We start from the raw sequence: 45,412 nt of genomic DNA on the forward strand, positions 1-45,412 counted from the left end.
GGTCCGACAGTTCCCACGAGCTGAGCGCCTGCCCGGTGAACGCCATCCGCTCCGGATCGGCGGCGAGCCGCGCCGCCGCCTGGCCGACGTACGCCGGCGTCTCCGAAGCGATAAAATGCGGCTCGGTCTTCACCGCGTCGCGCCAGTCGGCTTCGGTGACGCCGAAGTGGTCCAGCATCGCTTCCGAGCGCAGGAAGCCGGGCGTCAGCGACACGGCGGCGATGCCGTACGGCCGAAGTTCTTCGGCCATCGCCGCCGCCAGATGGATGCCGGACACTTTGGCCAGGCTGTAATACACGTTGCCCCGAAACCGGTAATCCGTGCCGTCCGTAATCTCCAGCACGATGCCGCCGGGACGGTCCAGCATCAGCGGCAGCATGAAGCGGGACGTGATCAGATGCGTATGCACCGCGCGCCGCTGGATCAGCAGGCCGTCTTCGAGCGAATGCTCCCACAGCTTGTGGTCCCAGCGCGTCAGGGCGTCGCCGCCCCAAATATCGTTGACGAGAATGTCCAGCCCGCCGCGTTCCGCGGCGATACGCTCCGCCAAAGCTTCGACCTGCCGGAGCTCGGTATGGTCGGTCCGGATCGCCGAAGCGCTGCCGCCGAGCGCTTCGACCTGTTCGGCCGTGTCTTCGATCGTCTCGCTTCGGTCCATGTCCGAGGCGGACGTTCTCGTCGTGCGTCCGGTTGCGTAGACGTGCGCGCCGAGCGCGCCCAACTGACAGGCGATTCCGCGTCCGGCGCCTCGTGTCGCTCCGGCGACCAGCGCCGTTTTGCCGCTTAACGGTTTGTGTATATCCGGCATGAATGCCACCTCTTTTCGAATATTCGTCGTCGGATCGGGGTCCGCCCCGGCCGAGGCCGGGCGAACTCTTGCCCGCTTTTCCACTATAAAAGATAATAGATGACAACCTTTGTCTTATATTAAAAAATGCCTTATATTAAAAAAGCAAATACAAAAAACGGCCGCACCCAACAAGCGGCGAAGGAGGACGACCCATGCGAGGCGACCGGATGCTCAAGATCGTGCTGCTGCTTCAGAGCCGGGGCCGCCTGTCGACGCGGCAGCTCGCAGGCGAGCTGGAAGTTACGCCCCGGACGGTCAGCCGAGATCTGGAAGCGCTTGGGCAGGCCGGCATTCCGATCGTGGCGCACCGCGGCCGCTTCGGCGGCTGGAGTCTGCTGGACGGGTATCGCAGCACGCTGACCGGCATGACGCCGAACGAGACTTCGGCGCTGCTGCTGCGGGCTTCGTCGGGACCGCTGCAGGATCTGGGCCTCGGCGGGCATTACGAGGCCGCCCTGCACAAGCTGCGGGCCGCCTATCCCGAACCGGAGCGGCAGGGCAGCGCTTTTCTGCGCCGGCTGCTGATCGACGAAGCCGCTTGGCACGGCCGCGCGCCCGGCGTGCCGGAAGCGCTTGAAATTTGTCAGGACGCGCTGTGGGCCGAGCGGCGGCTGCGATTCGGCTACGTCAAGGAGCAAGAAGGCGCCGCCGCGCCCGCCCCGCGTACCGTCGAGCCGCTCGGCCTCGCTGTCAAGCGAGGCGTCTGGTACGTCGTGGCCCGGGATCGCGGCGTGATCAAAACGTTCCGCGTATCCAGAATGATCAACGCCGAGCGTCTGGACGAGCCGTTCGACTATCCGGCCGACTTCGATCTGGCCGGCTACTGGCAGGCGTCGCTCGAAGCGTTCCCGGCCAAGCTGCCCCGGTACGAAGCGGAGCTGTCGATGCCGGCGCAGACGCTGGAGATCGTGCGCGCCGAACGGTACGTGCGGGTGCTGCGCGAAGAAGCGCTGGAGAGCGGCACCTACGCCGTGCGGGCCGATCTGGCCACGCCGGAGTTTGCGCTGCGCTTCCTGCTGGGGCTCGGAACGGCGGTAAAGGTGACCGGGCCGCCGGTGCTCAAGGACGCGGTCGCGCGGGAAGCGGAGCGGGTAGCCGGCCTGTACCGGCAATAATCGAAGAGAAGAGGGACAGGCATGATTTTGCACAAAGGAGAAATTTTGTTTCGCCAGGGAGACGACGGCAAGTATTTGTATCGCGTACATAGCGGGTTGTTCAAAGTCATGCGCCTGCACGAGAACGGCAATATCATCTTGTTCAACGTATTCTACGCCGGGGAAGTCGTGCCGCATCATTCGCTGATCAGTCCCAAAGAGACGCACGGCACCGCGATCGCGCTCGTCAGCAGCGAAGTGGAGCCGATCCTGGCCGCCGACTGGTACAAAAGCCTGGAGGAAAATCCCAAAAAGGCGCTGGAAATCGCGCTCCTGCTGCAGGACAAAGTGCGGTTCATGCAGCAGCGTATCGATCATCTGACGGCGGGAACGCCGGCGGAACGCCTCGCTCTGCTTCAGCACTGGATGAGCACGTATACGTACGGCCAGCCGCTGACCGACCTGCTGACGCAGGAAGAAATCGGCCAGCTGATCGGGCTTCGGCGCGAAACGGTCAATCGTCTGCTGCGCGCGGCCAAATGATTTTTGTGCGAAAAAAACATCATATTTTACATGAAAATGACAAAGGTCAGCATCATTCAGTCGCTTCGGCTTCGTTTTTGTGGTAAAATAGTTTAAAAAGGTGACCGAGCTGGGTAAGTAATGCTCAGACTTCACCATCCAACCACAGAAAGGATCAGGATACCATGAGTCCCCGAAGGAGTATTCCCCAAAGGACAATCTGGAAACGTTACGATCTCTCCTATACTTAGCGCCTTTCGTAGATAGTTTGTCGGACGACCGTTATTGACAAACGCTGCGAAAGGAAGGGAACCACCCATGCGAAGGACGAATGCCTCGCGGTTTTCTTCTCTGGCTCGCAGCATGTTGTCGATTTGAGACAAATATTGCGAAAATGAGGAGAATATCGGATGAAGGCAAAAGGTAAAAGGATGAAGCGGTCCGCGCAGGCGGCCGCGATCTTAACAGGCACGTTCGTTATGGCATTCGCGTTTTATCACATCAATTTTCAAAACCATCTTTCGGAAGGCGGTTTTGTCGGCATTTCGCTGCTCGGCGAGTATGCGTTCGGGCTGTCGCCCGCGCTGACGATTTTGATTCTCGACATTCCGTTCATGCTGCTGTTCGCGCTCAAAAAAGGGTGGAGAAACATGGGACCGGCCGTACTTGCTGCAGGTTCGTTCACTGTGTTTTACGCCGGCATCGAGCACTTTTCCACGTTGAATTTCGATCTGCACGGACAGCTTTGGCTGGCCGCTTTGCTATCGGGGATTTTGACGGGAATCGGCGGCGGACTGGTGCTGCGCTGCGGCGGAGCCACGGGCGGAGACGATTGCGCCGCCATCTGGCTGCACGAGAAGACCGGCCTCAAGATCGGGACCGTATTCATCTTGATGGATGCTTCCGTTCTGCTGCTGTCGCTGTTCTATCTGCCGCTGGCCGAGACGCTCTACACCGTAGCTGCCGTATGTATCGGAGGCAAAGTGATTACGTGGATGGTGGAACCGCAAATTTTGCGCCACGGTCTTGCGTCGATCGCACGGGTGTTCGTTTCTTCGAAACGTCACGGACATGTCGCACCGGAAGTCAAAGGTTTGAATAGAGTGTAAGATACAGGGCCCGAGGGGAAGGCCCGCAGCCGCCAACTTCCCCGTCACGCATTTTTTTAAAAAACCGTTCCGATTTTCTCCTGGTGGAGAAAGCCGAAACGGTTTTTTTCTTCTTTTCTAAAATAGTCTTCAGGTCAGAATTTCGAAGAACCTTATTCCGGATGGTTCTCGTCCCATTCTTCGGCTTTGGCTGTCGCGATCGCGATGGCGCGTCCTTCTTCGTACCCTTCGTCCAGCAGCGCATTTGCGATTTCGATCGCTTTGTCGCGCACGCGCTCGTCCAGATTTTTCATCGACTGCGGGTAATCTTTTTTGTTCCACGGCATGGGGTTGCCTCCTGTTCGCTGGGTTTGAAAAAGCTTATGTGTATTACCTACCCGCGGCCAAAAGAGCTTAATCACGGGCAAACGGCGAAGAGATTCGGCGGATTCTCATTTTTTTCACACAAACAGACAAAGAATGTTCAAATTTGATACTTCCTGTTATGATAAAAAACAGGGTCCGCAAAGGACACGATAACCGATAGGGATGGAAGGGGTTTGACGATGAAAGTAACTTTGATTGCCGGAAGCAACCGGGAGCAGGCCAGCAGCACGCAGCTGACCCGCTATATGGCCCGACTGTTGGAAGAACAGGGATTCGAAGCGGAAGTGTTCAGCTTGTATGAGCACCAACTGCCGCTGTACGGTCCCGGGGAAGCGTACGGACACGAAGAAGTGCTGAAGCTGTCGCAGGCGGTCAAGTCGGCGCAGGCCGTCGTATTGACGACGCCCGAATATCATTCTTCGATCTCCGGCGTGCTCAAAAACGCGCTCGATTTTCTCAACAGCGAATATTTCGAAGGCAAGCCGGTGCTGTCGGCGAGCTCGGCAGGCGGCACCGTCGGCGTCTCGTCGCTCGGCACGCTGCAGGGCATCGTGCGCAATCTGCACGGCCTGAACTGCCCGGAATGGATCTCGATCGGCAGCGACCAGCGCAAGTTCACCGACGAAGGCGAACCGGCCGATCAGGCGACCGAACTGCGTATTCGCAAAGCGGTCGATACGTTCGTGCATCTGATTCACCGGATGTACGGCTAAGCGGATTTCGAACGCCGGACAACAACAAAACCCCCGAACTCCGCAGCGGCGGAATCCGGGGGTTTGCTGTTGTTACCGGTTGATTGTTACAGTGTATGGTTTCGGTCGATTGCTGCGTTCGGGTTCGGCTTACGCCTGCGCGAACATCGCGCGGTATTCGCCGTAGCCTTCTTCTTCGAGCTTGTCCGCCGGCACGAAACGAAGCGCCGCGGAGTTGATGCAGTAGCGCAGGCCGTCCGGGCCCGGGCCGTCGTCGAACACGTGGCCCAGATGGGAATCGGCTTCTTTGCTGCGCACTTCGGTCCGGATCATGAAGTGGGTCAGATCGACTTTTTCCTTCACGTGGTAATCGCGGATCGGCCGGGTAAAGCTCGGCCAGCCGCAGCCGGAATCGTACTTGTCGAGAGAGCTGAACAGCGGCTCGCCGGAGACGATATCGACGTAGATGCCTTCGCCGTGGTGATCCCAGAACTCGTTGTGGAACGCCGGCTCGGTACCGCTTTTTTGCGTGACATTATACTGCATCTCGCTCAGGCGTTGTTTGAGATCGCTTTTGTCGACCGGCGTTTTCCAGTTGTTTTCGATAAACGCTTCGCGGCCGGACGCTTTTTTGTACCGGTTGTAATGGCCCGGATTTTTTTTGTGGTAATCCTGGTGGTACTCTTCGGCTTCGTAGAACGTTTCGGCCGGACGGATCGGCGTCACGATCGGTTTGTCGAAGCGGCCGCTTTCGGCCAGCGCTTTTTTGGAAGCTTCGGCTTTGATGCGCTGTTCTTCCGTATGATAGAAAATCGCCGTGCCGTACGACGAACCGCGGTCGTGGAACTGTCCGCCGCCGTCGGTCGGATCGATCTGCTGCCAGAACAGTTCAAGCAGCTTCTCGTAACGGAAAATGTCCGGGTTGAACGTGATTTGGACCGCTTCGACGTGTCCGGTCGTCTCCGAGCAGACTTCTTTGTAAGTCGGGTTCTCGGTATGTCCGCCCGTGTAACCGGAGACCACTTTGACGATGCCCGGCAGATCTTCGAACGGCGTCACCATACACCAGAAGCAGCCTCCCGCAAATGTTGCTTTTTCGATCATGGAAGATGAATAATCGGCCATGGTTAATCCCTCCGCAATTTTTATTTTGAACGATTGTTTGATGAACAATTAAATGAAGAACTGTTTTAAATTATAAACGATTTCGCGCTTTTAGCCAAGTCTCGCCACACAAAGCTAGTAAACGTTACGGAGTTTGGCGAATCAGATTCCTTGCATACGGCCGACGTTTTCGATCCCCACTCTTTTTTTTGCCAACCCCAAGCGCGACGCGTATACTCGAAACAGAAACGAATTCGCCTCGGCGGGCGATTTGTGCAGTCATGACGGAGAGCGGGAAAGCGGGGAAGCGGAACATGGATCAGGCGGCAAGCGGCACGGAACGAGCATGGCGGAAAAAAAGGGTGGCGCTGGTCGGTATCGGAGGCATCGCGGAAAAAGTGTATCTGCCGCTGTTGGCCGGTCACAAGGATGCGGAGATCGTGGGCCTCGTCAGCCGGACGGAAGATCGCGTTCGCGCAGCGGCGGCGCGGTACCGCGTCCCGAACGCGTCGACAGAACTTGACGACGTGCTGCGCTGGGAGCCCGACGCGGTGTTCGTGCACAGCGCCACGGATTCGCATTACCCAATCGTGATGCGGTGCCTGGAAGCGGGACTGCCGGTCTATGTGGACAAGCCGCTGTCGACAGACCTGGCGGAGAGCCGGGCAATGACGTCTTTGGCCGAACGCAAAGGGCTGCTGCTCGGCGTCGGGTTCAACCGCCGCTTTGCGCCGCTGTACGTCGAAGCCAAAGCGTGGCTCGAAGAAGCCGGGGGCTTCGTCCAGGCGCAGGCGGTCAAGCATCGCACCGCAGCGCAGCCGCGTTCCGCGCGCGATACCGTATACGACGACCTGATCCATATGCTCGACCTGCTGCTCTGGCTGGGCGGCGAACAGGGCGGCCTGCTGACCGGCGGCGTCGAGACGGACGGTCAGGGGCGGATGCGGCACGCGTTCGGCTCCCTGCCGCTGGCCGGCGGACTGGGCAGCTACGGCATGGTGCGCAGCGCGGGCCGGGATTTCGAGCGCCTGGAGCTGCATGGCAGCGGGCGTTCGGCGGTCGTGGAAGACCTTGAGCGAGCGACGTGGACGGACAGCGGCGGATACCCGCAGGAGCGCGGGTTCGGCAGCTGGGATACGGTGCTGAAGCGGCGCGGCTTCGAAGGCGTCGTGCAACATGTGCTCGACACGCTGCACGAGCCGCAGCGCTGCGCGGTCCGGGCGGACGCGCTGCTGGGCTCGCACGAGTTGGCGGAGCGGGCCGCCCGCCTTCTATGAAGCGACGGCCCGATATACGGGTCACCGGATGAACCCGAGCATCGGACAAACCGATACAACCAAAAATCGAAAGGGGCAGATCTGTATGAGTGATTACGGAGATGACGATTACGAACGGTACGAGAGCGCCGAAGGGCGCAAGGAATGGGAACAGAAAACGCAGGAGAAGATCGTCGAAGCTTACCGGCAGGAAGAAGACATGATGATTCTCGTCTACGCGCAGTGGTGCATCAACAACGATCTCGATCCGGTGGAACTGTACGCCCAGGCGTATCCGGAGCAGGTCGCGAACGAGCGATTGTCGCGCGTGATGGAACTGACGGTATCCAAAGAGGAAGCCGGCGACATTACCGACGATACGCTGCTCGGAGTGCTGTCGATGTACGGCAACGCCGATCTTGGCATGGTCGTGTCCGAAGCGATCGAAGCCCGCGAACGCGCCAAGCGCGGCTGAGCGGCCGCGAACAACATCGACTTCCTAACAAAACCGCAAGGTCGCCCGGGGCGTCCTTGCGGTTGTTCGTCGTGCGCCGGCTACATTTTCTCCTGCCGCGTATGCCGGAACTCTTTCGGCGACATGCCGAACTTGCCGCGGAACACCCGGTGGAAATACGTGTAGTTGGCAAAACCGGACGTCTCGGCGACCTGTTCGAGCGGCATCGGGCTGAACACGATCCGCTCCTTGGCCATATCGAGCCGGACTTCGAGCGCGTACTGCATAATGCTCATATCGAACGTTTCCTTGAACAGGTGCACGCAGCGCGAGACGCTGGTGTCCACGTAGGAGGCGACGTCTTCCAGCTTGAACAGCGACGAAGCGTTCTCTTCGATATACTGCTTGATCCGGTAGGCGAGGAACGTCTTGCCCGACGAAATCGGCTGTTCGTTCAGCAGGCGGTCGGTCTCCAGACAGAGAATGCGCAGGTAATAGTCCGAGATCCGCGGGTCCGGGTTCGAGATGCGGCGCTGCTCGATTACGATCTGGCGAAACAGGCCGAGCAATCCTTCGCTAAGCGGGATCGTGATGCGGGTCGGGCGTTTGCGTTCGTTCCACCAGCGGTCGATCCATTCGCCGCCGAAGAAAATGTGGTAATCGCCGCTCTCCATCGGCTGGCCGGAATCTTCGGAAGCCGAAGGCGGGAAAATTTTCAGTTCGTACGTGTCGTCGGGACCGTAGAGCAGCAGGTCGCCGGCTTCGATCCGCTGCATGCGGCCGTCGATCAGCGCTTCGGAAGTGCCGTCCGTCTGCAGGCGCAGCAGATAGCTGCCGAGACCTTCGGTGCGGTGCACGTGAAAAGGCGTACGGTGGAAGGAAAATCCTGCGGTAAATACCTGGCAGGAAGGTGAGGACGTCTGCATATGGGCTGCTCCTTGGGAAGAAAATAAATTTAAAAATAAAATAATGACCAGATTGTTCATGTTTCGATTATATTCTTCATTTTAATACAAAACGATATGCAATACCATGAAAGCGAACCAACCACACAACCGGAACCGACACAACCTTGATTCGATAAAGCCCAACAACTACGGTAAGGAGTGGTGTTCCTTGAAACGAATGCAGATCGGAATTATCGGATGCGGCAATATCAGCGCGATCTATTTGAAAAACCTGGGTTCCAGCGAGTGGGCCGAAGTGGTGGCGGTCGCCGACCGGATCCCCGGGAAGGCGCAGGAGCGGGCTGCCGAATTCGGCATTGCAAACGCTTGCACGGTGGAGGAGCTGCTGGCCGACGAATCGATCGAACTCGTCATCAACCTGACGATTCCCGCCAGCCATGCCGAGATCAACCTGGCCGCCGTCAAAGCGGGCAAACATGTGTACGGCGAAAAGCCGCTTGCGGTGTCGCTGGAAGACGGACGCCTCATTCTGGAAGAAGCGAAAAAAAGCGGCGTACGCGTCGGCTGCGCGCCGGATACGTTCCTCGGAGCAGGCATCAGCACGGCCCGCCGCGCGATCGAAGAAGGGCTGATCGGCCGCCCGGTCGCGGGTACCGCGTTCATGCTGAGCGGCGGTCCCGAAGCGTGGCACGTCGATCCCGAATTTTTCTACGCATACGGCGGCGGCCCGATGTTCGATATGGGCCCGTATTATTTGTCCGCACTCGTGAATTTGCTCGGGCCGATCCAGCGTGTCAGTTCGTCAACCGGGATTCAGATTCCCGACCGTGTCATCGGCTCGGGACCGAAAGCCGGTACGCCGATCGCCGTGCAGACGCCGACCCATCTGGCCGGCACGCTCGATTTTGCTGCCGGCACGATCGTGACGATGATCATGAGCTTCGACATTCGCGGTGCAAGCGACCTGCCGAGAATGGAAATTTACGGAACGAACGGCACGCTGTCGCTGCCGGACCCGAATTTCTTCGGCGGCGAAGTGAAGCTGCGCCGCGCCGGTTCGGACGACTGGGAGACGGTCGAAGCCGTCTTCGAGACCGAGCATAACGAACGGGGCATCGGCGTGGACGACATGATCAAGTCGATCCGCGAAGAACGCCGTCACCGCGCAAGCGGCGACCTGGCCTACCACGTGCTTGAGACGATGCACGCTTTCATGCGGTCGTCGGCCGAGAGCCGGCATATCACGCTGGAAAGCTCGTACAAAGTTCCCGCTGCAAGACTCGATTCGCTCAAATTATAATCGGATGAAAAGGTGGAACGTAAAATGACCCAAGTAGGACTGCAATTGTACACCGTGCGCGAAGAAATGGAACAGGATTTCCGCGGCACGCTCGAAAAGGTAGCCGCGCTCGGCTACAAAGGCGTCGAGTTCCATACGTTTTTCGGACACGGCGCGGATGAAGTGAAATCGATGCTCGACGAACTCGGACTTGTTGCCCTGGGCACGCATACGTCGTACGGCCAACTGCTGGAGCATCTCGATGCGGAGATTGCCTATAACAAGCAGATCGGCAACGACACGCTGATCGTTCCTTACCTGCAGGCGGAAGAACGCGTCTGGGAAGACGTGTTCGCCAATCTGCGCAAGCTCGGCAGCCGGGCGCGCGAACAGGGAGCGGTACTCGCTTACCATAACCACGAATTCGAACTGACGGAACAGCTGGACGGCAAGCCGGTATTCGACGCGATGTACGAAGCCGTGCCGGCCGAAGACCTGCAGGTCGAAATGGACACGTGTTGGGTGCATTACGGCGGATACGACGCGGTCGAATACATCGGACGCTACAAAGGGCGCCTGCCGATCATCCATCTCAAAGACATGACGCGCGACGCGGACGGCAAAGCGATCACGGCCGAACTCGGCGTGGGCGAAGTCGACCTCAAAGGCATCGCGGATGCCGCGATCGAAGCGGGCGTGGAGTGGATCGTCGTCGAGCAGGATTACTGCGCGGGCGGCAAGCCGCTCGAGAGCATCGCAACCAGCATGGAATGGATCAAAAAATACGCAGCAGAAGGAGCAAAACTCAATGTCTAACCCGAACACGCTTAACGTCGCCATCATCGGATGCGGAGGCATCGCCACCGGCAAGCATCTGCCGGCCCTGTCCAAACAAAGCAAAGCCGTCCTCGTCGCTTTCTGCGACCTGGTCGAATCCCGCGCGCAGGAAGCGGCCGACAAATACGGCGCCGAAAGCGCCAAAGTGTACACCGACTACAACGAACTGCTCAAAGACGGCAGTATCGACGTCGTGCACGTCTGCACGCCGAACGATTCCCACGCGGCGATCACGATCGCTTCGCTCGAAGCGGGCAAGCACGTGCTGTGCGAAAAGCCGATGGCCAAAACGACGGAAGAAGCGCGCAGCATGATCGAAGCGGCGGAGCGCACCGGCAAAAAGCTGTCCATCGCGTATCAGAACCGTTTCCGCGACGACAGCCAGCACTTGAAAGACATGTGCGAAAAAGGCGAACTCGGCGATCTGTACTTCGGCAAAGCAATTGCGCTGCGCCGCCGCGCCGTGCCGACCTGGGGCGTATTCCTGGACGAAGAAAAGCAGGGCGGAGGCCCGTTGATCGATATCGGTACGCACGCGCTTGACCTGACTCTCTGGCTGATGGACAATTACAAACCGAAAAGCGTCATGGGCTCGACGTTCCACAAGCTGGGCAGCCGCGAGAATGCGGCCAACGCGTTCGGTCCGTGGGACCCGGAGCAGTTCAAGGTCGAAGATTCGGCGTTCGGCTTTATCAAAATGGAGAACGGCGCAACGATCGTGCTCGAATCCAGCTGGGCGCTTAATGTGCGCAACTTCGGCGAAGCGCAGACGCTGCTCTGCGGAACTGAAGGCGGCGCCGACATGGCGGACGGCCTGCATATCAACGGCGAAGACCGCAGCCGCCTGATCGAGACCAAAGTCGATTTCGGCTCCGGCGGCGTCGCGTTCTACGACGGCGGTTCGGAGAATGCCGAAGACCGCGAAGCGCGTCAATGGCTCGAAGCGATTCTCGAAGACAAAGAGCCGGTCGTCAAGCCGGAGCAGGCGCTCGTCGTGACGCAGATTCTCGAAGCGATCTACGAATCCGCGAAGACCGGCAAAGCCGTCTATTTTGATTAAGGTGTAAAGCGCCAATAGGCCGTGCCACTGGTACCATTCTCCGATTGCCGGCCGCGCCGAAAGTCGAAAAATGAGGTTTTTTCGCACCTCTTTCCTATTCAGCTTAAACTTAAAATACGGATATAATAGTTATATCGAGGAGGTTCGATTAGTGAAACTTGGAGTGTTCATGGTCTTGTTCAATGGACGGGGATTCGAGGAATCTCTCGATTACGTGGCGGAAAAAGGACTCAAGGCGGTAGAGATCGGCACGGGGGGTTATCCGGGCAACGAATACTGCAACCCGGAAGAACTGCTGGCCGACCAGTCGAAGTTGGAAGCTTTCCGAAAAGCGATCGAGTCGCGCGGCCTTGTCGTCAGCGCACTGAGCTGTCACGGCAATCCGCTTCACCCGCAAAAAGCGCTCGCGAAAGCCGATCACGACGTGTTCCTGCAAAGCGTCGAATTGGCGCAGCGTCTCGGCATTCCGGTCGTCAATACGTTCTCCGGTTGTCCCGGCGACAGCGAAGATGCCAAATATCCGAACTGGCCGGTCGCTCCGTGGCCGAACGATTACCAGGATCTGCTGAAATGGCAGTGGGAGACCAAAGTCATTCCCTACTGGAAAGAAGCCGGCAAATTCGCGGAAGACCACGGCGTCAAAATCGGGATCGAACTGCACGGAGGCTTCTCGGCCCATACACCGGCCACGATGCTGCGCCTGCGCGAAGCGACCTGCGAAGCCGTCGGCGTCAACCTCGATCCGAGCCATATGTGGTGGCAGGGCATCGATCCGGTCCAGGCGATCCGCATTCTCGGACGCGCCGGAGCCATCCACCATTTCCATGCCAAAGATATCACGATCGACCAAAGCAACGTCAATATGCACGGCCTGACCGATATGCAGTCGTATACGCAGATGCAGGATCGCGGCTGGAACTTCCGCAGCGTGGGTTACGGCCACGACGTGAAGATCTGGGCGGACATGATCAGCGAACTGCGCCTGCAAAGCTACGATCACGTCGTCAGTATCGAACACGAAGACGGACTGATGTCCGTGGACGAAGGATTCAGCAAAGCCGTCCGCAATCTCCAGCAGATTCTGATCGAAGAACCGGCAGGAGAAATGTGGTGGGTCTAAATAAACCGACCGATACGCCGAAGCACACAATACAGCTATAACTAAGGGGACATCGACGATGATCAACGTAACCATCTGGAACGAATTCGTGCACGAACGCAGAGACGAAAAGGTCAAAGCCGTCTATCCGGACGGCATTCACAAACAGCTGGAACGCGCCCTGACGCCGGAAGGCTTCGCGATTCGCACTTGCACGCTGGAAGAAGACGACCACGGCCTGACAAGAGAAGTGCTCGATTCGACCGACGTCATGATCTGGTGGGGACATATGGCGCACGAGCTGGTCGACGATTCGATCGCCGAAGCGGTCGCGCAGCGCGTCCGCGAAGGCATGGGCCTGATCGTTCTGCACTCCGGCCACTTCTCCAAACCGTTCAAGAAACTGATGGGTACGGGCTGCGACCTGAAATGGCGCGAAGAAGGCGAGCAGGAAATTTTGTGGGCCGTCAATCCTTCGCACCCGATTACCGAAGGCATCGGCGAGAACATCATTTTGGAACATGAAGAAATGTACGGCGAATTTTTCGATATTCCGAATCCGGACGAGATCGTCTTTATCAGCAACTTCTCCGGCGGCGAAGTGTTCCGCAGCGGCTGCACGTTTACGCGCGGTTCCGGCAAGATTTTCTACTTCCGTCCGGGGCACGAGACGTATCCGACCTACTACAACCAGGACGTGATTCGCGTCATCTCCAATTCGGTTCGTTGGGCTTATCCGACGCGATCGGCCAAGCCGGTCTACGGCAATACGCAGCCGCTTCGTCCGCTGCACGCCCGCGAATTGGTCTAAGCCGCGCCGGTTTCGCCTGCAATTCGAACGGATGGTTCGCGACTTGATGGTTCGTTGATCGTTCGTCCGGCAGCTTAGACTGCCGCACAGCCGTTGTTCGCTTCAAGCGAACGACGGCTTTTTTGCATCCTTTTTTCCCGAATCCAAGAGAGCGCTCACAAAATTTGCGAAAGGGACCTTGCATGGTTGGCGCCCTATCGGTTTTGGGGTAAAATAATTGCAATACCTGTTAATGAGAGGGTAGCGATAACAGAAAGGGGGATGGCGATGAAGGTGGAGTTCGGCAGTGCGCCGGTGGCGGAAGAACTGATCCGGGAATGCCTGCACCGATCGGCAAGTTACGATCTGGAAGGGTTTTTGCTCGGTCAGGGAGCCATCCCGGCCCAAATCATGTTCGTCGGGGAAGCGCCCGGCGCGACGGAGATCGTGGAAGGACGCCCGTTTACCGGGCAGGCGGGCAAAGTGCTCGAAGAATACCTGAAGAAGATTGGCTTGACCCGTCAGGACATCTATATTTCGAGCGCCGTCCGCAGCCGTCCGTTCAAGGACAAGGTCGTGGCCGGTACGGCGCCCGGCAAAGAGCCGAGGATCAGCCGCTCGAACCGGACGCCGACGAAGAACGAAGTGTTGGCCCATGCACCCATCCTCGACGCGGAGATCGAACTCGTACAGCCCCGGGTGATCGTGCCGATGGGCAATATCGGGCTGCATCGGCTGATCGGCAGCCACGAGACGATCTCTTCGCTGCACGGCAAAGTGCTCGAAGGACCGATCCAGCGGCTGGAAGAAGTGTCCGATCCGCATTCCCGCTACGTGTTCGGGGATCGGTCGTATTCGATTTTTCCGCTGTACCATCCGGCGGCCGTCATCTACAATCGCTCGCTGGAAGCGGTGATCGAGCGGGATTTGACGGCGCTCAAGCAATTTTTGGACGCAAAAAATAATTCATAAAAGCATTTTCTTTTTCTTGGAAATGTGTTAATATGAAATAAACTAACAAATCGTAAGTTTCTCTTCAGAGGGAATCTTCTAAGAGGTGATCATCTATGATTGAGCAAAAAAGCGAAATTCCGATGCAGCTTTGCCCGCGTTTCGAGAGCGCGTTTTCGTTCCTGGGCAAACGTTGGAACGGCCTGATCATTCAGACTTTGATGAGCGGTCCGAAGCGATTCAAAGATATTTCCAACCAGATTCCGATGATGAGCGACAAAATGTTGTCGGAACGCATGAAGGACCTGGAAGGCGAAGGCATTCTGACGCGTCACGTGTATCCGGAGACTCCGGTGCGCATTGAATACGAGCTGACCGAAAAAGGTCGTGCACTGAAGCCGGTTATGGAACAAATTCAGATGTGGGCGGAATTTTGGGTCGAATGACCGAATTTTCGCGCAGAACCCCTTTGCCGGCAAAGGGGTTCTTTTGATGCCACCGCACACGCAACCGGCATTTGAGAAAGGCCCGCCCTTTTTGTTACAATAAGGAAGAACACGCTCGATGAAGGGAACGGGAGCCCATGCGGACAAAAATCAAAATGCCCGATCAACGCGTCCTGCTATTCGTGCTTGCCGTCTTGCTCATCGCGGCCGCGGCCGCAATGGCTTTTCTGCTGCGCCAGCCGTCGGCGGACGTATCGGCCGACGCGGCGGCAAGCGGGGGAGAGAACTTCAGGCTGGTCGTCGACGGCGGCATCTACATGCCCAACGAGAACCGGTCGCTCGTCAGCACGTATCGCACGGAAGACACGATCCGCGACGCGCTGGAGCGCAGCGGCATCGTCAGTTTCGACAACGAAGGGCGGATCGACTCGGTGGACGACACGGAACTGCATTCCGAACTGATGTGGGTCGTCAAGCAGAACGGCCAGCAAATACCGGAGAGCGGCTTCAGCACGCGCATTCAGCCTGGCGACGAGATTCTGCTCTATATCGAAGCGCCGGGGAACGACGGGGAGCCGGTCAATACGCTGCTCATCAGCGGCGGCGAGCTCAATGCCTCGCTGGGCGGTTCGTACGCCCATCCTTACCGGGAAGGGACGATGGTGCGCGACGTGCTCAAAGCGAGCGGCCTCGTTACGATGTCCGAGAACGACCGCACGATCCGCCTCGTCAAGGCAAGCCCGGATACGCAGGAAGGCTACATGACCAAACCGAGCGAGCGCTGGGTGCTCAAAGTCAACGGCAAAGAGCTGAACCGGGAACGGGGATTCGACATGCAGCTGCAGCCGGGCGATTACGTGGAACTGACATTGGAAAAGCTGTAGCCGAGCCGCTTCTCAGCGAAGCGCCCGGCAGCGAACGCAAACAGGCCGGATCTCCTCAGATCCGGCATATTTCGTTTGGACACATTTCGCAGTGACACACTTCCTGCAGCATGCCGAGATCGGTAATGACGATCATGCCGTTCTCGTATTCGACCGCGCCTTTTTTGCGCAGGTCGCTGAGCATCCGGTTTACGCTTTCCCGGGTCGCTCCGATCATGTTCGACAGATCGGTATGCGTAATCTTTTTGTTGATCAGAATCGTCTCGCCGTGCTTCTCGCCGTACGTGTTGCCGAGGCGGATAAGTGTCGAGCAGAGGGCGCCCGGCTTGCCGTACATCATCAAGTCCCGGAACTTCGTCTGCGTCAGGCGGTGATGAATGCCCATCCATTTCATGAAGTCGATCGCGAAATCGCAATGTTGGCAGATCAGCACTTCCAGGTCTTTGTGTTCGATTACGCCGACTTCGGTATCTTCGATCACTTCCGCCGTGAAGCTGTGCTTGGTGCTGAAAAAGAGATCGGCTTGACCGACCATGTCGTCCGACTGGTACATATACAAGATGAGTTCTTTGCCTTCGTCGGTCGATTTGGTCAGTTTGACCCGGCCGCGCTTGATATAGTAGAGCTTGTCGGCCAGATCGCCTTCCCAGAACAGGTGGGAGCCTTCGGGAATATGGCGGTCTTTCATCAGCACTTCCAGACGCTGCATGTTCGAATCCGAAAAACAACCGGTATTGCCGCGATGGTTGGTAGCGTGGTGGTATTGGGTCATCGTTAACCTCTCCTTTGCGAAAACGCACAGTTCGTGTTGATTGGACATTGTGACTTTTTTCACTTTATGTCCTTATCATGCGTCAAATCGAATACTTTGTCAATTCTTATTACGAAATTTTTGGATTAATTCTTGTGTTTTTTTAAAAAAGCGGAAAACGGTCATTAATGAGGGAAAAATGCTCGCTGCAACTTAGAAAGAAACGCCGTTTATTTTGTGAAAAATTTCACTTCCCAAACCAAAACCGCTATGCTATGATCGGTCACGTAGAGAAAACAACGCAAACATCTTGAGGAGGATGAGGGAAATGGCAGTGAAAAATGAAGCCGCCCGTACTGTTGAACCAACCGCCGAGCAGGACATTCAGAAGCTGATCGACAACGCGAGAAAAGCGCAGGAAGCTTTCATGCAAATGGATCAGGCTCAAATCGATACCGTCGTGCAAGCGATGGCCCTGGCCGGCCTGGACAAGCACATGTATCTCGCAAAGATCGCGATCGAAGAAACGAAGCGCGGCGTGTACGAAGACAAGATTACGAAAAATCTCTTCGCTACCGAGTACATCTACCACAGTATCAAAAATGATAAAACGGTAGGCGTGATCGAAGACAACGAGTATGACAGCTTCCAGAAAATCGCGGAGCCGGTCGGCATCGTGATGGGGATCACGCCGGTCACGAACCCGACCTCCACAACGATGTTCAAAGCGCTGATTTCCATAAAGACACGTAACCCCATTATATTCGGATTCCACCCTTCCGCGCAATACTGCAGTTCGGAAGCGGCCCGAATCCTGCAGGAAGCGGCGGTCCAAGCCGGCGCTCCGGAAGGCTGTATCCAATGGATCGACAAGCCTTCGATGGACAAGACGAACATTCTGATGAACCACCCCGACGTGGCGCTGATTCTGGCGACCGGCGGCGGCGCGATGGTCCGCGCAGCTTACAGCTGCGGCAAGCCGGCGCTCGGCGTAGGTCCCGGCAACGTGCCGGCCTTCATTGAGAAGACGGCCGATATCGACCAGGCCGTTACCGACCTGATCTTGTCCAAATCGTTCGATAACGGCATGATCTGCGCTTCCGAGCAGGCGGTCATCATCGAAGAACCGATCTACGATCGCGTCAAAAAGAAAATGATCGCAAACGGCTGTTACTTCCTGAGCAAAGACGAAATCGCCAAACTGACGCCAAGCGCGATGAACGTGGACAAATGCGCGGTCAACCCGGCTATCGTCGGACAATCGGCCGTGAAGATCGCGGAAATGGCCGGTATCACCGTTCCGGCGACGACGAAGATCCTCGTGGCCGAAATCGAAGGCGTCGGCACCAAGTTCCCGCTGTCGGCCGAGAAATTGAGCCCGGTTCTGGCCTGCTACAGAGTCAAAACGGCGGACGAAGGCATCGCACGCGCCGCGGAAGTCGTGGAATTCGGCGGTATGGGCCACTCTTCGGCGATCCACTCCAACGACGACGCCGTCATCCAGCGCTTCGCGAACCGTCTGCAAACCGGCCGCATCATCGTCAATTCGCCTTCGACGCACGGCGCGATCGGCGACATCTACAACACGAACCTGCCTTCGCTGACGCTCGGCTGCGGCTCGTACGGCCGCAACTCGACTTCTTCCAACGTAACCGCAGTGAACCTGATCAACGTGAAAAGGGTGGCGCGTCGTACCGTGAATATGCAGTGGTTTAAAGTGCCGGACAAAATTTACTTCGAGAAAAACGCAACGCAGTACCTGGCCAAAATGCCGGACATTACCCGCGTCGCGATCGTTACCGACCCGATGATGGTCCAGCTCGGCTACGTCGAAAGAGTGCAGCATTACTTGCGCCAGCGCCAAACGCCGGTCGCGATCGAAGTGTTCTCCGAAGTGGAGCCCGATCCGTCGACGACGACCGTTGAACGCGGCCGCGCCATGATGGAACGGTTCCAGCCGGACTGCATCATCGCGCTGGGCGGCGGTTCGCCGATGGATGCCGCCAAAGGCATGTGGTTGTTCTACGAATATCCGGATACCGACTTCAACAACCTCAAGCAGAAATTTATGGATATCCGCAAACGGATCTACAAATACCCGCGTCTGGGCAAAAAAGCGAAATTCGTCGCGATTCCGACGACTTCGGGTACGGGTTCGGAAGTGACGTCGTTTGCGGTCATTACCGATAAAGAGAACGGCAATACGAAATATCCGCTGGCCGATTACGAACTGACGCCGGACGTGGCGATCGTCGATCCGGAATTTGTCTACTCGCTGCCCAAAGTGGCGGTAGCCGATACGGGCATGGACGTGCTGACGCACGCCATCGAAGCTTACGTGTCGGTCATGGCGAGCGACTACACGGACGGCCTCGCGATCAAAGCGATCCAGCTCGTGTTCGCCAACCTGGAGAAATCCGCGCTGACCGGCGACAAGCTGGCCCGCGAGAAAATGCACAACGCTTCGACGCTCGCCGGTATGGCGTTCGCCAACGCGTTCCTGGGCATCAACCACAGTCTGGCGCACAAATGGGGCGGGGAATACCATACGGCCCACGGCCGCACCAACGCGATCCTGATGCCGCACGTTATTCGCTACAATGCCAAAAAACCGACGAAGTTCGCTTCGTTCCCGAAATATTCGCACTTTATCGCCGACGAACGGTATGCGGAAATCGCCTGCATTCTGGGGCTGCCGGCCAAAACGACGGAAGAAGGCGTGAAGAGTCTGATCAACGCGATCCGCGATCTGAACCGCAAACTGGGCGTACCCGAGACGTTCCAGGAACTCGGCTTCGACGCGAAGCAGTTCGAGAGCCGCGTCGACTACCTGGCCGACCGCGCGTTCGAAGATCAATGCACGACAGCCAACCCTAAAATGCCGCTGGTGACGGAACTTGCCGACGTGTACCGCGACGCTTTCTACGGCCGCTTCGAAGAATAAGCAGATCCAAGCCAGAACGACTGGAACGGCGCTCCCGCGAGGGGGCGTCGTTTTTTTTTGCTTGCTTGCAATCTTTGAAAAGCAGTCAAAAATTGCGGTGTTATTCAGAAAACGACGTTAAAAGTGATAAAGATCATAAAAAAGAGTCGGTTCTGTGAGAAATGTCACAGTATCTATAGATCAGGGCGCGCATAATAAAGGCATAGAAGGTCCCCCAACGCATCGAGAGGGAAACCCAAACCGGAACGACGTTCTCTTTCGATGAATGTGATAAATTTCACCTTGTCAACGCTGCTGTCGGCAATCAGGGATCGACGGCGGGACGCGGAAGGCTTGGCACCGCGATCCCGGCCAAATACACATAAAACGGAGGTAATCACATGTCGGTTATCGAAAAAGAAATCACGGGCGCGAATTCGGAAGCATGGAGAGGGTTCAAAGCGGGCAAATGGACGAACCACGTGGACACCAAAAACTTTATCGACGAAAACGTAACGCCTTACACCGGTAACGAAAAGTTCCTGGCGGGGCCTACGGCGAACACGAACGATCTGTGGCAGATCGTATCCAAGCTGTCCAAGGAAGAACGGGAAAGAGGCGGCGTCTGGGACGTGGACGTCAACACGCCGGGATCGATCGTGTCGCACGGACCGGGCTACCTCGACCAGGCCAAAGAACAGATCGTCGGCGTACAGACGGACGAGCCGTTCAAACGGGCTATTCAGCCTTACGGCGGTATCCGCATGGTCATCGACGCGTGCAAAGCGTACGGGTTCGAAGTGCCGGATTCCATCGTCGAGACCTTTACGAATATTCGCAAAACGCATAACCAGGGCGTATTCGACGCCTACACGCCGGAGATCCGGGCTGCGCGCAAATCCGGCATCGTGACCGGCCTGCCGGACGCTTACGGCCGCGGCCGCATCATCGGCGATTATCGCCGCGTCGCGCTGTACGGCGTAGACTTCCTGATGAAGCAAAAACAGCGGGAGCATAACGAAACGGTCGGCGAAGGCATGGACGAGAACACGATCCGCCTGCGCGAAGAAATTTCCGAGCAGTACCGCGCGCTGGGCGAATTGAAAAAAATGGCCCAACTGCACGGCATGGATATCTCCAAACCGGCCGTCAATGCCAAAGAAGCGTTCCAATGGGTCTACTTCGGCTACCTCGCGGCGGTCAAAGAACAAAACGGCGCGGCGATGTCGCTCGGACGCGTCTCTTCCTTCCTGGACGTCTACATCCAGCGCGATCTGGCCGAAGGCACACTGACCGAAGAAACGGCGCAGGAACTCGTCGACCACTTCGTCATGAAACTGCGGATCGTCAAATTCCTGCGCACGCCGGATTACAACGAACTGTTCAGCGGCGACCCAACCTGGGTAACGGAATCGATCGGCGGTATGGCGGTAGACGGCACGACCCGCGTCACGAAGAGCAGCTTCCGCTTCCTGCACACGCTGTACAATCTGGGACCCGCACCGGAGCCGAACCTGACGGTTCTGTGGTCGGAGCAGCTTCCGGAAGGCTTCAAGAAATACTGCGCCAAAGTCTCGATCGAGACGAGCTCTATCCAGTACGAGAATGACGACCTGATGCGTCCGATCTACGGCGACGACTACGGTATCGCCTGCTGCGTATCCGCGATGCGGATCGGCAAGCAAATGCAGTTCTTCGGCGCACGCGCCAATCTGGCCAAAACGCTGCTGTACGCGATCAACGGCGGCAAAGACGAGAAATCCGGCGAGCAGATCGGACCGGAATATCCGGCGATCACGTCCGAGTACCTCGACTACGACGAAGTCATGAAACGGTACGTGCCGATGATGGAATGGCTGTCCAAAGTGTATCTGGACGCGCTGAACATCATCCATTACATGCACGATAAATACAGCTACGAACGGATCGAAATGGCGCTGCACGACCGCGACATCCTGCGCACGATGGCATGCGGCATCGCCGGCCTGTCCGTCACCGCCGATTCCCTGAGCGCGATCAAGCACGCCAAAGTCAAACCGATCCGCAACGAGCAGGGCATCGCGATCGACTTCGAAATCGAAGGCGAATACCCTTGCTATGGCAACAACGACGACCGCGTCGACCAAATCGCCGTGCAGCTCGTCGAGAAATTCATGGGCATGATCCGCCAGCACAAAACGTACCGCGATTCGGTGCCGACCCAATCCGTGCTGACGATCACGTCGAACGTCGTCTACGGCAAAAAAACCGGCACGACGCCGGACGGCCGCAAAGCGGGCGAACCGTTCGCTCCGGGCGCAAACCCGATGCATGGCCGCGACAAAAAAGGCGCGCTCGCTTCGCTCAGTTCCGTCGCCAAACTGCCGTACGAAGAAAGCCTCGACGGCATCTCGAACACGTTCTCGATCGTGCCCAAAGCGCTCGGCAAAGAAGAAGAGACCCGCAAATCGAATCTGGTCGCGATGCTTGACGGATACTTCGGCAGCCATGCCCATCACCTGAACGTCAACGTGTTCGACCGCGAACAGCTGATGGACGCGATGGACCATCCGGAAAATTATCCGCAGCTGACGATCCGCGTATCGGGTTACGCGGTCAACTTCATCAAGCTGACCCGCGAACAGCAGATGGACGTCATCAACCGCACGTTCCACTCGAATATGTAAACCGGCCGGAACCGACAAGCCGGCAGAGCCGAAGCGCAAGCCGTTCGCCGGACCGGATACCTGTTCCTTCATAAGATCTTATAGACGGCGCTCGCTACAGGGGAGCGCCGTTCTCCTTGAAAGGGTGAAAACGAATGAGTCACACAGGACGCATACACTCGCTGGAAACCTTCGGGACGGTAGACGGCCCGGGCATACGCTTCGTATTATTTTTGCAGGGATGCCTCATGAAGTGCCAATACTGCCATAACCCCGATACGTGGAATTTCGACGGCGGCCGGGAAATGACCGTGGACGAAGTGCTGGCCGAAATCAAGCCTTACCTGAATTATTATCGGTCTTCGGGCGGCGGACTGACCATTTCGGGCGGAGAACCGACGCTGCAGGCCGCTTTCGTGGCTGAAATTTTCCGCGAAGTGAAACAACGCTGGGGACTGCACACGACGCTCGACAGCAACGGATTCAACAATCCCGACAAAATTCAATATTTGATGGACGTGACCGATCTCGTGCTGCTGGACATCAAGCATATCGACAATGACAAACATAAAGTGCTGACCGGCGTAAGCAACGAACAGACGCTGCGCACGGCGAAATGGCTGTCCGATCACGGCAAAAAAACGTGGATTCGCCACGTCTTCGTTCCGGGCATCCACGACGACGAGCACAATCTGCGCGACCTCGGACGTTTTATCGGGACGCTGCAGGGCGTCGAGAAATTCGAAATTCTGCCGTACCATCAGATGGGCATTTATAAATGGAAGGAACTCGGCCGGGAATACCCGCTCGAAGGCGTCGATTCGCCGACGGACGAACAGGTGCAGCGGGCCTACGCCCTCATCCAAGAAGGCCGGCGCATGCAGACCGTATAACGCTTTTGCAGGCGGAAGACCCGAATTTGAATCGTTTGATTTTTACCGAAAACGTATGTAAATGTTAGCATGATGTTAAAGCGGCGGCTCTTCCCGACAACGGAAGGCCGCTTTTTTTTAATGATTTGCAGAAACTTTTACAAAATGCCCGCGTCTAATAGTATGTGCTTAGCGAGAGAAGGACCAAATTCAGCTATAAAGGGAGTCGTAGAATGAATCTCAAGAAAATCACGATCATCGCTTTGCTTGTTGTCGTGCAGACGGCAGCGATGCTGCCCGCAGCATCGGCCCAATCCGCATCGCAGGGCGAAACGCCGATCGTTGTGCAGGGCCAGACCGCACAACCGGAACAATCGGCACAACAATTTACCAAAAAATTGGCCGCGCCTACGCAAAATCCGGCAGGCCAGACCGATTCGCAAACGGCGAATCCTATAAATTCGGTACCGGCACCGAACGCGCAGCCTGCGCAGAACGAACCGGCAGTCCTGGCAGCGGTCGAAGGCCAGACCGATCCGACGCTCACGCCGCCGACGGACCAGCCGCCGACCGACGAGAACGGCACCGTGGAAGGGCAGACCGATCCGACGCTTACGCCGTCTTCGATTCCGCCGACCACGCCGAGCGCGACGCCGACCCCAACCAAGCCGGTTCCGACCAAACCGACCGTGCCGACCGTACCGGAGATTCCGGCGATCGATCCGGCCATTACGCTCGGAACGGACAAGCTCATTCTGACTATCAACGGCGACAAAATGTACCAGAACGGCGAAATGTATACGGCTGCACAGCCGATGGTCGCCAAAAACGGCGTCTCGTACATCGCGGTTCGCTCGTTCGTTAATCGTGTAGGACTGAAAGTTACATACGATGCGAAAACGAAAGAAACGGTCATCACCAAAGGCGCCGACGAGCTGCGCTTCAAGCTCGACAAAGACGTGTATACGGTTAACGGCGTGCCGACCAAAATGAAAGGCACTTCGTTCCAGCAAAAAAACACGTTCATGGTGCCGCTGACGTCGATCACGCAGGCGCTCGGCATTCCGTACAAAATCGATTACAAGACCAAAACGATCACGCTGGCGATTTCTTCGAAACCGACGGCTTCGTTCACGGTCGAACCGCAAAAGATCATCGCGGGCCAGACGACGGTCACGTACAACACCAAATCCGAATCGCCTAGCGGATACCAGATCGTGGACGAGCGTTGGGAAGGCCGCCAGGACGTGTTTACCGATCCGGGCGTCTACACGATTACGTACTCCGTTCAGGATTCCGCCGGACAATGGAGCGATCCGTATACCCAGACGGTGACGGTCGAAGCACCGAACGTGCCGCCGGTCGCGCAGTTCACGACCGACAAGGATACGTACCGTATGGGCGAGCCGGTCACTTACAGCGACCAGAGCTACGATCCCGACGGCAATCTGCCGGAAGCGAACAGCCGTGTGTGGGAAAATCAAAAAGGCGCTTATTTCACTCCGGGACCGCAAAGCATCACGCTGACGGTAACGGACGCAGACGGCGCGACGAACACGATCTCCAAAACGATCACGATCACGGACGAAATTTTGTACACGCAAGACGAGTACAACGCCCTGTTCGTTCCGATCGGCAGCAAGTTCCTGTTTGACGGCGGCAGCGTTCCGTCGATGCGCAAAGTCGAGCGCTTCAACACGTCGGAAGACGTGACGCTGTACCGGAGCAACAGCCCGGAATCTGTATTCGGAACAGGCAAAATGTACGAAGATACGCTGTCGGGCAAAGTTCGCTTCATGATCCACCATGCGAACTATACCAAGCAGAAGGTGACGATGTACGTCGTGGCGACGAACAACAACCCGACGCCGACGACGATAACGACGCTTGACAGCGGCTTCGGCGGACCGAGTCCGTTCGCGACCGCGGCCGGCAAAGTGTCCGTGCAGCGGTATCATGAATCCGTGGCGGCCGGCAACAAGAGATCGTCGGTCACGCTTCAGCCGGGTGAAAGCAAAATCGTGCTGACCGAGCTGAACGCCATTCCGATGGCGGACAAAACGGTCATCTCCCTGATCGCGGACGTGGAATCCACGCAGCCGATCACGTACAGCACGCTCATGATCGATCCGAAGCTGGATCCTTACGAAGCGGCCAAGACGCTGACGACCGCTCCGCGCGACGGCGTCCACAACCGCGGCACGTATCCGCTGGCGACCAAAATCGTCGACGTCTACGAGCCGGTCGGCGGCACGACGCCGAGCAAGCTGATCATCGGCGACAACAACGACGATCCGAACCTCACCGGCACCGACGCGCCGAACAATACGCCGGAATCGAACGCCGGCAACTTCGGCGTTCTGTACAAAATCCACCTGGACAAAGTGGCGCCCAATACGCTGATCACGTTCAACGGTCGCGGCGGCAAATATGCCGGCTGGATTACCGTGAACGGGCAGCTCGTCGAATTGTCCGCGCAAAGCCTGGGCCTGGTCGGCTCCGCGCTGAACACGTCGAGCGAGACCGGCGTCGTGTACCGCACGGGCGCTTCGACCGAGAGTCTGGATCTCGAATTCACGCCGGCTCCGGGCAGCAACCTGGCCGTCAACCTGATCTTCTCGCCGCTGCCTGCGCGCAAGCAGTAACGGCCGAAAGCTTGACGGTTCCAAGCGGCACGTGCCGAGAACGACAAGTAAAAAGCACTGAAGCAAAGCCCGGTTTCCGATTTTTCGGAACCGGGCTTTGCGCCGTGTCGGGAGAAGCGCCGAGATTGACTCCGTACCGGTTTTGGGGCATTATTAATGCAGGGCATTACGAATAAAGCAGCGTATGCCGCACAGGAAAAAGCCGCTACAGGCAGGAGGCGAGGGTTCACCGATGCTTTCAATGGAACGCATTATCGAGATCATGGCGGAGCAGGGGCTTCGAATTACGGATCAGCGCAAGACGCTGGCCAAGTTGTTCGCCGAGGCGCCGGGTTATCTGTCCGCCAAAGACGTTTATGACTATATGGGACAAAAATACAAAGGGCTCAGCTTTGATACGGTCTACCGCAATCTGCGGGTGATGCAAGAGCTTGGCGTTCTGGAGCAGATCGTGTTCGAAGAAGGCGTGAAGTTCAAGCTGCACTGCAGCGAAGACCATCATCACCATCATATGATCTGTTTGCAGTGCGAGAAGACGTATCCGATCACGTTCTGCCCGATGCAGCTGACGGAATCGCCCGACGACTTCCAGGTAGTCAAGCACAAGTTCGAAGTGTTCGGCTACTGCAAGGACTGCCGCGAAGAAGCTTCGCTTGAACCGGCCCGGGCCGCGGCGGGGAAGCGTGAAGCGCGATGAAGATCGCCCGCCGGACGGTTCAGGGACCGATCCGTTTCTACCGCAAATTCATCTCTCCGCTGACGCCGCCAAGCTGCCGGTTCGTGCCGACCTGTTCGGCGTATGCGCTCGAAGCGATCGAGGTGCATGGCGCGGCGCGGGGAAGCTGGCTGGCCGCCAAACGGATCTCCAAGTGCCATCCGCTGCATGCGGGCGGTTACGATCCGGTGCCTCCCCGGCCGGAGCGTGATCTCCGGGTGCCGGCGCCGGAAAGCGAACAATCGAACGAAGTCCGCAGTACGCAGGCCTGAAGGCTTGACACTGCGGGCTTTTTTTCTGTATATTTTCTAATATCGTATATTATACGAATATACAATATGAAATCCGAAGAACGGATGAGTAGAAGGCGGAACCAGCAGCAGAGAACCGGGTCAGGCGCTGCAAACCGGTCTGGGAAACCCTTTGAAGATGGTCCGGGAGGAACTTTGCGCAAGCATTCGCGAGCGCAGAGCGTGTTCCAGCGTTAATGGACGGTCGAATGCGACCGGCAGAGCCTTCGATTCGCGAGAACGAAGGGAATGTGGGTGGTACCGCGCGAGCTTCCGGCTCTCGTCCCATTGATGGGGCGGGGGTCTTTTTGATGTCTTCCGCTCCGGCGCACGCGGCTTGCCGCGGCACAATTTACGAATCAGAGGAGAGAAGCGAGCATGACGAACAACAAAAGCTTTTACATTACGACGCCGATCTACTACCCGAGCGGCAAGCTGCATATCGGGCACACGTACACGACGGTAGCGGCCGACGCGATGTCGCGTTACAAGCGGCTGCGCGGCTACGACGTGCGTTTCCTGACGGGAACGGACGAGCACGGCCAGAAGATCGAGCAGAAAGCGGCGGAAGCCGGCCAGACGCCGCTCCAGTTCATCGACGGGATCGTCGACGGCATCCGCAGCCTGTGGGACAAGCTCGACATTTCGTACGACGATTTCATCCGCACGACCGAAGAGCGGCATATTACGGTCGTGCAGGAAATCTTCGAACGGCTGCTCAAGCAGGGCGATATCTACAAAGGCGAATACGAAGGCTGGTACAGCATTCCGGATGAGACGTATTACACGGAATCGCAGCTGGTCGACGTCGTGCGGGACGGGAACAACAAAGTGACCGCCGGCAAAAGCCCGGAAAGCGGCCATCCGGTCGAACTCGTCAAGGAAGAATGTTACTTTTTCAAAATGAGCAAGTACGCCGACCGTCTGCTGAGCTACTACGAGCAAAACCCGGAATTTATCCAGCCGGAATCGCGCAAAAACGAAATGGTCAACAACTTCATCAAGCCGGGGCTTGAAGATCTGGCCGTCTCGCGGACGACGTTCAAATGGGGCGTACCGGTCAAAAGCGATCCGAAGCATGTCGTCTACGTCTGGATCGACGCGCTGTCGAACTATATTACGGCGCTCGGCTACGGATCGAAAGATCCGGCGCTGTTCGAGAAGTTCTGGCCGGCGGACGTGCATCTGGTCGGCAAAGACATTCTGCGCTTCCATACGATCTACTGGCCGATCATGCTGATGGCGCTTGATCTGCCGCTGCCGAAAAAAGTGTTCGGCCACGGTTGGTTCCTGACGCGCGAAGGCAAAATGTCCAAGTCCAAAGGCAACGTGATCGATCCGGTGAAGCTGATCGACCGCTACGGCCTGGACGCGCTGCGCTACTACGTCCTGCGCGAAGTGCCGTTCGGTTCGGACGGACAGTTCACGCCGGAAAGCTTCGTCGAGCGGATCAACTCGGATCTTGCGAACGATCTCGGCAATTTGCTGAACCGGACTGTCGCCATGGTCGACAAATACGTCGGCGGCCAGGTGCCGGAATACCGCGGGCAGGTGACGCCGTTCGACGCGACGCTTGAAGAAGCGGCCGTGGCGGCCGTGGACAAGGTCGAACAGGCGATGGACGGCATGGAATTCTCTGTCGCGCTGACCGCGATCAGCCAATTCGTCAGCCGGACGAACAAATACATCGACGAGACGCAGCCGTGGGTCATCGCCAAGGACGAGAGCCGCGCAGGCGAACTGGAATCGGTCATGCTGCACCTGATCGAGAGCCTGCGGATCGCGTCGCTGCTGCTGCAGCCGTTCCTGACGCGCGCGCCCAAGCTGATCTGGACGCAGCTCGGCATCGCGGGCGACGAAGCCGCCGCGTGGAGAAGCTGGGATTCGCTGCGCACGTTCAGCGTCATCGCGGCAGGCACGAAGCTGCAAAAAGGCGATCCGATCTTCCCGCGTCTTGACGCGGAAGTCGAAGTGGCGAGCATCGTCGAAGCGATGAGCGGCGGCAAACCGGCCGCCGCCGCGGCGCCGGAACAAGCCAAGCCGGCTTCCGAGCCGGTCGAAGCGCCCGAGGCCAAAGAAGAAATCGGCATCGAAGATTTCGGCAAAGTCGAGCTGCGCGTCGCGCAGGTCATCGCCTGCGAACCGGTCAAAAAAGCCGACAAGCTGCTGAAGCTTCAGCTCGATCTCGGCTTCGAGCAGCGCCAGGTCGTCTCCGGCATCGCCAAGTTCTACACGCCGGAAGAGCTGATCGGACGCAAAGTGATCTGCGTGACCAATCTCAAGCCGGTGAAGCTGCGCGGCGAAGAGTCCCGCGGCATGATTCTGGCCGCTTCGCACGGCGATCAGCTGACGCTTGCGACCGTGCCGGATTCGATGCCGAACGGTGCGCTCGTCAAGTAATCCCGCTTATTACGGCCCTACCTCGGGCCGTCCGGACCGGAATTCTCCAAGCTGGAGAATTCCGGTTTTTTGTCGTTTTCTTTTCCAGGCCTATCGGGCGAAAAAAGTTGACAACCGCATACCGGACTCCTATAATCGGTAAGGTTACGATTTAATCGAAAATGTCTATCCAGATCCGCATTATATTCAGACGAAACGGAGTGTTTTCCATGCTGACCCCCAATCGATCCGCCGGACGGCTCATGCTCGTGCTGGCTTTGTCCGCGCTGCTTGTCTTGTCCGCCTGCGGACGCAATACGTCGGGAACGACGATCGTCGACGACAAAGTGAACGTCGTCACGACGTTCTATCCGATCTACGAATTTGCCGCCGAGATCGGCGGCGAAGACGCCAACGTCATCAACCTGCTGCCGACCGGCGTGGAACCGCACGACTGGACCCCGCGCGGCCAGGATATCGTCAATACGTCCAAAGCGCAGCTGTTCCTCTATAACGGAGCCGGCCTGGAAGGCTGGGTGCCCGATTTCCTCAAAGGGCTCGATTCCGGCACGCAGGTCAAAGCCGTCGAAGTGAGCCAGGGCGTCGAACTGATCACGACAGCCGAAGACGACGGGCATAACCACGGTGCCGCGGAAGACGAACATGCGCACGAAGGCGAAGCACATGCGGAAGACGAACACGCCGAAGCGTCGGCCGATGCCAAGCATATCGATCCGCACACCTGGGTCAGCCCCAAATCGGCGCTGATCATGGCCGGCAATATTCGCGATGAATTGGTCGCGGCCGATCCGGCGCACACAGCCGGCTACGAACAGCGGTACACCGGACTTGCGGACAAGCTGAAGCAGCTCGACGCCGACTTTACGGAGAAGCTGTCCGCCGTGCCGAACAAGGAGATCGTCGTCTCGCACCAGGCGTTCGGTTACCTGGCCCGCGATTACGGTCTGTCGCAGCACGCGATCATGGGCTTGTCGCCGGACGCCGAGCCGCGCGCGCAGGATATGCTGAACCTGGCCAATATGGTCAAGGAAGAAGGCATCCGCTACATTTTCTTCGAAGAACTCGTGTCCGACCGTCTGGCGAAGACGCTGGCCGGCGAAGCGGGCGTGGAGACGCTCGTGTTGAACCCGGTCGAAGGGCTGACGCAGGATCAGGCGAAGAACGGCGACGACTATTTCAGCCTGATGCAAAACAATTTGCAAAATCTGCTGCTCGCCTTACAATAAAAAGAGGTACACTATAGAAGAGAAGTTGATAGAATAGAACTCGGTAGAATAGAACTTGATAAAATAGCAACGAAGCGTTTATCCGAAAGGAGGGATTGCCATGTCCGCCATTCCGGCATTGGACTGCCATCAGCCGATGATCGAGCTGCGCGACGTGTCTTTTTCCTACAAAGACCAGCATGTGCTCAAAGAGTTGAGTTTCAGCGTGAAGGAGCGCGACTTCGTGGGGATCGTCGGTTCCAACGGAGCCGGCAAAACGACGCTGCTCAAAATGCTCGTCGGCTTGATGCCGCCGACAAGCGGCGAGATCCGCATGTTCGGCGAGCCGATCCGCCGGTTCCGCGACTGGGAACGGATCGGCTACGTGCCGCAGAAAAACGCGCTCAATATGCTGTTTCCGGCAACGGTGCGCGAAGTGGTCACGTCCGGCTTGTACACGAACAAGAATCTGTTCCGCCGTCTGACCCGCGAAGCCAAAGCGAAGCTTGACGACGCGCTGCAGGTTATGCGGATCGAGGACATCGCCGACAAACGGATCGGGCGGTTGTCGGGCGGCCAGCAGCAGCGTGTGTTTCTGGCGCGGGCGATGATCAACCAGCCGGACCTGCTCGTGCTCGACGAGCCGACGGTCGGGATCGACGCCGAGACGCAGGACGGATTTTTCGAATTGATCCGCCATATGCACCAGCATCACAACATCACGTTCCTGATGGTCTCGCACGACATCGACCGGCTGGAAGATTATTTGGGCAAGGAACCGCGGCAGCAGAACGGCAAAATCAAGTTTTTCGTGCGCCATTCGCACGATGATCTGGACTGCGCCGGGACGGACCTGCAGCATTCGCTGCCGCTCGTCCATTCCGCGGAATGAACGTAAGGAGACGGTAACTTGGAAATTTTATTCAGCGACTTTTTTCAACGCGCACTGCTCGGCGGGCTGTTGATCGGATTGACGGCGCCGCTGATCGGCATCTTTCTCGTGCTGCGGCGGTTGTCGATGATCGGCGACACGCTGGCGCATGTGACGATCGCGGGCGTGGCGCTCGGCTTCCTGATCAACGTGTATCCGCTCGTCGTCGGCCTCGTCTTCGCGGTGATCTCGTCTTTCGGGATCGAGAAGCTGCGCAGAGCCTACAAAGGCTATGCCGAATTGTCGATCGCGGTCATCATGTCGGGCGGGGTCGCGATGGCGTCGTTCCTGTTCACGCTGGGACAGGGCTATAACACCGACGTCACCAGCTATTTGTTCGGCAGCATCTATACGCTCGGACGCACCGATCTGTATCTGGTGGGCGGAGTCACGGCGATCGTCGTGGCCGTCGTCGTTATTTTCTACAAAGAGCTGTTCCTGCTGACGTTCGAGGAAGACGCGGCGGCGGTCAGCGGACTTCCGGTCAAGCTGCTCAACATGCTCATTACCGTGCTTGCGGCGCTCGTCATCAGCACGGCGATCAAGATTGTGGGCGCGCTGCTCGTCTCGGCGCTGCTGACCATTCCGGTCGCGTGCAGCCTGTTTTTGGCCAAAAGTTTCCGCATGTCCATCCTGCTGTCCGTCGTTGTGGCCGAGATCGCGGTTATCGCCGGATTGGTCATCGCGGGCATCTGGAACTTCGCGCCCGGAGCGACGATCGTACTGCTGCTCATTTTGATGCTGCTGCTGACGCTGGTCGCCCGAAGAGGATATACCGTCTGACGGATATCCTCTTTTTTTATGTCGTAAACTTGCCAATGGACCGCGAATAAAGGTATCATGGTAAGAGCTGTTTTTGGCGGACCGTGTACGTATTCGGCCTTCCGCCGACAGAACGGGACGTCCGTTTATCGGCGTCATTAACGAGGAAGACCGCGCGCCGGGCTTCTAAGTCGAGGAAAAGAGGGAAGCGGATGCCAACGCCCAGTATGGAAGATTATTTGGAGCGCATCTACCAGTTGATCGACGAAAAAGGCTATGCCCGGGTATCGGACATCGCCGAAGGGCTTGAGGTTCATCCTTCTTCGGTCACCAAAATGATTCAAAAGCTCGACAAAGACGAATATCTGGTCTACGAAAAATATCGCGGCCTCATTCTGACGAGCAAAGGCAAAAAAATCGGCAAGCGATTGGTGGACCGCCATCAGCTGCTTGAAGAATTTTTGCGTTTGATCGGCGTGGAAGAAAGCCGCATTTATCAGGACGTCGAAGGTATCGAGCATCATCTGAGTTGGGATTCGATCACGCGGATCGAGTCGCTGGTCGAATATTTCGGCCGCGATCCGAAGCGGCTCGAAGAACTCAAGGTCGTTCAGGACGAAGGAACGAGCGAATTCTAAAGAAGGCGTCTGTGGCCCCGGCACACAGATGCCTTTTTGTTTGCGCCGGCAGGGCCTCCGGGCAAGTTCCCAAAGTTTTCTTGGCGCGCCAGCGCTACAATCGGGCGGTGCGGCGCGTATAACGGTTAGCAGGATACGGGAGGTGTGAAACAAAGTCGGCGGTTTGCCCGTCAAAGAGCAGGGAGCAAACCCCGGTACGCGAAGCAAGCGGCCGGACGAAATCAATGGAAATGAGGGAAGATGCACAAATGAAATGGCGTCAAGGATTAATGGTACTGTTGGCAGTGATGCTGCTGCTCCCGGCAGGGGGCGGATTCGGAGGAAGCCGGGCTCACGCGGCTTCCGTCATCTCGATCGTTCTCGACGGACAACGGATTCAAGGAGACGTCGATCCTTATATCGTGTCGAATACGACGCTCGTGCCGATGCGGCTCGTCAGCGAAAATCTCGGCGCGCAGATTCAATGGTCGCAAAGCGACAAGGTCGTCACGATCAATCAGGGCGGCACGCTGCTGTCGATCCCGCTCGGCGCGAAAACGGCGTTTGTCAACGGCAATTCCGTTGAACTAGAAGCTCCGGTGACGAGCCTGGGCGGCCGGATCGTGGTTCCGCTGCGCTTCGTCGGCCAGGGACTCGGACTGAACGTCAACTGGAATCAGGCGACGCAGACGATCACGCTGACGACGCCGGACGGTCCGGTCGGCGTGCCCGTACCCGGCGTGCCGGACAACCAGGGCAATCTGACCGCGCTGCGCGGCGCCTGGGTCGCGACCGTATCGAGTCTCGACTGGCCGTCGTCCAAAACCGCGGCGACGCAAAAAACGCAGTTCTCCGCCATGCTGGACCAACTGCAGGAGACCGGCATCAACGCCGTCTTCGTGCAGGTACGCCCGAGCGCGGACGCGCTGTACAAATCGTCGCTCGTGCCGTGGTCGAACGTCCTGACCGGCACGGCCGGCAAAGACCCGGGCTACGATCCGCTGTCGTTCATGATCGAAGAAGCGCATAAGCGCGGCATGGAATTCCATGCCTGGTTCAATCCGTTCCGCGCCAGCACGGGCACGTCGACGTCGAACCTGGCTTCGAACCACGTCGCCAAAGCGCATCCGGATTGGATCGTCAATTTCGACGGCAAACTGTATATCAACCCGGGCATTCCCGCCGCGCGCCAATCCGTCATCGACGACGTGATGGAAGTCGTGAACAACTACGATATCGACGGCGTGCATCTGGACGATTATTTCTATCCGTACGGCGAATCGTCCGCCAAGAAATTCGGCGACGACGGCACGTACAGCCTGTACAATACCGCCGCCTACAAAAACAAAGGCGACTGGCGCCGTGCGAATATCAACAGCTTCGTGCAGACGCTGGGACAGTCGATCCACGCCGCCAAAGCGGACGTGCGCTACGGGGTCAGCCCGTTCGGCGTATGGCGCAACGGTTCGAGCGATCCGCTCGGCTCCTCCACGCGCGCAGGTGTTACGGCGTACGATTCGACGTACGCGGACGCGCGCACCTGGATCAAAAACGAATGGGTCGATTATGTCGTACCGCAGATCTATTGGAGCAACGTCAACACCGCCGCCAATTACAAAACGCTTGTCGATTGGTGGGCCGATACGGTCGACGGTACCGACGTCGATCTGTATATCGGCGAAGCCGCCTACAAAGTCGGCACGTCCGAAGCCGGTTGGAGCAGCGCTTCAGAGCTGGCCGACCATTTGGCCTACACGATCGGCCGCAAAAACGTCGACGGCAATATCTTTTTCCGCGCCCAGCATCTGCTGTCGGGCAAAGTGAAAAGCACGCTGCAGCAGTATTGGGCCAACTGAGCCGAACGGCACGTCGATACGCCAAAAAAGCACGATAAAAAAGAGAGAGCGGAAAGTCCGCTCTCTCTTTTTGGTGCTCCGGCATCTCGCAGAGCTTTTAGTGAAACTTCGGAATATCGTCTTCGTCTTTGCCTTTGCGGCCTTCGATCACCTGAAACGGATAGTTTTTCCGCTTTTTCGGATTTTTCGCCGGCAAGGCCGGCGCTTTGCCCGGGCGGGCAGGCGCGGCCTTCGCCGAACCGGAAGACGACATGCGCGCCATCTTCTCCTGCGTGCGGGCCGAAGGTTTGATCTTCGGCTGTCTGCCGCCGCCTGTCGAGCGGAATCCGCCGGGGCGGCGCGAATTCGGAAGGAAGAAGTACAGCAGGGCGACTACCGCGATGATGACGATCGGAATCAACCATGTAATGGACGGATTCATCAAGATTTGAACGATGCCAAGCGCGGCAAGCGCGAGAATCACGAAGCCGGCGGCTCCCGGTTTTTTCATAAGGCATCAACCCTCCAGCGGATCGAGTATGGCGTCCGGCACCGAAGCGGGGGCGCCTTGTTTGGCATAGACGGCATCGAGTTCGCGCATCCGGTTGAACGACGCGATCGACACTTCAACCTGCTCGTCGGTCGGTTCTTTGGTCGTCAGCAGCTGCAGCCACAGTCCCGGGTAACCGAGATAGCGGAGCACCGGTACGTCGCGCAGCGCGTTCGTAAACTTCAGGAATTCGAACGACACGCCCATGACGACCGGCAGCAGCAGCAGGCGCTGAACGACGCGCTCGGCGAGGGAATCCCAGGTGAACAGGGAGTAGATCAGAACGCCGATGATGACCGTCAGCATGATGAAGCTGCTGCCGCATCGGTAATGGAGCCGGGTATACTTTTGCACGTTTTCCGGAGTCAGCTCTTCGCCGGCTTCGAACGCGCTGATGACTTTGTGCTCGGCTCCGTGATATTGGAACAGCCGTTTGACGATCGGCGTGAGCGAGATCAGGTACAGATACAGCAGCAGCAGGATCAGCTTGATGCCGCCTTCCGTCAGGTTGTGGTAGATTTGATGTTCGAACGCGCCTTTGAACAGAAATTGTTCGACGAAGACCGGGACGAGCGTGAAGACGACTTTGCCGACGATAAAAGAAAGGATTGCCGCGGCCGTCACGCCGATGATGGCGCCGAGTCCGAGTTTGGCTTCGCCTTTTTTGTTCTTCGCTTTCAATTCTTCGCGTTCTTCGGGCGTCATCTCGTCGTCAGCGTAGGCGTCGAACGAATAGTTGAGATGCTTGGAGCCTTTGACGCTGGAATCGATCAGGCTGACGAGTCCGCGCAGCAGCGGGATTTTGCGCAGCGAGCGCACCCAGCCTTTTTCTTCGCGGGGCACTTCGAGGAAAGTGATCTCCCCGCTCTTGCGGCGTACCGCGGTGACGTTCACGTGCCTGCCGCCGAACATGACTCCTTCGATTACGGCTTGTCCGCCGTAGGCGACGGGAGCGGATTTTTCAGACAAAACCTTCACCTTCCTAAACGTTTTAAAATACCCCGTGGGGCGTATGGTCCGCGTCGGGCCGCAAACGGCCCGACCTGCCGGCACGAGCGAGAAGCGAAGCCGGGCCGGAGACATTTCTTTTCATTGTATCGGATTTTATCCGTAAATACCAGCGAACAGGCGGCTTCGCCGCCAAGCGGGCCCGTGCCGGAAAAGGCTTCTCAGAGGGGGTACGCATATGATAGAATGTACTGTGGTAATTTCGCTTGAAGCTCTGGAAAATACGAACTGAATAGGTTCACCGGGAAAGAGGAGAAAATATGCAGCAGCGTGTAAGCAAATTGCGCGAAGCGATGTCCGCCCAGGGCGTCGGCGCGATGTTTGTAGCCAGTGACATTAATCGTCGTTACCTGACCGGATTCACGGGTTCCGCCGGATACGTGTTGATTACCGAAACGGACAGTTATTTGCTGACCGATTTCCGTTATATGACGCAGGCGCCGCAGCAGGCCCAGGGTTTTGACGTGGTCGAGCATGCGCCGAAGGTGATGGAAACGGTTAAAGAATTGTTGGGGGCCGCGACCAAACTCGGTTTCGAGCAGGAACATGTCACATTTGCGACGTACCAAAACTACCGGGAAGCGCTTGAAGGCGTCGAACTCGTGCCGGTGTCGGGTCTTGTGGAAGGCCTGCGCATCTTCAAGGACGAGGGCGAGCTTGCCATCATGCGCGAAGCGGCGGCGTTGGCCGACCGGACTTTCAGTCATATTCTGACGAAGATCCGCGCGGGCGTTACCGAGCGCGAGCTTGATTTGCAGATGGAAATGTTCATGCGCGAAAACGGGGCGACGTCTTCGTCGTTCGACACGATCGTCGCTTCGGGCGAACGGTCGGCGCTTCCGCACGGCGTGGCCAGCTCGCGCGTGCTGCAGGGCAACGAATTCATCACGTTCGATTTCGGCGCCCTGCTCAACGGGTACTGTTCCGACGTGACCCGTACCGTCGTGCTCGGCGAAGCGAGCGACCGGCACCGCGAGGTGTATAACATCGTGCTCGAAGCGCAGTTGAACGCGCTCGACAAGATTCGTCCGGGCATGACCGGCCGCGAAGCGGACGCGCTCACCCGCGACATCATCTCGTCGTACGGTTACGGCGACAACTACGGCCACAGCACGGGCCACGGCCTCGGCATGGAAGTGCACGAGAGCCCGCGCCTGTCGAAGCTCAGCGACGATATCCTCAAGCCGGGCATGGTCGTGACGGTGGAGCCGGGCATTTATATTCCGGGCTTCGGCGGCGTACGGATCGAAGACGATATCGTGATTACCGAAACGGGAATCGAGATTATCACTTCTTCGACCAAAGATCTTCTCCTTCTGCCTCTGGCATAAGGCAATCCAGAATCGGCATCAACCAGGCAACCATTCCAAGGAGGAATCCTCTATGATCTCAGTTAACGATTTTAAAACAGGCCTGACCGTCGAAGTCGACGGCGACATCTTCACCGTAATCGAATTCCAGCACGTCAAACCGGGCAAAGGCGCGGCATTCGTACGCTCCAAGCTCAAAAACCTGCGCAACGGCAACACCGTTGAGCGCACGTTCCGCGCCGGCGAGTCGATCGGCCGCGCGCAGATCGAAAACCGCGGCGTGCAGTACCTGTACGCAAGCGCGCAGGATCACACGTTCATGGACAACGAGACGTACGACCAGTTCACGTTGACCAGCGACCAGCTCGAATGGGAACTCAAATTCCTGCGCGAGAACATGAACGTGCACATCATCAGCTACAAAGGCGAAATTCTCGGCATCAACCTGCCGACGAGCGTCGAGCTCAAAGTCGTCGAAACGGAGCCGGGCATCAAAGGCAACACGGCGACGGGCGCTTCCAAAAGCGCGAAGCTCGAAACGGGCCACAGCGTTCAGGTGCCGTTGTTCATCAACGAAGGCGACGTGCTGCTGATCGATACGCGCGAAGGCAAATACATTTCCCGCGCGTAGTCTTTCGATCTTGGGCGACGACCGGCGACGGCGTTCGTTTTGGATGACGTTCGCTTTTGACGATATTCGTTTTTGACGATATTGACTCTTTCTCGGCCGCAAGCTTCCGCTTGCCGTCCGCCTGCTCTCCGCCCGCTTTGCGGCGCGGAGAGTTTTTTTTATGCAGGTTATACATAGGAACGACCGGAAAATACAAACAATTTGCAGAAAAAACAATGGAAGCGCGAAGCGGTTTCGTATTATACTCATTTAAAGCGATAAAATAGACCGGAGCGGTCCTCGCACGGACGTACAAGCAGCTCCGGAAATACGCGGGGGAGTGAACACGTTTTGTCATTATTCGTCATGAAATTCGGCGGCAGTTCCGTCGGCGATACCGAGCGTATGCAGCGGGTCGCCAAGCGGGTCGCCGAGAAAAAAGAAGAAGGACACGGCTGCGTCGTCGTGGTATCCGCGATGGGCGACACGACCGACGACCTGATCGATACGGCCAAGCGGCTGAGCGACAACCTGCCGGCCCGGGAGATGGACATGCTGATGACGACGGGAGAGCAGATCTCGATGTCGCTGCTGTCGATCGCCATTCAGGCCATCGGCCACGAAGCGGTCTCGTTTACCGGCTGGCAGGCGGGCTTCGAGACGGAAGCCAACCACGGCAGCGCCCGGATTACGAACATTCGTCCGGATCGGGTACTGAAAGCGCTCGAAGACGGCAAAATCGTTATCGTCGCCGGCTTCCAGGGCATGAGCGAAGACGGCGAGATTACGACGCTCGGACGCGGAGGCTCCGATACGACCGCCGTGGCGCTGGCCGCGGCGATCCGGGCCGACGCCTGCGAGATTTACACGGACGTCGACGGCATCTATTCGACCGATCCGCGGATCGTCAAATGCGCGCGCAAGCTGCCTTCGATTTCGTACGACGAGATGCTGGAACTCGCGAATCTCGGCGCGGCGGTGCTGCATCCCCGCGCCGTGGAATACGCCAAGCACAACAGCGTCCGCCTGATCGTCCGTTCGAGTTTTAATTATAATGAAGGAACCGTGGTGGAGGAGGAGTCGAGCATGGAACAGGGAGTGGTAGTAAGCGGGATCGCTTACGATAAAAACGTGGCGCGGATCAGCATTTTGGGCGTATCCGACGTGCCGGGCGTGCTGGCCGGATTGTTCGGGGCGCTGGCGGCGGAGCGCGTGGACGTCGACATCATCGTGCAGAGCGGGTCGCAGGGCGGCACGGCCGACTTCTCGTTCACGGTAAACGGCTCCGAAGTGGAGCGGGCGCTTCAGGTCATCGAAAGCACGCGAGGCAAAGTGCCTTACCGCGAATTGACTTCCGAGACGGAACTTGTCAAAGTGTCGATCGTCGGCGCCGGCATGGTCAGCCATCCGGGCGTGGCCGCGGAAATGTTCCGGGTCATCTCGGATCAGGGCGTCAGCATCAAAATGGTCAGCACGTCGGAGATCAAAGTCTCCTGCGTGATCGAAGGCGAGAAAGTCAAAGACATCATCGCGGCGCTGCATACGGCCTATAACCTGGATGCCCAGGAACAGGCTTTTGTGGGCGGTCCGCAGGACCGGCGTTAATTCGGCCGATGATAGCGTTTCACCGGCATTTTGCGGGCGGGTTTCTCCTTCGGGAGACCGCCCTTTTTATTTTGCAAGGTTGTGATATAATACATAACGTTAGTTAAACGGCTTGCCGTGCGTTTACAAAGCGCTGCATCATTTTACCTGCACAAGCCTGAAAATGTTAAGGAGCGTGCCCGAATGTTTAAAATAAGCGAAATCAAAGAACTTATCGAACTGCTCGACCGGACTTCGGTTCAAGAATTGGAGCTGGAGGAAGAAGGCGCGCGCGTCGTCATCCGCAAAGGCAGCCGTATCGACGCTTCGGCCCTGCAGTTTGCCGTGAATGCGCAGCAGCCCCAGGCGCAGGCGGTCCACGCGCCGAGCGCGCCGGCCGCGGCGGTGCCTGCCCAGGCATCGGCGCCCGACGAGTCTTTACATAAAATCGTCTCCCCGATGGTCGGCACGTTCTACGCTTCGCCGTCCCCGGATGCCGATGCCTATGTAAACGCGGGCAGCCGCGTCAACGAGAAATCCGTCGTCTGCATCATCGAAGCGATGAAGCTCATGAACGAGCTGCTGGCCGAAGTCAAAGGCGAGATCGTGGAAGTGCTGGCCGAGAACGGACAGCTCGTCGAATACGGACAGCCGCTGTTCCTGGTCAGATCGGAATGAGTCAAGCGCAAGCGGAAGGAGGACGCATCGATTTGGAAACGACGAAATTCAACAAGATTCTGATCGCCAACCGCGGCGAAATCGCTGTGCGGATTATTCGCGCGTGCCGCGAAATGGGCATCTCGACGGTGGCGGTCTATTCCGAAGCCGACCGCGATTCGCTGCATGTCCGCCTGGCCGACGAAGCGTACTGCATCGGGCCGACGGCGTCCAAAGACAGCTACCTGAACTTCACGAACCTGATGAGCATCGCGACGCTGACCGAATGCGACGCCGTGCACCCGGGTTACGGGTTCCTCGCGGAAAACGCCGACTTCGCCGAAATTTGCGAATCGTGCAACATTACGTTCATCGGCCCTTCGCCGGACAGCATCACCAAGATGGGCGACAAAGCGGTAGCCAAGTTGACGATGCAAAGCGCGGGCGTTCCGGTCATTCCGGGTTCCGACGGTCTGGTCGAAGACCTGGACGAAGCGATCCAGATCGCGCGCGGCATCGGCTATCCGGTCATTATCAAAGCGACCGCGGGCGGCGGCGGCAAAGGCATTCGTCTGGCCGAAGACGAAGACACGCTGCGCCAGCAGATCGTGGCCGCCCAGCAGGAAGCGGAGAAAGCGTTCGGCAACGCCGGCGTCTATCTGGAGAAATTCCTGACCGGCATGAAGCACGTGGAAATCCAGCTGATCGCCGACAAGCACGGCAATGCGGTGCATTTGGGCGAGCGGGACTGCTCCGTGCAGCGCCGCCGGCAAAAACTGGTCGAAGAAGCCCCTTGTTCGATCATCTCCGAAGAAGTGCGGACAGCGATGGGCGCGGCGGCGGTACGCGCTGCCCATGCGGTCAACTATTCCGGCGCGGGCACGCTCGAGTTCCTGCTCAGCCCGGACGGCAGCTTCTACTTCATGGAGATGAACACCCGGATTCAGGTCGAACATCCGGTGACCGAGATGGTCACGGGCGTCGATCTGATCCAGGAGATGATCTCGGTTGCCGAAGGCAATCCGCTGTCGTTCACCCAGGAGGAAGTGACGATAAACGGCTGGTCGATCGAATGCCGCATCAATGCCGAAGATCCGGATCGCAACTTTATGCCGGCTCCGGGCAAGATCAGCTTCTATCTGCCTCCGGGCGGACCGGGCGTGCGGGTGGACAGCGCCGCTTACCAGGGCTATACCATTCCGCCGTTCTACGATTCCATGATCGCCAAGCTGATCGTCTGGGCGCCGACGCGCACGCAGGCCATCGCCAAAATGAAGCGGGCCCTGGCCGAATTCGCCGTCGAAGGCATCGCGACCACGATCCCGTTCCACCAGCGTCTGCTGAATCACGAAACGTTCGTACGCGGCGATTTCGACATCAAATTCCTTGAAGAAAACGAAGTCTGAACGTGACAAACGCCGTTTGTCACATCGGGCGGCAAATGCTATATTTAAGGAATAAATAATCCATAAGGTGGATGGTATCGAATATGAGCAGCTTACCTACAGAATTTGAACGGACGGAGATCGGCGAGATCCAGATCGCGCCCGAAGTGATCGAAGTGATCGCGGGACTGGCGACGATCGAAGTGGAAGGGATCGCGGGCATGAGCGGCGGCTTCGCGGGCGGCATTGCCGAGCTGCTGGGACGCAAGAACCTGTCGAAGGGCGTCAAGGTCGAAGTGGGCCAACGCGAAGCGGCGGTCGACGTATCGGTTATCGTCGAGTACGGTTCCCGCCTGCCGGAAGTGGCCGGCGCGGTGCAGCGCAACGTCAAGCGTTCGATCGAGATGATGACCGGCTTGTCCGTCATCGAAGTGAACGTGCATGTGCACGACGTGCAGTTCAAAGCCAAAACGGTCGAAAGCCGTTCCGAAGAGCTCGAACTGGGCATTCCCCGGGTGAAATAACGTTTTTCCGACCCCCGACCCGCAAAGTCGGGGTTTACTACCGTTTGGAGGGGGCTTGGCCGTACGTGGCAAAAATAGTGGACCGTCTGCTGCTGTTTCTATACAGCCTAACGATTTTGATTCTGAGCATTTTGGCCATCCTCCTGCTGAGCCGCTCGATCCGGGTTCCGATCGATTTCCGGTTCGACCTGCCGACGATGTCGATTCTGGTCGCCGGCCTTGCCGTGCTGATTCTGATCAGCCTGCGGATGCTGTACGTGTCGCTGCGCCGCAGCCGCGCGAACGTGCATTCCGTCGACCAGCGAACCGATCTGGGCGAGATCCAGATCTCGCTGGAGACGATCGAGAATCTGTCGCTCAAAGCGGCGTCCCGCGTGCGCGGCGTCAAAGATCCGCGCACGCGGATTCGGATGACCGATCCGGGACTTGTAATCGAGATCCGCACGGTCGTCGACGGGGAATATCCGATTCCCGCGCTGACCGCGGAAATCCAGCGCGGCGTCAAACAATTCGTGCATGAAATCACGGGCATTCCGGTGGCTTCGGTCTCGGTCTACATTGCGGGAGTCATGCAGCCCCAGGCGTTCAAAAGCCGGGTGGAATAGGAGAGGGCGCCGATGAAATGGAGTGAAATCTGGACCGTGTACGGAGGCCGCTTGGCTTGGACGGCCGCCGGCTTGTTTTTCGGCCTGCTGTATCTGGCGGTCGGATTCTGGCATATGCTCGTGGTGGCTCTGCTGACGCTGCTCGGCTACGGAATCGGAAGCCGCAAAGACCGGCGCGCCGGTCCGCTGCTTCCGTGGGGCGAACTGCGCGCCCGGCTCATGGAGCGCTGGCGCCCGTTTCGCTAAATCCTTCGCAAGACGCTGTATCCGCTGCCGCACGCGCGCCGGCCGGGAAGTTCCGGCCGAGCGTTTTTGCCCGAATCGGGGTTGAAGGTCCCGAAGGCGCGCGAACGAACGGAGCGAAAGCCTGTGAGACGTTTTTACGCCGGACATGAAGAACGGCTTGCCGTCCGTCTTCCAAGCAAGACAGGCGGCGTTTCCGACCGGAAGGAACGGCTTAACAGCCGAACTTTCCGGCGGAAACCCAAGCTTTTCGGGACGGGAGAAGCGTTTCACAGGTTTTTGCATGTTCAGGAGTACCGTAACATTCATATAAACCGACAGAACAACAGATAGCACAACAGATAGCGGGAGGGACCCATGAAAAGAAGATTGGGAAGAGAATTGGCTGTACAAAGCCTGTACCAGATGGAAATGAACGAGGTGGCGGCATTCGACGCCGTGTCGATGCTGATTTCGGAAGCCGGGGACGAAAACGAAGGCGAAGTGAAACTGGAAGACGCCGACCGGCTGGCCGAATACGTGCTGGCGCTCGTGAACGGCACGTGGACGCACAAAGCGGCGATCGACGACCTGCTCGGCGTGTATCTCAAAGGCTGGCAGATCAGCCGCCTGTCGCGCGTGGATCGCCAAATTCTGCGCCTCGCTTCGTACGAAATGATTTTCGCCGAAGAAGTGCCTGCCAAAGTCGCCGTCAACGAAGCGATCGAATTGTCCAAACATTTCGGCACCGACGAGTCCGGCAAGTTCGTCAACGGCGTGCTCGGCAAAATGATCCAGGACGCCGACGAGCTCAAAAGTAAGTTGAAGTAATCAAAAAATCCCCACCTCACATAGACCCACTTTTAAAGGAGAGAAAACCATGACGACAGCCCAAATTATCAGCGGAAAACAAGTATCGGACGAAATTCGCCAGAATCTGAAAACCGAGGTCGAAGCGCTTGCCGCCAAAGGCTGCGTGCCGGGCCTCGCCGTCGTGCTCGTCGGGGAAGATCCGGCCTCCCAGGTCTATGTGCGCAACAAAGCCAAAGCGTGCGAAGACCTCGGCTACCATTCCGAAGTGCATCGCCTGGAATCCGATACGTCGGAAGAAGACCTGCTTGCGCTCGTGCACAAGCTGAACGAACAAGAAAACATCAACGGCATTCTCGTGCAGCTTCCGCTGCCGAAACATATCGAAGAAAAAGCGGTCATCAACGCGATCTCCCCGGAGAAAGACGTCGACGGCTTCCATCCGATCAACGTGGGCAACCTCATGATCGGCGACGACAGCCTGCTGCCGTGCACGCCGGCCGGCGTAATCGAGCTGATCAAGCATACCGGCATCGAAATGTCCGGCAAGCATGCCGTCGTCATCGGCCGCAGCAACATCGTCGGCAAGCCGGTATCGCTGCTGCTCCAGCGCGAGAACGCGACCGTGACGATGTGCCATTCGCGCACGGCCAACATGAAGGAGCTGACGCGCCAGGCCGATATTTTGGTCGTGGCCGTCGGCCGCGCCAACTTCGTCGACGCTTCCTACATCAAGCCGGGCGCCGTCGTGATCGACGTGGGCATCAACCGTCTGGAGACGGGCAAGCTTGCCGGCGACGTGGACTTTGAATCGGCAAGTTCCGTATCGGGCCCGATTACGCCGGTACCGGGCGGGGTCGGTCCGATGACGATCACGATGCTGATGAAAAACACGCTGCTTGCCGCCAAGCGCGCGCACGGCTTGTCGTAAGCGGGAGGTTCCGGCATGGAGCAGCGCATACTGTCGATCCAGGAGCTGAACCGGTATATCCGCCAGAAGTTCGAAGCGGACCCGCTGCTGCCTGAAGTGTGGGTGCGCGGCGAGATTTCGAATTTTACGCATCATTCGAGCGGACATATGTATTTTACGCTAAAAGACGCCGGCAGCCGCGTGCGGGCGATCATGTTCGCTTCGCACAACAAGCGGCTGCCGTTTATTCCGCGCGAAGGCACGCGCGTCATCGCGCAGGGCAGCGTCTCGGTGTTCGAGCGCGACGGCCAATACCAGCTGTATCTGACCCAGATGCAGCCGGACGGCGTCGGCAGTCTCTATCTGGCCTACGAGCAGCTCAAGCAGAAGCTGGAGACCGAAGGACTGTTCGACGACAGCGGCAAGCGCCAAATTCCGGCGCTGCCCAAAGCGATCGGCGTCATCACCTCGCCGACGGGCGCGGCCGTGCGGGACATCCTGACGACGCTCGGCCGCCGGTTCCCCGGCGTGCCCGTCATGCTGTATCCGGCGCTGGTGCAGGGCAAGGAAGCCGCCGCGTCGATCGTGCGCGGGATCCGCATCCTGAACCGGCTCGGCGAAGCCGAAGTGCTGATCGTCGGCCGCGGCGGCGGATCGCTCGAAGAACTGTGGGCTTTTAACGAAGAGATCGTCGCCCGAGCGATCTACGATTCGGCCATTCCGGTCATCTCGGCCGTCGGGCACGAGACCGACTTCACGATCGCCGACTTTGTCGCCGATCTGCGGGCGGCGACGCCGACCGCCGCCGCGGAACTCGCGGTGCCGGACCGGCGCGCGCTGCAGCATCGCGTCGCCCAGCAGCAGGAGCGGCTGCGCGGCGCCCTGCTGCGCCGGGCCGCGCAGGAGCGCGAACGTCTGGCGCGCCTGCAGCGCTCCGCCGTGCTG

44 protein-coding genes are annotated in these 45,412 nt (G+C 58.0%); 37 read left to right on the forward strand and 7 right to left on the reverse strand.

The genetic code is table 11. From position 1 onward, the window contains the following. Window positions 1-808: SDR family oxidoreductase (locus FTE24_RS11330; protein WP_160441732.1), on the reverse strand; the 808-nt coding region annotated here is incomplete at its 3' end. A 194-nt stretch (window positions 809-1,002) separates the two neighbouring features. On the opposite strand from FTE24_RS11330, the gene FTE24_RS11335 reads away from it, so the two are divergent. The 3 genes from FTE24_RS11335 to FTE24_RS11345 all read left to right on the forward strand — a co-directional run bounded on the left by FTE24_RS11335 (window position 1,003) and on the right by FTE24_RS11345 (window position 3,575). Then, window positions 1,003-1,965 (forward strand): helix-turn-helix transcriptional regulator, encoded by a 963-nt coding sequence (locus tag FTE24_RS11335; RefSeq protein WP_150229841.1) that lies wholly within the window; start codon window positions 1,003-1,005, stop codon window positions 1,963-1,965. A gap of 21 nt (window positions 1,966-1,986) precedes the next feature. Beyond that, entirely contained in the window at window positions 1,987-2,487 is a 501-nt protein-coding gene (locus tag FTE24_RS11340) for a Crp/Fnr family transcriptional regulator (protein ID WP_150229839.1), read from the forward strand. Window positions 2,488-2,876: 389 nt separating this feature from the next. Next, window positions 2,877-3,575: a YitT family protein gene (locus FTE24_RS11345; protein WP_150229837.1), complete on the forward strand. Its 699-nt coding sequence runs from the start codon at window positions 2,877-2,879 to the stop codon at window positions 3,573-3,575. Between the two features lie 152 nt (window positions 3,576-3,727). Here FTE24_RS11345 and FTE24_RS23025 read toward each other — a convergent pair whose 3' ends face one another. Further along, window positions 3,728-3,901, reverse strand: a complete 174-nt coding sequence (locus FTE24_RS23025) for a hypothetical protein (protein WP_170314894.1) — start codon at window positions 3,899-3,901, stop codon at window positions 3,728-3,730. Window positions 3,902-4,120: 219 nt separating this feature from the next. Here FTE24_RS23025 and FTE24_RS11350 point away from each other — a divergent pair, with 219 nt between their 5' ends. Beyond that, window positions 4,121-4,654, forward strand: coding sequence for an NADPH-dependent FMN reductase (locus tag FTE24_RS11350; RefSeq protein WP_141446022.1), 534 nt, complete (start codon window positions 4,121-4,123; stop codon window positions 4,652-4,654). A 129-nt stretch (window positions 4,655-4,783) separates the two neighbouring features. Here the strand turns inward: FTE24_RS11350 and msrA are convergent, their stop codons facing one another. Further along, a complete protein-coding gene (gene msrA / locus FTE24_RS11355) occupies window positions 4,784-5,758 on the reverse strand; it encodes a peptide-methionine (S)-S-oxide reductase MsrA (RefSeq protein WP_141446021.1) in 975 nt (324 codons plus the stop codon). A gap of 293 nt (window positions 5,759-6,051) precedes the next feature. Between msrA and FTE24_RS11360 the strand changes: the two genes are divergently transcribed. Beyond that, entirely contained in the window at window positions 6,052-7,014 is a 963-nt protein-coding gene (locus FTE24_RS11360) for a Gfo/Idh/MocA family protein (protein WP_150229835.1), read from the forward strand. 85 nt (window positions 7,015-7,099) lie between these two features. Beyond that, complete coding sequence (locus FTE24_RS11365) at window positions 7,100-7,468, forward strand: hypothetical protein (RefSeq protein WP_202111840.1); 369 nt, start codon at window positions 7,100-7,102, stop codon at window positions 7,466-7,468. Between the two features lie 80 nt (window positions 7,469-7,548). Here the strand turns inward: FTE24_RS11365 and FTE24_RS11370 are convergent, their stop codons facing one another. After that, window positions 7,549-8,373 carry a helix-turn-helix domain-containing protein gene (locus FTE24_RS11370; protein WP_150229833.1) on the reverse strand — a complete coding sequence of 275 codons (825 nt, stop codon included), beginning with the start codon at window positions 8,371-8,373 and terminating at the stop codon, window positions 7,549-7,551. A 190-nt stretch (window positions 8,374-8,563) separates the two neighbouring features. On the opposite strand from FTE24_RS11370, the gene FTE24_RS11375 reads away from it, so the two are divergent. The 8 genes from FTE24_RS11375 (at window position 8,564) to FTE24_RS11410 (ending at window position 15,701) form a co-directional block, all read left to right on the forward strand. Further along, window positions 8,564-9,655, forward strand: coding sequence for a Gfo/Idh/MocA family protein (locus tag FTE24_RS11375; RefSeq protein ID WP_150229832.1), 1,092 nt, complete (start codon window positions 8,564-8,566; stop codon window positions 9,653-9,655). Window positions 9,656-9,679: 24 nt separating this feature from the next. After that, window positions 9,680-10,450 carry a sugar phosphate isomerase/epimerase family protein gene (locus tag FTE24_RS11380; protein ID WP_150229830.1) on the forward strand — a complete coding sequence of 257 codons (771 nt, stop codon included), beginning with the start codon at window positions 9,680-9,682 and terminating at the stop codon, window positions 10,448-10,450. Continuing rightward, window positions 10,443-11,531, forward strand: a complete 1,089-nt coding sequence (locus FTE24_RS11385) for a Gfo/Idh/MocA family protein (protein WP_150229828.1) — start codon at window positions 10,443-10,445, stop codon at window positions 11,529-11,531. The genes FTE24_RS11380 and FTE24_RS11385 overlap by 8 nt, the downstream gene beginning before the upstream one ends. Before the next feature lie 151 nt (window positions 11,532-11,682). Continuing rightward, window positions 11,683-12,651 (forward strand): TIM barrel protein, encoded by a 969-nt coding sequence (locus tag FTE24_RS11390; protein WP_150229826.1) that lies wholly within the window; start codon window positions 11,683-11,685, stop codon window positions 12,649-12,651. Between the two features lie 58 nt (window positions 12,652-12,709). Beyond that, on the forward strand, window positions 12,710-13,441 hold the full coding sequence (locus FTE24_RS11395) for a ThuA domain-containing protein (protein ID WP_150229824.1): 732 nt from the start codon (window positions 12,710-12,712) through the stop codon (window positions 13,439-13,441). Window positions 13,442-13,708: 267 nt separating this feature from the next. Beyond that, window positions 13,709-14,392 carry a uracil-DNA glycosylase gene (locus tag FTE24_RS11400; protein WP_150229822.1) on the forward strand — a complete coding sequence of 228 codons (684 nt, stop codon included), beginning with the start codon at window positions 13,709-13,711 and terminating at the stop codon, window positions 14,390-14,392. Between the two features lie 95 nt (window positions 14,393-14,487). Next, window positions 14,488-14,817: a winged helix-turn-helix transcriptional regulator gene (locus FTE24_RS11405; protein ID WP_141446013.1), complete on the forward strand. Its 330-nt coding sequence runs from the start codon at window positions 14,488-14,490 to the stop codon at window positions 14,815-14,817. Window positions 14,818-14,954: 137 nt separating this feature from the next. Further along, a complete protein-coding gene (locus FTE24_RS11410) occupies window positions 14,955-15,701 on the forward strand; it encodes a hypothetical protein (protein WP_150229820.1) in 747 nt (248 codons plus the stop codon). Window positions 15,702-15,756: 55 nt separating this feature from the next. On the opposite strand, the gene FTE24_RS11415 is transcribed toward FTE24_RS11410, so the two are convergent. Continuing rightward, window positions 15,757-16,473: a Crp/Fnr family transcriptional regulator gene (locus FTE24_RS11415; protein ID WP_150229819.1), complete on the reverse strand. Its 717-nt coding sequence runs from the start codon at window positions 16,471-16,473 to the stop codon at window positions 15,757-15,759. A gap of 307 nt (window positions 16,474-16,780) precedes the next feature. Here FTE24_RS11415 and adhE point away from each other — a divergent pair, with 307 nt between their 5' ends. The 12 genes from adhE (at window position 16,781) to FTE24_RS11475 (ending at window position 34,313) form a co-directional block, all read left to right on the forward strand. Continuing rightward, entirely contained in the window at window positions 16,781-19,396 is a 2,616-nt protein-coding gene (gene adhE, locus FTE24_RS11420; protein WP_150229817.1) for a bifunctional acetaldehyde-CoA/alcohol dehydrogenase, read from the forward strand. Window positions 19,397-19,776: 380 nt separating this feature from the next. Continuing rightward, window positions 19,777-22,041: a formate C-acetyltransferase gene (pflB, locus tag FTE24_RS11425; protein ID WP_150229815.1), complete on the forward strand. Its 2,265-nt coding sequence runs from the start codon at window positions 19,777-19,779 to the stop codon at window positions 22,039-22,041. A gap of 134 nt (window positions 22,042-22,175) precedes the next feature. Next, window positions 22,176-22,913: a pyruvate formate-lyase-activating protein gene (gene pflA / locus FTE24_RS11430; RefSeq protein WP_150229813.1), complete on the forward strand. Its 738-nt coding sequence runs from the start codon at window positions 22,176-22,178 to the stop codon at window positions 22,911-22,913. 212 nt (window positions 22,914-23,125) lie between these two features. Beyond that, the gene (locus FTE24_RS11435) at window positions 23,126-25,537 is read left to right on the forward strand and encodes a stalk domain-containing protein (protein WP_150229810.1); all 2,412 of its coding nucleotides are present in this window, start codon (window positions 23,126-23,128) and stop codon (window positions 25,535-25,537) included. A 232-nt stretch (window positions 25,538-25,769) separates the two neighbouring features. Next, complete coding sequence (locus FTE24_RS11440) at window positions 25,770-26,234, forward strand: Fur family transcriptional regulator (protein ID WP_150229808.1); 465 nt, start codon at window positions 25,770-25,772, stop codon at window positions 26,232-26,234. After that, window positions 26,231-26,524: a membrane protein insertion efficiency factor YidD gene (gene yidD / locus FTE24_RS11445; protein ID WP_150229806.1), complete on the forward strand. Its 294-nt coding sequence runs from the start codon at window positions 26,231-26,233 to the stop codon at window positions 26,522-26,524. Before FTE24_RS11440 ends, yidD begins: the two co-directional genes overlap by 4 nt. A 396-nt stretch (window positions 26,525-26,920) precedes the next feature. After that, on the forward strand, window positions 26,921-28,942 hold the full coding sequence (gene metG, locus FTE24_RS11450; protein ID WP_150229804.1) for a methionine--tRNA ligase: 2,022 nt from the start codon (window positions 26,921-26,923) through the stop codon (window positions 28,940-28,942). Window positions 28,943-29,151: 209 nt separating this feature from the next. Then, a complete protein-coding gene (locus FTE24_RS11455; RefSeq protein WP_150229802.1) occupies window positions 29,152-30,168 on the forward strand; it encodes a metal ABC transporter solute-binding protein, Zn/Mn family in 1,017 nt (338 codons plus the stop codon). A gap of 100 nt (window positions 30,169-30,268) precedes the next feature. Continuing rightward, the gene (locus tag FTE24_RS11460) at window positions 30,269-31,039 is read left to right on the forward strand and encodes a metal ABC transporter ATP-binding protein (protein ID WP_141446002.1); all 771 of its coding nucleotides are present in this window, start codon (window positions 30,269-30,271) and stop codon (window positions 31,037-31,039) included. An 18-nt stretch (window positions 31,040-31,057) separates the two neighbouring features. Then, entirely contained in the window at window positions 31,058-31,861 is an 804-nt protein-coding gene (locus FTE24_RS11465) for a metal ABC transporter permease (protein ID WP_141446001.1), read from the forward strand. 191 nt (window positions 31,862-32,052) lie between these two features. Continuing rightward, on the forward strand, window positions 32,053-32,478 hold the full coding sequence (gene mntR, locus FTE24_RS11470; protein WP_141446000.1) for a transcriptional regulator MntR: 426 nt from the start codon (window positions 32,053-32,055) through the stop codon (window positions 32,476-32,478). A 248-nt stretch (window positions 32,479-32,726) separates the two neighbouring features. Next, window positions 32,727-34,313 (forward strand): family 10 glycosylhydrolase, encoded by a 1,587-nt coding sequence (locus FTE24_RS11475; protein ID WP_150229800.1) that lies wholly within the window; start codon window positions 32,727-32,729, stop codon window positions 34,311-34,313. Between the two features lie 97 nt (window positions 34,314-34,410). On the opposite strand, the gene FTE24_RS11480 is transcribed toward FTE24_RS11475, so the two are convergent. Next, window positions 34,411-34,803 (reverse strand): DUF2207 domain-containing protein, encoded by a 393-nt coding sequence (locus tag FTE24_RS11480; RefSeq protein ID WP_141445998.1) that lies wholly within the window; start codon window positions 34,801-34,803, stop codon window positions 34,411-34,413. A 6-nt stretch (window positions 34,804-34,809) separates the two neighbouring features. Continuing rightward, window positions 34,810-35,811 carry a DUF1385 domain-containing protein gene (locus FTE24_RS11485; RefSeq protein WP_141445997.1) on the reverse strand — a complete coding sequence of 334 codons (1,002 nt, stop codon included), beginning with the start codon at window positions 35,809-35,811 and terminating at the stop codon, window positions 34,810-34,812. Between the two features lie 299 nt (window positions 35,812-36,110). Between FTE24_RS11485 and FTE24_RS11490 the strand changes: the two genes are divergently transcribed. The 11 genes from FTE24_RS11490 to xseA form a co-directional block, all read left to right on the forward strand. Continuing rightward, window positions 36,111-37,181 carry a M24 family metallopeptidase gene (locus tag FTE24_RS11490; protein ID WP_141445996.1) on the forward strand — a complete coding sequence of 357 codons (1,071 nt, stop codon included), beginning with the start codon at window positions 36,111-36,113 and terminating at the stop codon, window positions 37,179-37,181. A gap of 52 nt (window positions 37,182-37,233) precedes the next feature. Next, window positions 37,234-37,791, forward strand: a complete 558-nt coding sequence (gene efp, locus FTE24_RS11495) for an elongation factor P (RefSeq protein WP_141445995.1) — start codon at window positions 37,234-37,236, stop codon at window positions 37,789-37,791. A 330-nt stretch (window positions 37,792-38,121) separates the two neighbouring features. Further along, complete coding sequence (locus tag FTE24_RS11500; protein WP_150229798.1) at window positions 38,122-39,375, forward strand: aspartate kinase; 1,254 nt, start codon at window positions 38,122-38,124, stop codon at window positions 39,373-39,375. A 183-nt stretch (window positions 39,376-39,558) separates the two neighbouring features. Continuing rightward, window positions 39,559-40,032: an acetyl-CoA carboxylase biotin carboxyl carrier protein gene (gene accB / locus FTE24_RS11505; RefSeq protein WP_150229796.1), complete on the forward strand. Its 474-nt coding sequence runs from the start codon at window positions 39,559-39,561 to the stop codon at window positions 40,030-40,032. Continuing rightward, window positions 40,029-41,417 carry an acetyl-CoA carboxylase biotin carboxylase subunit gene (gene accC / locus FTE24_RS11510; RefSeq protein WP_150229794.1) on the forward strand — a complete coding sequence of 463 codons (1,389 nt, stop codon included), beginning with the start codon at window positions 40,029-40,031 and terminating at the stop codon, window positions 41,415-41,417. Before accB ends, accC begins: the two co-directional genes overlap by 4 nt. Window positions 41,418-41,500: 83 nt before the next feature. Then, window positions 41,501-41,920 (forward strand): Asp23/Gls24 family envelope stress response protein, encoded by a 420-nt coding sequence (locus FTE24_RS11515; protein ID WP_141445991.1) that lies wholly within the window; start codon window positions 41,501-41,503, stop codon window positions 41,918-41,920. A 65-nt stretch (window positions 41,921-41,985) separates the two neighbouring features. After that, window positions 41,986-42,525 carry an alkaline shock response membrane anchor protein AmaP gene (gene amaP, locus FTE24_RS11520; protein WP_150229792.1) on the forward strand — a complete coding sequence of 180 codons (540 nt, stop codon included), beginning with the start codon at window positions 41,986-41,988 and terminating at the stop codon, window positions 42,523-42,525. A gap of 12 nt (window positions 42,526-42,537) precedes the next feature. After that, complete coding sequence (locus FTE24_RS11525) at window positions 42,538-42,771, forward strand: DUF2273 domain-containing protein (protein ID WP_141445989.1); 234 nt, start codon at window positions 42,538-42,540, stop codon at window positions 42,769-42,771. A gap of 354 nt (window positions 42,772-43,125) precedes the next feature. After that, window positions 43,126-43,578, forward strand: coding sequence for a transcription antitermination factor NusB (nusB, locus tag FTE24_RS11530; protein ID WP_141445988.1), 453 nt, complete (start codon window positions 43,126-43,128; stop codon window positions 43,576-43,578). Between the two features lie 49 nt (window positions 43,579-43,627). Then, window positions 43,628-44,488: a bifunctional methylenetetrahydrofolate dehydrogenase/methenyltetrahydrofolate cyclohydrolase FolD gene (gene folD / locus FTE24_RS11535; protein ID WP_150229790.1), complete on the forward strand. Its 861-nt coding sequence runs from the start codon at window positions 43,628-43,630 to the stop codon at window positions 44,486-44,488. Window positions 44,489-44,503: 15 nt separating this feature from the next. After that, the coding region (gene xseA / locus FTE24_RS11540; RefSeq protein ID WP_160441731.1) for an exodeoxyribonuclease VII large subunit at window positions 44,504-45,412 on the forward strand (909 nt) is incomplete at its 3' end.

It is taken from the genome of Saccharibacillus sp. WB 17 (assembly GCF_008634075.2).
Lineage (GTDB): Bacteria > Bacillota > Bacilli > Paenibacillales > Paenibacillaceae > Saccharibacillus > Saccharibacillus brassicae.

Bases quoted from the DNA above. Each gene is read 5' to 3' on its own strand.
- FTE24_RS11335 (WP_150229841.1), top strand. From the start codon at position 1,003: ATGCGAGGCGACCGGATGCTCAAGATCGTGCTGCTGCTTCAGAGCCGG.
- FTE24_RS11340 (WP_150229839.1), top strand. From the start codon at position 1,987: ATGATTTTGCACAAAGGAGAAATTTTGTTTCGCCAGGGAGACGACGGC.
- FTE24_RS11345 (WP_150229837.1), top strand. From the start codon at position 2,877: ATGAAGGCAAAAGGTAAAAGGATGAAGCGGTCCGCGCAGGCGGCCGCG.
- FTE24_RS23025 (WP_170314894.1), bottom strand. From the start codon at position 3,901: ATGCCGTGGAACAAAAAAGATTACCCGCAGTCGATGAAAAATCTGGAC.
- FTE24_RS11350 (WP_141446022.1), top strand. From the start codon at position 4,121: ATGAAAGTAACTTTGATTGCCGGAAGCAACCGGGAGCAGGCCAGCAGC.
- msrA (WP_141446021.1), bottom strand. From the start codon at position 5,758: ATGGCCGATTATTCATCTTCCATGATCGAAAAAGCAACATTTGCGGGA.
- FTE24_RS11360 (WP_150229835.1), top strand. From the start codon at position 6,052: ATGGATCAGGCGGCAAGCGGCACGGAACGAGCATGGCGGAAAAAAAGG.
- FTE24_RS11365 (WP_202111840.1), top strand. From the start codon at position 7,100: ATGAGTGATTACGGAGATGACGATTACGAACGGTACGAGAGCGCCGAA.
- FTE24_RS11370 (WP_150229833.1), bottom strand. From the start codon at position 8,373: ATGCAGACGTCCTCACCTTCCTGCCAGGTATTTACCGCAGGATTTTCC.
- FTE24_RS11380 (WP_150229830.1), top strand. From the start codon at position 9,680: ATGACCCAAGTAGGACTGCAATTGTACACCGTGCGCGAAGAAATGGAA.
- FTE24_RS11385 (WP_150229828.1), top strand. From the start codon at position 10,443: ATGTCTAACCCGAACACGCTTAACGTCGCCATCATCGGATGCGGAGGC.
- FTE24_RS11395 (WP_150229824.1), top strand. From the start codon at position 12,710: ATGATCAACGTAACCATCTGGAACGAATTCGTGCACGAACGCAGAGAC.
- FTE24_RS11400 (WP_150229822.1), top strand. From the start codon at position 13,709: ATGAAGGTGGAGTTCGGCAGTGCGCCGGTGGCGGAAGAACTGATCCGG.
- FTE24_RS11405 (WP_141446013.1), top strand. From the start codon at position 14,488: ATGATTGAGCAAAAAAGCGAAATTCCGATGCAGCTTTGCCCGCGTTTC.
- FTE24_RS11410 (WP_150229820.1), top strand. From the start codon at position 14,955: ATGCGGACAAAAATCAAAATGCCCGATCAACGCGTCCTGCTATTCGTG.
- FTE24_RS11415 (WP_150229819.1), bottom strand. From the start codon at position 16,473: ATGACCCAATACCACCACGCTACCAACCATCGCGGCAATACCGGTTGT.
- adhE (WP_150229817.1), top strand. From the start codon at position 16,781: ATGGCAGTGAAAAATGAAGCCGCCCGTACTGTTGAACCAACCGCCGAG.
- pflB (WP_150229815.1), top strand. From the start codon at position 19,777: ATGTCGGTTATCGAAAAAGAAATCACGGGCGCGAATTCGGAAGCATGG.
- pflA (WP_150229813.1), top strand. From the start codon at position 22,176: ATGAGTCACACAGGACGCATACACTCGCTGGAAACCTTCGGGACGGTA.
- FTE24_RS11435 (WP_150229810.1), top strand. From the start codon at position 23,126: ATGAATCTCAAGAAAATCACGATCATCGCTTTGCTTGTTGTCGTGCAG.
- FTE24_RS11440 (WP_150229808.1), top strand. From the start codon at position 25,770: ATGCTTTCAATGGAACGCATTATCGAGATCATGGCGGAGCAGGGGCTT.
- yidD (WP_150229806.1), top strand. From the start codon at position 26,231: ATGAAGATCGCCCGCCGGACGGTTCAGGGACCGATCCGTTTCTACCGC.
- metG (WP_150229804.1), top strand. From the start codon at position 26,921: ATGACGAACAACAAAAGCTTTTACATTACGACGCCGATCTACTACCCG.
- FTE24_RS11455 (WP_150229802.1), top strand. From the start codon at position 29,152: ATGCTGACCCCCAATCGATCCGCCGGACGGCTCATGCTCGTGCTGGCT.
- FTE24_RS11460 (WP_141446002.1), top strand. From the start codon at position 30,269: ATGTCCGCCATTCCGGCATTGGACTGCCATCAGCCGATGATCGAGCTG.
- mntR (WP_141446000.1), top strand. From the start codon at position 32,053: ATGCCAACGCCCAGTATGGAAGATTATTTGGAGCGCATCTACCAGTTG.
- FTE24_RS11475 (WP_150229800.1), top strand. From the start codon at position 32,727: ATGAAATGGCGTCAAGGATTAATGGTACTGTTGGCAGTGATGCTGCTG.
- FTE24_RS11480 (WP_141445998.1), bottom strand. From the start codon at position 34,803: ATGAAAAAACCGGGAGCCGCCGGCTTCGTGATTCTCGCGCTTGCCGCG.
- FTE24_RS11490 (WP_141445996.1), top strand. From the start codon at position 36,111: ATGCAGCAGCGTGTAAGCAAATTGCGCGAAGCGATGTCCGCCCAGGGC.
- efp (WP_141445995.1), top strand. From the start codon at position 37,234: ATGATCTCAGTTAACGATTTTAAAACAGGCCTGACCGTCGAAGTCGAC.
- accB (WP_150229796.1), top strand. From the start codon at position 39,559: ATGTTTAAAATAAGCGAAATCAAAGAACTTATCGAACTGCTCGACCGG.
- accC (WP_150229794.1), top strand. From the start codon at position 40,029: ATGAGTCAAGCGCAAGCGGAAGGAGGACGCATCGATTTGGAAACGACG.
- FTE24_RS11515 (WP_141445991.1), top strand. From the start codon at position 41,501: ATGAGCAGCTTACCTACAGAATTTGAACGGACGGAGATCGGCGAGATC.
- FTE24_RS11525 (WP_141445989.1), top strand. From the start codon at position 42,538: ATGAAATGGAGTGAAATCTGGACCGTGTACGGAGGCCGCTTGGCTTGG.
- nusB (WP_141445988.1), top strand. From the start codon at position 43,126: ATGAAAAGAAGATTGGGAAGAGAATTGGCTGTACAAAGCCTGTACCAG.
- folD (WP_150229790.1), top strand. From the start codon at position 43,628: ATGACGACAGCCCAAATTATCAGCGGAAAACAAGTATCGGACGAAATT.